The sequence below is a fragment of the Bifidobacterium tibiigranuli genome (genome assembly GCF_009371885.1).
GTDB classification, from domain to species: Bacteria; Actinomycetota; Actinomycetes; order Actinomycetales; family Bifidobacteriaceae; genus Bifidobacterium; species Bifidobacterium tibiigranuli.
The window spans coordinates 1-57,671 of record NZ_QLZA01000013.1 but is presented as its reverse complement, the minus strand read 5'-3'; the positions used below and the strand labels follow the sequence as shown (position 1 = coordinate 57,671).

General features: G+C 61.0%; 48 protein-coding genes, 2 tRNA genes and 3 pseudogenes (1 of these 53 running past the window's edge). 36 read left to right on the top strand and 17 right to left on the bottom strand.

Features of this window, described 5'->3' with window-relative positions; genetic code table 11:
* The 13 genes and pseudogenes from argC to DDF78_RS10870 form a co-directional block, all read left to right on the top strand.
* Positions 1-62: the final stretch of an N-acetyl-gamma-glutamyl-phosphate reductase gene (argC, locus tag DDF78_RS10930; RefSeq protein ID WP_152581737.1), read on the top strand. It extends 1,033 nt beyond the left edge of the window; the window shows 62 of its 1,095 coding nt (coding positions 1,034-1,095); the start codon falls outside the window, past its left edge; it ends in the stop codon at positions 60-62.
* Entirely contained in the window at positions 59-1,225 is a 1,167-nt protein-coding gene (gene argJ / locus DDF78_RS10925) for a bifunctional glutamate N-acetyltransferase/amino-acid acetyltransferase ArgJ (protein WP_152581738.1), read from the top strand. The genes argC and argJ overlap by 4 nt, the downstream gene beginning before the upstream one ends.
* A 167-nt stretch (positions 1,226-1,392) precedes the next feature.
* Complete coding sequence (gene argB / locus DDF78_RS10920) at positions 1,393-2,352, top strand: acetylglutamate kinase (protein WP_152581776.1); 960 nt, start codon at positions 1,393-1,395, stop codon at positions 2,350-2,352.
* Positions 2,342-3,685, top strand: a complete 1,344-nt coding sequence (locus DDF78_RS10915) for an acetylornithine transaminase (protein WP_152581739.1) — start codon at positions 2,342-2,344, stop codon at positions 3,683-3,685. The genes argB and DDF78_RS10915 overlap by 11 nt, the downstream gene beginning before the upstream one ends.
* A 226-nt stretch (positions 3,686-3,911) precedes the next feature.
* On the top strand, positions 3,912-4,877 hold the full coding sequence (argF, locus tag DDF78_RS10910; RefSeq protein ID WP_152581740.1) for an ornithine carbamoyltransferase: 966 nt from the start codon (positions 3,912-3,914) through the stop codon (positions 4,875-4,877).
* Between the two features lie 206 nt (positions 4,878-5,083).
* Positions 5,084-5,602 carry an arginine repressor gene (gene argR, locus DDF78_RS10905; protein WP_237564659.1) on the top strand — a complete coding sequence of 173 codons (519 nt, stop codon included), beginning with the start codon at positions 5,084-5,086 and terminating at the stop codon, positions 5,600-5,602.
* A 148-nt stretch (positions 5,603-5,750) separates the two neighbouring features.
* Entirely contained in the window at positions 5,751-6,989 is a 1,239-nt protein-coding gene (locus DDF78_RS10900) for an argininosuccinate synthase (RefSeq protein ID WP_152581741.1), read from the top strand.
* 187 nt (positions 6,990-7,176) lie between these two features.
* Positions 7,177-8,670, top strand: a complete 1,494-nt coding sequence (gene argH / locus DDF78_RS10895; RefSeq protein WP_152581742.1) for an argininosuccinate lyase — start codon at positions 7,177-7,179, stop codon at positions 8,668-8,670.
* A 129-nt stretch (positions 8,671-8,799) separates the two neighbouring features.
* Positions 8,800-10,122 (top strand): tyrosine--tRNA ligase, encoded by a 1,323-nt coding sequence (gene tyrS / locus DDF78_RS10890; protein ID WP_152581743.1) that lies wholly within the window; start codon positions 8,800-8,802, stop codon positions 10,120-10,122.
* Positions 10,123-10,679: 557 nt separating this feature from the next.
* A pseudogene (locus DDF78_RS12015) lies at positions 10,680-12,353 on the top strand (tetratricopeptide repeat protein); the annotation flags it as partial.
* A gap of 533 nt (positions 12,354-12,886) precedes the next feature.
* Entirely contained in the window at positions 12,887-13,978 is a 1,092-nt protein-coding gene (locus tag DDF78_RS10880; RefSeq protein ID WP_152581744.1) for an HAD-IIA family hydrolase, read from the top strand.
* 10 nt (positions 13,979-13,988) lie between these two features.
* Complete coding sequence (locus DDF78_RS12010) at positions 13,989-14,249, top strand: hypothetical protein (protein WP_152581745.1); 261 nt, start codon at positions 13,989-13,991, stop codon at positions 14,247-14,249.
* A complete protein-coding gene (locus DDF78_RS10870; RefSeq protein WP_237564656.1) occupies positions 14,242-15,180 on the top strand; it encodes a TlyA family RNA methyltransferase in 939 nt (312 codons plus the stop codon). The genes DDF78_RS12010 and DDF78_RS10870 overlap by 8 nt, the downstream gene beginning before the upstream one ends.
* On the opposite strand, the gene DDF78_RS10865 is transcribed toward DDF78_RS10870, so the two are convergent.
* The 3 genes from DDF78_RS10865 to DDF78_RS10855 all read right to left on the bottom strand — a co-directional run bounded on the left by DDF78_RS10865 (position 15,138) and on the right by DDF78_RS10855 (position 18,094).
* Complete coding sequence (locus DDF78_RS10865) at positions 15,138-15,833, bottom strand: hypothetical protein (protein ID WP_152581746.1); 696 nt, start codon at positions 15,831-15,833, stop codon at positions 15,138-15,140. The genes DDF78_RS10870 and DDF78_RS10865 overlap by 43 nt on opposite strands.
* A 130-nt stretch (positions 15,834-15,963) precedes the next feature.
* The gene (locus DDF78_RS10860; protein WP_152581747.1) at positions 15,964-16,617 is read right to left on the bottom strand and encodes a potassium channel family protein; all 654 of its coding nucleotides are present in this window, start codon (positions 16,615-16,617) and stop codon (positions 15,964-15,966) included.
* A gap of 130 nt (positions 16,618-16,747) precedes the next feature.
* Positions 16,748-18,094, bottom strand: a complete 1,347-nt coding sequence (locus DDF78_RS10855) for a TrkH family potassium uptake protein (RefSeq protein ID WP_415482402.1) — start codon at positions 18,092-18,094, stop codon at positions 16,748-16,750.
* A 183-nt stretch (positions 18,095-18,277) separates the two neighbouring features.
* On the opposite strand from DDF78_RS10855, the gene DDF78_RS10850 reads away from it, so the two are divergent.
* The 3 genes from DDF78_RS10850 to DDF78_RS10840 all read left to right on the top strand — a co-directional run bounded on the left by DDF78_RS10850 (position 18,278) and on the right by DDF78_RS10840 (position 21,929).
* On the top strand, positions 18,278-19,264 hold the full coding sequence (locus DDF78_RS10850; protein ID WP_152581749.1) for an NAD kinase: 987 nt from the start codon (positions 18,278-18,280) through the stop codon (positions 19,262-19,264).
* Complete coding sequence (recN, locus tag DDF78_RS10845; RefSeq protein ID WP_152581750.1) at positions 19,264-21,114, top strand: DNA repair protein RecN; 1,851 nt, start codon at positions 19,264-19,266, stop codon at positions 21,112-21,114. The genes DDF78_RS10850 and recN overlap by 1 nt, the downstream gene beginning before the upstream one ends.
* Before the next feature lie 125 nt (positions 21,115-21,239).
* Positions 21,240-21,929, top strand: a complete 690-nt coding sequence (locus tag DDF78_RS10840) for an HAD family hydrolase (protein ID WP_152581751.1) — start codon at positions 21,240-21,242, stop codon at positions 21,927-21,929.
* A gap of 18 nt (positions 21,930-21,947) precedes the next feature.
* Here the strand turns inward: DDF78_RS10840 and DDF78_RS10835 are convergent, their stop codons facing one another.
* From DDF78_RS10835 to DDF78_RS10825, 3 genes are all read right to left on the bottom strand, one after another.
* Positions 21,948-23,780: a cation:proton antiporter gene (locus DDF78_RS10835; protein WP_152581752.1), complete on the bottom strand. Its 1,833-nt coding sequence runs from the start codon at positions 23,778-23,780 to the stop codon at positions 21,948-21,950.
* Entirely contained in the window at positions 23,777-24,475 is a 699-nt protein-coding gene (locus DDF78_RS10830) for a TetR/AcrR family transcriptional regulator (protein WP_152581753.1), read from the bottom strand. The genes DDF78_RS10835 and DDF78_RS10830 overlap by 4 nt, the downstream gene beginning before the upstream one ends.
* 534 nt (positions 24,476-25,009) lie before the next feature.
* Complete coding sequence (locus DDF78_RS10825; RefSeq protein WP_202613276.1) at positions 25,010-25,849, bottom strand: beta/alpha barrel domain-containing protein; 840 nt, start codon at positions 25,847-25,849, stop codon at positions 25,010-25,012.
* A 343-nt stretch (positions 25,850-26,192) separates the two neighbouring features.
* Here DDF78_RS10825 and DDF78_RS10820 point away from each other — a divergent pair.
* From DDF78_RS10820 to DDF78_RS10810, 3 genes and pseudogenes are all read left to right on the top strand, one after another.
* Positions 26,193-26,558: pseudogene (locus tag DDF78_RS10820) on the top strand (GntR family transcriptional regulator); the annotation flags it as partial.
* Between the two features lie 76 nt (positions 26,559-26,634).
* On the top strand, positions 26,635-27,555 hold the full coding sequence (locus DDF78_RS10815) for an ABC transporter ATP-binding protein (protein WP_434735084.1): 921 nt from the start codon (positions 26,635-26,637) through the stop codon (positions 27,553-27,555).
* Positions 27,552-28,241, top strand: coding sequence for an ABC-2 transporter permease (locus DDF78_RS10810; protein ID WP_152581754.1), 690 nt, complete (start codon positions 27,552-27,554; stop codon positions 28,239-28,241). The genes DDF78_RS10815 and DDF78_RS10810 overlap by 4 nt, the downstream gene beginning before the upstream one ends.
* Before the next feature lie 447 nt (positions 28,242-28,688).
* Here DDF78_RS10810 and thrC read toward each other — a convergent pair whose 3' ends face one another.
* Positions 28,689-30,206 (bottom strand): threonine synthase, encoded by a 1,518-nt coding sequence (thrC, locus tag DDF78_RS10805; RefSeq protein ID WP_415482387.1) that lies wholly within the window; start codon positions 30,204-30,206, stop codon positions 28,689-28,691.
* Positions 30,207-30,594: 388 nt separating this feature from the next.
* Here thrC and DDF78_RS10800 point away from each other — a divergent pair, with 388 nt between their 5' ends.
* The 10 genes from DDF78_RS10800 to DDF78_RS10755 all read left to right on the top strand — a co-directional run bounded on the left by DDF78_RS10800 (position 30,595) and on the right by DDF78_RS10755 (position 40,721).
* Complete coding sequence (locus tag DDF78_RS10800; RefSeq protein ID WP_237564658.1) at positions 30,595-31,878, top strand: glutamate-5-semialdehyde dehydrogenase; 1,284 nt, start codon at positions 30,595-30,597, stop codon at positions 31,876-31,878.
* A gap of 65 nt (positions 31,879-31,943) precedes the next feature.
* A complete protein-coding gene (locus DDF78_RS10795) occupies positions 31,944-32,546 on the top strand; it encodes a phosphoribosylglycinamide synthetase (protein ID WP_415482400.1) in 603 nt (200 codons plus the stop codon).
* Between the two features lie 122 nt (positions 32,547-32,668).
* Positions 32,669-33,328, top strand: a complete 660-nt coding sequence (gene nadD / locus DDF78_RS10790; protein ID WP_237564657.1) for a nicotinate-nucleotide adenylyltransferase — start codon at positions 32,669-32,671, stop codon at positions 33,326-33,328.
* Between the two features lie 107 nt (positions 33,329-33,435).
* Positions 33,436-34,455 (top strand): ribose-phosphate diphosphokinase, encoded by a 1,020-nt coding sequence (locus DDF78_RS10785; protein ID WP_152581757.1) that lies wholly within the window; start codon positions 33,436-33,438, stop codon positions 34,453-34,455.
* 94 nt (positions 34,456-34,549) lie between these two features.
* Positions 34,550-34,620 (top strand) — tRNA-Gln (locus DDF78_RS10780).
* A 97-nt stretch (positions 34,621-34,717) separates the two neighbouring features.
* Positions 34,718-36,106: a bifunctional UDP-N-acetylglucosamine diphosphorylase/glucosamine-1-phosphate N-acetyltransferase GlmU gene (glmU, locus tag DDF78_RS10775; RefSeq protein ID WP_152581758.1), complete on the top strand. Its 1,389-nt coding sequence runs from the start codon at positions 34,718-34,720 to the stop codon at positions 36,104-36,106.
* A 134-nt stretch (positions 36,107-36,240) separates the two neighbouring features.
* Positions 36,241-36,666, top strand: a complete 426-nt coding sequence (gene rsfS, locus DDF78_RS10770; protein WP_152581759.1) for a ribosome silencing factor — start codon at positions 36,241-36,243, stop codon at positions 36,664-36,666.
* A 63-nt stretch (positions 36,667-36,729) separates the two neighbouring features.
* Positions 36,730-37,443, top strand: coding sequence for a histidine phosphatase family protein (locus tag DDF78_RS10765; RefSeq protein WP_152581760.1), 714 nt, complete (start codon positions 36,730-36,732; stop codon positions 37,441-37,443).
* Positions 37,444-37,743: 300 nt separating this feature from the next.
* Positions 37,744-37,947, top strand: a complete 204-nt coding sequence (locus DDF78_RS10760) for a hypothetical protein (RefSeq protein ID WP_152581761.1) — start codon at positions 37,744-37,746, stop codon at positions 37,945-37,947.
* Positions 37,948-38,300: 353 nt separating this feature from the next.
* Entirely contained in the window at positions 38,301-40,721 is a 2,421-nt protein-coding gene (locus DDF78_RS10755) for an LTA synthase family protein (RefSeq protein WP_162000819.1), read from the top strand.
* A 122-nt stretch (positions 40,722-40,843) separates the two neighbouring features.
* Here DDF78_RS10755 and DDF78_RS10750 read toward each other — a convergent pair whose 3' ends face one another.
* Entirely contained in the window at positions 40,844-41,686 is an 843-nt protein-coding gene (locus DDF78_RS10750; protein ID WP_152581763.1) for a TIGR03943 family putative permease subunit, read from the bottom strand.
* Positions 41,686-42,759, bottom strand: coding sequence for a permease (locus DDF78_RS10745; protein ID WP_162000820.1), 1,074 nt, complete (start codon positions 42,757-42,759; stop codon positions 41,686-41,688). The genes DDF78_RS10750 and DDF78_RS10745 overlap by 1 nt, the downstream gene beginning before the upstream one ends.
* A 187-nt stretch (positions 42,760-42,946) precedes the next feature.
* Here DDF78_RS10745 and DDF78_RS10740 point away from each other — a divergent pair, with 187 nt between their 5' ends.
* Positions 42,947-43,906, top strand: coding sequence for an aldo/keto reductase (locus DDF78_RS10740; RefSeq protein WP_152581765.1), 960 nt, complete (start codon positions 42,947-42,949; stop codon positions 43,904-43,906).
* 231 nt (positions 43,907-44,137) lie between these two features.
* Here DDF78_RS10740 and DDF78_RS10735 read toward each other — a convergent pair whose 3' ends face one another.
* A complete protein-coding gene (locus DDF78_RS10735) occupies positions 44,138-44,815 on the bottom strand; it encodes an HAD-IA family hydrolase (RefSeq protein WP_152581766.1) in 678 nt (225 codons plus the stop codon).
* Positions 44,816-45,281: 466 nt separating this feature from the next.
* On the opposite strand from DDF78_RS10735, the gene DDF78_RS11880 reads away from it, so the two are divergent.
* The gene (locus tag DDF78_RS11880; RefSeq protein WP_162000821.1) at positions 45,282-45,560 is read left to right on the top strand and encodes a hypothetical protein; all 279 of its coding nucleotides are present in this window, start codon (positions 45,282-45,284) and stop codon (positions 45,558-45,560) included.
* Positions 45,560-46,723 (top strand): annotated as a pseudogene (locus tag DDF78_RS12170) (DUF2142 domain-containing protein); the annotation flags it as partial. The gene DDF78_RS11880 and the pseudogene DDF78_RS12170, both read left to right, overlap by 1 nt.
* 36 nt (positions 46,724-46,759) lie before the next feature.
* On the opposite strand, the gene DDF78_RS10725 reads toward DDF78_RS12170, so the two are convergent.
* From DDF78_RS10725 to DDF78_RS10715, 3 genes are all read right to left on the bottom strand, one after another.
* Positions 46,760-47,698, bottom strand: coding sequence for a response regulator transcription factor (locus DDF78_RS10725; protein WP_162000823.1), 939 nt, complete (start codon positions 47,696-47,698; stop codon positions 46,760-46,762).
* Positions 47,685-48,728 (bottom strand): sensor histidine kinase, encoded by a 1,044-nt coding sequence (locus DDF78_RS10720; protein WP_152581769.1) that lies wholly within the window; start codon positions 48,726-48,728, stop codon positions 47,685-47,687. Before DDF78_RS10720 ends, DDF78_RS10725 begins: the two co-directional genes overlap by 14 nt.
* Positions 48,729-49,641: 913 nt before the next feature.
* A complete protein-coding gene (locus DDF78_RS10715) occupies positions 49,642-50,184 on the bottom strand; it encodes a haloacid dehalogenase (RefSeq protein WP_152581770.1) in 543 nt (180 codons plus the stop codon).
* A gap of 389 nt (positions 50,185-50,573) precedes the next feature.
* Between DDF78_RS10715 and DDF78_RS12165 the strand changes: the two genes are divergently transcribed.
* Positions 50,574-51,221 carry an EamA family transporter gene (locus DDF78_RS12165; protein WP_237564655.1) on the top strand — a complete coding sequence of 216 codons (648 nt, stop codon included), beginning with the start codon at positions 50,574-50,576 and terminating at the stop codon, positions 51,219-51,221.
* Entirely contained in the window at positions 51,215-51,436 is a 222-nt protein-coding gene (locus tag DDF78_RS12160; RefSeq protein ID WP_237564654.1) for a DMT family transporter, read from the top strand. The genes DDF78_RS12165 and DDF78_RS12160 overlap by 7 nt, the downstream gene beginning before the upstream one ends.
* On the opposite strand, the gene DDF78_RS10705 is transcribed toward DDF78_RS12160, so the two are convergent.
* The 4 genes from DDF78_RS10705 to DDF78_RS10690 form a co-directional block, all read right to left on the bottom strand.
* Positions 51,426-52,895 carry an MFS transporter gene (locus DDF78_RS10705; RefSeq protein ID WP_152581771.1) on the bottom strand — a complete coding sequence of 490 codons (1,470 nt, stop codon included), beginning with the start codon at positions 52,893-52,895 and terminating at the stop codon, positions 51,426-51,428. The two genes, DDF78_RS12160 and DDF78_RS10705, sit on opposite strands and share 11 nt — an antisense overlap.
* Positions 52,896-53,135: 240 nt before the next feature.
* The gene (locus tag DDF78_RS10700; protein ID WP_152581772.1) at positions 53,136-53,936 is read right to left on the bottom strand and encodes an SOS response-associated peptidase; all 801 of its coding nucleotides are present in this window, start codon (positions 53,934-53,936) and stop codon (positions 53,136-53,138) included.
* Positions 53,937-54,350: 414 nt separating this feature from the next.
* Positions 54,351-54,755, bottom strand: coding sequence for a pyridoxamine 5'-phosphate oxidase family protein (locus DDF78_RS10695; RefSeq protein ID WP_152581773.1), 405 nt, complete (start codon positions 54,753-54,755; stop codon positions 54,351-54,353).
* 218 nt (positions 54,756-54,973) lie between these two features.
* Positions 54,974-55,810 (bottom strand): DUF1287 domain-containing protein, encoded by an 837-nt coding sequence (locus DDF78_RS10690; RefSeq protein ID WP_162000824.1) that lies wholly within the window; start codon positions 55,808-55,810, stop codon positions 54,974-54,976.
* A gap of 187 nt (positions 55,811-55,997) precedes the next feature.
* Between DDF78_RS10690 and DDF78_RS10685 the strand changes: the two genes are divergently transcribed.
* A complete protein-coding gene (locus tag DDF78_RS10685) occupies positions 55,998-57,128 on the top strand; it encodes a hypothetical protein (RefSeq protein ID WP_152581774.1) in 1,131 nt (376 codons plus the stop codon).
* A gap of 251 nt (positions 57,129-57,379) precedes the next feature.
* A tRNA-Ala gene (locus tag DDF78_RS10680) sits at positions 57,380-57,452 on the top strand.
* Positions 57,453-57,671: the final 219 nt, after the last annotated feature.

The following is a 57,671-nucleotide window of genomic DNA, read 5'->3' as shown; positions in this document are numbered from 1 at the left end:
TCAATATCGCCCTTGGGCTGCCTGAGGACAAAGGACTCAACAAGATAGGAGTGGCGCCATGAGCGTGACGTATGCACAAGGATTCAAGGCGGCGGGCGTGGACGCGGGCATATCCGCGAAGCCAGGTAAGAAGGACCTGGCCTTCGTGGTCAACGAGGGACCGCTCGATGCGGTAGCAGGCGTATTCACATCGAATCGTTTCTGTGCAGCGCCGGTGCGCTGGTCAAGAGCTGCGGTAGCTGATGGCCATGCCAAGGCCGTCGTGCTCAATTCGGGCGGCGCGAACGCATGCACCGGCAAGGCCGGCTATGAGCAGTCGCATGCCACCGCGCAGACGGCTGCTGAGCTGCTCGGCGTCGAAGCGGAGAGCGTCGCGGTATGCTCCACCGGGCTGATTGGTGAGCTGCTGCCGTTGGAGCATGTCATCGCAGGCGTTCATGCCGCCTATGACGCGCTGGCAGCGGGTGAGCAGGCTGGCAGCGATGCCTCGCACGCGATTATGACGACTGACACGAAGCCGAAGACCTTCACCGCACAAGGCACGGGCTATCGGCTCGGCGGCATGGTCAAAGGCTCGGGCATGATCGCGCCGCAGTTGGCGACGATGCTGTGCGTCATCACCACGGATGCCGTCGTCTCCGCAGGCCAGCTGCAGGCGGCGCTGGGTGTCGCTGCCGAGTATTCCTTCAATCGCATCAATGCCGACGGATGCATGTCGACCAATGACACCGTGCTGCTCATGGTTTCGGGGGCTTCGGGCGTGGAACCGGACCCGGACGAATTCAATGATCTGGTGGCGCAGGCCTGTGCAAGCTTGGCTCGGCAGATCGTGGGCGACGCCGAAGGCGCGAGCCATGACGTGAAGATCACGGTGGCCGGCGCGCACAGTGAGAATGAAGCGCTGGTGTGCGCCCGTGCGGTCGCCGCGTCGAATCTGCTCAAATGCGCGATTTACGGCAATGATCCCAACTGGGGCCGAGTAGTCAGTTCTCTGGGCGCGATACCCGAGCAGGATGCGGCCTTCAACGCCGACGAAGTTGACGTGTCGATTAACGGCGTGCAGATATGCGACGGTGGCAAGCCGGGACGCGACCGCTCCGAAGTCGACATGACGCCGCGCGAGATTCTCATCGACATCGACCTGCATGCCGGCGAGCATCAGGCCACGGTGTGGAGCGACGATCTGACTCATGAGTACGTGAACATCAACGCCGCATATGAGTAAACTGACTGGGAACATGCGGGAAGCACGGGGAATGAGATGACCGTGGATACGTCACTGAATACGGTGATGCTTGATACTGCTGTGTGCAATTCGGTTATTCGCAACATGGTTATGTTCAACACTGTTATTTTCAATACGATTATGTTCAATATATGGGAAGGACGCTGATGGCGGCGCAGGAATTACGGGGGCCTGGGTTTCATTTCGATGTGCACACCGATCTGAGGCCCGACCAGAAGGCCGAAGTGCTGATCGAGGCGCTGCCCTGGCTTGAGGAATTCTCCGGGCAGCTCGTCGTGGTCAAATACGGCGGCAATGCCATGGTCGACACGCATCTCAAGGAGTGCTTTGCGCAGGATATGGCCTTCCTGCGGCAGGTGGGCATGCATCCGGTGATCGTGCACGGGGGAGGACCTCAGATTTCGCAGATGCTCAAGGCATTGGGCATCCGCTCGGAGTTCCGGGGCGGGCTGCGCGTCACCTCGCCCGAGGCGATGGAAGTGGTGCGCATGGTGCTCACCGGCAAGGTCTCGCGTGAGCTGGTCGGGCTGATCAACATCCACGGGCCGCTTGCCGTAGGGCTTTCCGGCGAGGACGGCGGCCTGTTCTCGGCCATGAAGCGCAAGCCGATAATCGACGGCAAGCCGACCGATATCGGGCTGGTCGGCGACGTCGTGAGCGTCGACGCCTCAGCCGTCGAGGATCTGATCGCCGCCGGGCGCATACCGGTGGTCTCCTCGGTGGCTCCCGATGAGGACAATGCGACGCAGGTGCTCAACGTGAACGCTGACACGGCCGCTGCCGCGCTGGCCTCGGCTCTGGGGGCCCGCAAGCTGATCATCCTCACCGACATCGAAGGCATGTACGCGAACTGGCCCGACCGCGAGTCGCTGGTTGGCCAGATCGGCGTCGAGAATCTGCGCGACATCCTCGGCGATCTCGAGTCCGGCATGCGACCCAAGATGGAGGCGTGCATGCGGGCGCTGGATGGTGGCGTAAAGCAGGCGCATATCATCGACGGGCGCAAGCCCCATTCCATATTGAACGAAATCTTCACCTCCGCGGGCATCGGCACGATGGTCGTTCCGGAGGACGGCATATTGATGAGGAACGCATATGAGCACTGAATCGCAGCAATCAACCACATCCAACGCCTACGTCGGCGGCACTGTCGACGGCGAAGCTCTCTGCAAGCCCGGAGCGCAAAGCCATGCGCTGCTCGACGAGTACGCGCAGGTGCATATGGGCGTGTTCGGCCCGCCGTTGCGCGTGATGGACCACGGCCAGGGCACGCATATCTGGGACGTCGACGGCAATGAATACCTCGATTTCCTGGCGGGCATCGCCGTCAACGCGCTTGGCTACGCGCATCCGCAGTGGGTGCAGGCCGTCAGCGAGCAGGCTGCTAAGGTGGCGCACACGAGCAACTACTTCGCCACCCGTCCGCAGATCGAGTTGGCCGCCAAGCTCATCGAACTGGCTGGCGCGCCCGCTGGATCGCATGTCTACTTTGGCAATTCCGGTACCGAAGGCAACGAGGCGGCGCTCAAGCTCGCCAAGCTGTATGGCAGGACGCTGCCGGGCACAGACCCGGAGCAGGGCGGCAGCCCTGCGCGCATTCTGGCGATGACGCAAGGATTTCATGGGCGCACCTTGGGCGCGCTGAGCGCCACGTGGAAGCCGTCCATCCGCGAACCCTACAATCCGCTGCTGCCTGATGTGCAATTCGTGCAGGCCGGCGACCAAGCGGCGTTGGAGCAAGCCTTCGCGCAAAGCGGTCAGGATGGTAAAGGACCGGTAGCCGCAGTCATTCTCGAACTCATTCAGGGTGAGGCCGGGGTGCGCCCGCTTGGCGCCGAGTATGTCAGCGCCGTCAGGCGGCTGTGCGATGCCAACCATGCGCTGATGATCGTCGACGAGGTGCAGACCGGCATCGGGCGCACAGGAGAGTGGTTCGCCTTCCAGCGGGCCGACCTCTCCGGCGGCGCGATTCCCGACGCCATCACCTTCGCCAAGGGCGTGGCCTCGGGCTTCCCGATGGGCGGCATGATCGCCTTCGGACAGCAGCTCAGCGACCTGCTTGGCCCGGGGCTGCACGGCTCCACCTTCGCTGGCAACCCGCTCGCCGCAAGCGCTGCACTCGCCACGCTGAAGGTGATCGAGGATGACGATCTGGTGGCCAACGCCGAGGCGCGCGGCCAGCAGTTGAGCGAGGACATCATGGCAGCGGGCAACCCGCTCTTCGAGCAGGTGCGCGGGCGCGGACTGCTGCGTGCCGTGCAACTATCCCATCCCTGCGCGCATGCGGCGATGAACTGGGCGCTTGAGCATGGCCTGATCGTCAACGCCGTGGCACCGGACGCGCTGCGCATCGCCCCGCCGCTCATCGTCAGCGAGAGCGACGTGCGCGAGGCTGTTGCGATACTCGCGGCCATCCCCAGCGATCTGCCCGATGACTGAGATGACCGAACGCATGAATTGCAACTATTGAACGTATGAACTACTGAACATATCAACAACTGAAGGCATTCACTGCATAGTGCTCGTTGATGCGGTCGCGCGAAGCGGTCTCATGCAACAGGTGGTTCGTGATAGCTAGCGCAACAATGGGCATCGAAACGACAATGCGCATCGAAACGATGGGTATGATGAACAGCAATGCAGGGAAGCCACAAGGAGGACGCTTATGACCGGCCAACTACGCCACATGCTGCGCGATGACGACATATCGCATGACGAGCAGCGCGAGGTACTCGAACTTGGAATGCGGTTCCGCAAGGACCGTTTCTACCACCGACCTTTCGACGGCCCGCAGGCGGTGGCTGTCCTCTTCGACAAGCCGAGCACGCGTACGCGCTCAAGCTTCTCGGTCGGCGTCGCCGAACTCGGCGGGTATCCGCTCGTCATCGACAAGGCGGGCTCGCAGCTCGGGCGCGGCGAGCCGGTCGCCGACACCGCTCGCGTGCTGACACGCATGACCTCGGCCATCGTGTGGCGCACCTTCGGGCAGGAGCGCGTCGAGGAGATGGCTAAATACGCCACCGTGCCGGTCGTCAATGCGCTGACCGACCAGTTCCATCCCTGCCAGGTCCTGGCCGATTTCCTCACGCTGGCGCAGTTGCGCGGCGGTGTCGATGCGCTTGAGGGCATGAGCATCGCGTACTTGGGAGACGCCGCCAACAACATGGCCAACTCCTACCTGCTCGGCGGTGCCACGGCGGGCATGCATGTGCGCATCAGCGGCCCGAACGGCTACCTGCCTGATGCCCGGATCGTGGCCGATGCCGAGCGCATCGCCGCGACCACCGGCGGCTCGGTACTCGTGACGACTGATCCGGCCGAAGCCGTTTCGGGCGTCGACTGCGTGTTCACCGACACTTGGGTGTCGATGGGCGAGGAAAGCGAATACGCGATTCGGTCCAAGCCCTTCCGGGCGTATCAGGTCAATGACGAGCTTATGGCGCTGGCCAAGCCGAATGCGCTGTTCCAGCATTGCCTGCCGGCATATCGCGGCAAGGAAGTCACCACCTCGGTCATCGACGGCCCGCAGACGGCGGTATGGGACGAGGCAGAGAACCGCCTGCATGCGCAGAAGGCGCTGCTCACCTGGCTTATCGGCAAGCAGCGCGGCGATGAAAGCCTGCTGTCGTGAGCACTGCTGACGCAGATGGCCGTGCTATGCATGCTGTGAATGCTATGAATAGCGTTGATGCAGGCAACAGCGACATGGGCACTGACGATGTGGATTGTGACGGCGTGAACCGTGATGATGTGAATCGGGCTGTCTCGAATCATAGCGACGTGGACGGTGCCGATTCAAACAGTGCCGACTCGAACGGCGCTGACGTGGCTGGATTCATTGATAGTCTGCGCCCTGCGCTCCACCGCCCGGCGACTCGCGCGGCGCGCCTGAGCGCCATCGAGCAGGCGCTGCTGACGCATATCATCACGTCGCAGTCGCAGCTTTCCTCGGTGCTGGCGGACGAGGGCATCGAAGTGACGCAGGCCACGCTGAGCCGTGATCTCGACGAGATGAACGCGACCAAGGCCCGGCTGCGCGACGGCACGGTTGCGTACACGCTCGGCGATGAGCCTGCGGACGATGGCTCCGGAAGCGGCACCGAACGCATCGAGCAGCAGATATCACGGGTGCTTTCCGGGCTGTTGGTTTCGGTCGCCGATGCCGGCAGACTTGTCGTGATTCACACACCTTCCGGCGCTGCGCAGTATGTGGCGAGCGTGATTGATAGGCAGCCGCTGGACGGCGTGCTCGGCACGATTGCCGGCGATGACACTGTGCTGATGATCTGCGCCGAGGAATCGATGGCCCACGAACGGGCCGCCTGGCTGCTTTCCGTGGCCTCACGCACGGCGTGAGATAATTACGGCGGCGCATTGCATGGTGAAATATACACAATGAAATATGCACAGTGAAATGCATGCGACTCACCGAATTGCATAAATATACAGCGTTTTGTATATACTCAACGTATATACTCATGGAGACGTTATAGAAAGGGTTGTTATGAGCGACAAGAACCGAATCGTCCTGGCATACTCCGGCGGGTTGGATACCTCCGTCGCGATCGCCTTCCTCAAGGAGCGCACCGGCAAGGATGTAGTGGCCGTGTCCCTTGATGTCGGTCAGGGCGGCGAAAGCCTGGACACCATCAAGCAGCGCGCAATCGACTGCGGGGCCGTCGAGGCGTATGTGGTCGACGCCCGCGAGGAGTTCGCCGAGGAATACTGCATGAAGGCCCTCAAGGCCAATGCCATGTACGAAGGCGTATACCCGCTGGTCTCCGCGATTTCGCGCCCGCTGATCACCAAGCATCTGGTCCGTGCCGCGCACCAGTTCGGTGCGGATACCATTTCGCACGGCTGCACCGGCAAGGGCAACGATCAGGTGCGTTTCGAGGTCTCGATCCAGTCCATCGACCCGACGCTCAAGGCCATCAGCCCGATTCGCGATCTTTCGCTCACCCGTGACGTCGAGATTCGCTTCGCCAAGGAGCACGACCTGCCGATTGTGCAGACCGAGAAAAGCCCATACTCCATCGACCAGAACGTCTGGGGCAGGGCCATCGAAACCGGATTCCTCGAGGATCCGTGGAACGGGCCGACCAAGGACTGCTACAGCTACACCGACGATCCCGCGTTCCCGCCAGTCGAGGATGAGGTCGTCATCGAGTTCAAGCAGGGCATCCCCGTGGCGATTGACGGCCGCAAGGTCACGCCGCTGCAGGCCATCGAGGAGATGAACCGTCGCGCGGGCGCACAGGGCATCGGCCGCATCGACATCATCGAAGACCGGCTCGTGGGCATCAAGTCTCGCGAGCTCTACGAAGCGCCGGGCGCTGTGGCGCTTATCGCCGCGCATGAGGAGCTGGAGAACTGCTGCCTCGAACGCGAGCAGCACCGCATCAAGCGCGACATCGACAAGCGCTGGGGCGAGCTGGTCTACGACGCACAGTGGTTCTCGCCTGCGGTCCATTCGCTCAACGCCTTCATCGAAGACACTCAGCAGTATGTCAGCGGTGAAATCCGCATGGTACTGCACGGCGGGCGGGCCGTGGTGACGGGGCGTCGCTCCGAAACCTCGCTCTACGACTACAATCTGGCCACCTACGACTCCGGCGACAGCTTCGATCAGAATGCCTCGAACGGCTTCATCGAGATCTACGGCCTGCCGAGCAAGGTCGCCGCCGCGCGCGACGTCAAATTCGGCAACGGCATCGTCGTGCCGCAGGATGCGGTCGCCTGAGGCGCAGCCTGAATTAAGGGCTTTCGACGAGGCGCATGATGGATATTTCGTACTCCGACTGAGTCCGTAGCCGTTGGCGAGGGTACCGGCGCGGTAGGTCCGCACTGGTACCCTCGCTAGCTGTATGGCTGTATGCATGCCTGTTGAATAATGGCCTGTTGGATAACTGTTGATAAGGAGCATGGCGATGGCGGATACGACGCAAGCGCAGAGCAACAACAAGCACCTAGCGTTATGGGGAGGCCGCTTCGCCTCTGGTCCTTCGCCTCAGCTGGCGCGGCTCTCGAAGTCGACCCAGTTCGACTGGCGGCTTGCCGATGACGACATCGCCGGCTCCCGCGCCCATGCCCGCGCTTTGGGCCGGGCCGGGCTGCTGAGCGATGACGAGCTGGGGCGCATGGAGGCGGCGCTTGACGAATTGCAGCGCCGCGTGGACTCGGGGTCGTTCGCGCCGATCGAAGACGACGAGGATGAGGCGACGGCGCTGGAACGCGGGCTGATCGACATCGCAGGCGACGAGCTCGGCGGCAAGCTGCGCGCCGGGCGCTCGCGCAACGACCAGATCGCCGCGCTGATTCGCATGTGGCTGCGCCGGCATGCCCGGATCGTAGCCAGCGATGTGCTCGAAGTCGTCTCTGCGATCATCGCCCAGGCGGTTGAGGCAGGTCATGCCGTGATGCCGGGGCGCACCCATATGCAGCACGCGCAGCCGGTCTTGCTGGCTCACCAGCTGCTGGCGCACGCTTGGCCGCTGCTGCGCGATGTGCAGCGACTGGCCGACTGGGACGCCCGCATTGATGCCAGCCCCTACGGCTCTGGCGCGCTGGCAGGCAATACGCTGGGACTTGATCCCGTGCTGGTCGCCCGTGAGCTGGGCTTCTCCAAGGTCACCAGCAATTCAATCGATGGCACCGCAAGCCGTGACACGGTCGCTGAATTCTCCTTCATCGCCGCCATGATTGGCGTGGATATTAGCCGGTTGAGCGAAGAGATCATCATCTGGAACACGCAGGAATTCTCCTTCGTCAAGCTCGATGACGCCTATTCGACCGGCTCCTCGATCATGCCGCAGAAAAAGAATCCCGATATCGCGGAATTGGCGCGTGGCAAGGCCGGTCGCCTCATCGGCGATCTGACTGGCCTGCTGACCACGCTCAAAGGTCTGCCCACCGCATACGCCCGGGATTTGCAGGAGGACAAGGAAGCGGTGTTCGATCAGGTCGATACCCTCGAAGTGCTGCTCCCGGCATTCGGCGGCATGATTGCGACGATGACCTTCGATCGCGACCGGCTGCGTGAGCAGGCGCCCACCGGTTTTGCTTTGGCCACCGATATTGCGGAATGGCTGGTGAAGAATGGTGTGCCCTTCCGCCATGCGCATGAGCTCTCCGGTGCCTGCGTCAAGCGGGCCGAGGAACGCGGCGGGGAGCTCTGGGATCTGAGCGATGGCGATTTCGTTGAGATATTCTCGCACTTCCTGCCTGCCGACAAGGCCCCAGCGGTGCGCGAGGTCCTCTCGGTTGAAGGCTCGGTCGCTGCCCGCAACGGCAAGGGCGGCACCTCGCCCGCCCGTGTGCGCGAGCAGCTCGCAGGGGCGCGGGCGACGCTTGATGCGCTCAGGTCGTTCGCTCATTCGATCAGCGACGGCTCGGCCTACAAGGCTCCCGAAACCCTGCGCTAATCCGACGCGCAATCGTTTGGTTTCGTCCGCAGCGCTGCTGTCGCCATGTCCTGCAAAACTGAAAAGGTTTGCATGGCTTATGGCCGTGCGCGTCGGTATCCACAATTTGACAGGGGAGAGGCACCAGACATGGCTCACGTCGCCAATTTCAAGGAAGCGGGATTCGACTCCCTCTTCGAGGAGTTGAACTGGCGTGGACTGATTACTCAGTCCACGGATCGCGATCAGCTCGCGCAGGCGTTGAACGGGGAACCTATCACCTATTATTGCGGATTCGATCCGACGGCGGCATCGTTGCATGTCGGCAACCTCGTGCAGCTCATCATCATGCGTCATTTGCAGGCCGCGGGTCATCATCCCATCGCATTGGTCGGCGGCGCGACCGGGCTGATCGGTGATCCGCGGCAGAGCGGCGAACGCACGCTCAACCCCAAGGAAATCGTGGCCGCTTGGTCCGAGCGCCTCAAATCGCAGATCAGTGGCATCCTCGAGGTCGACGGCGGCAATCCGGTGCGCTTCGTGAGCAACTACGACTGGACTGCGAGCATGTCCGCCATCGACTTCCTGCGCGATGTGGGCAAGAACTTCCGCCTCGGCACCATGCTGGCCAAGGACACCGTAGCCCGCCGTCTCGAATCGCAGGAGGGCATTTCCTTTACCGAGTTCAGCTATCAGGTGCTGCAGGGCAATGACTTCCTGCACCTGTTCGACGAATACGGCTGCACCTTGGAGCTAGGCGGTTCCGACCAATGGGGCAACCTCACCTCCGGGCTTGACTTGATTCACAAGGTACGCGAGACGAATGTCAACGTATTCACCAGCCCGATCATCTCCGACAGTCAGGGCAAGAAGTTTGGCAAGTCCGAGGGCAACGCGGTCTGGCTCGACCCCGAGATGCTCAGTCCGTACAAGTTCTACCAGTTCTGGCTCAATCAGCCTGATGTCGAGGTGGCTAAGCTGCTCAAGGTCTTCACCTTCCTGCCCAAGGAGGAGATCGCGCGGCTCGAAGCATGCATCGCGACGAATCCTGGCGCGCGCGAGGCGCAGCGCACGTTGGCGTGGGAAGTGACCAGTCTCGTGCACGGCGACGAGGCGACGCAGCAGGCCATCGATGCCTCATCGGCGCTTTTCGGGCGTGGTGGCGATCTGCACGCCATCGATGCGCAGACGCTCGAATCCGCTTTGGACGGGCTGAAAGTCGAAGACAGCAGGCATTCGGCGGTTTTCGCGAAAGCGCAGCCGGGCGAGCGGGTGTCCGAGGCAGGAGCCGCGGCAGGGCTGTTCAAGTCGATTTCCGAAGCGCGCAAAACCATCGCTTCGGGTGGCGTCTACGTCAACAATGAGCGCGTCGCCGACGCCGAGCAGACCTTGGCCGAGGACGACTTCCTGCACGGCAAGTTCGCGCTGATTCGACGTGGCAAGAAGGCCCTCGGCGTGGTTGAGCGGCAGTGAGCCACAGCAGCACTGTGCATTACGACAACATTGTGCATCACTACAACACTGTGCGTTATGACAATAATGTGCACGAAGACGGCAGCGTGCACCAAGACAGGCTTTCGAGCGGAATACATCAACGTTAAGGAATGACTATGGCAGAAGAACAGCGCGGATCGCGCGACGGCAAATCATACGAATCGCATCGCTCGGACTCCCATTCAGGCCAGGGAGGCAGCCACGGCTCAGGCAATGGGCATTCGGGACGCTCCTACGGCGGCTCCAGGGGAGGGCATTCAGGCCATTCCTATGGTGGGGGACGCAGCGGCGGATTCCACCGTTCGAACAGCGGACGTCCGGATCATGGATACCGCAATCATGATCACGATGGCGAGCATCGCGATGGCGAAGGCCAGGAACGGCGCTTCTCCGACCGCAGCCACGGCGAGCACCGCCGGTACGACAAGCCGCGCCGTGACGACGAGCATGGCGGCTATCGCGGGCGGCGCGATGGCGAGAACCCGCGCTACGGGCACGGTGGCCAGCGTGACTTCCACCGCGATGGCGAGCATCGTGACGGCGAGCAGCGCAGCAATGATGGGCAGCGCCGTGACTTCCATGATCGCGATTCCCGTAACCGTGATTTCCACAACCGCGATTCTCAGAACAGGGGATATCGCAAGGACTTCCACCGCGATGGGGATTCGGGGGAGCGCCGTGGCGGCTATCGTCAGGATGGCGAACGCCGGGACTTCCATCGCAACGACCGCAATAACGACCATCGTGATTTCCATCGCTCTGATGGCGAGCGGCATGAGAACTCGCGTGACGGCGGGCATCGCGACTTCCATCGTGATGGCGACAGGCGTGATTTCCACCGTAATGACCATCGTGACGATCGCAGGGGCGGCTATCGGAGCGACGGCGAGCATGGACGTCGTGATTTCCACCGTGACGATCATCGCGATGACCGCAGGGGCGGCTATCACCGTGACTTCCACCGTGACGGGGAGTATGGCGGCGAACGCGGCAATTACCGTTCACATGATTCGCAGCGTCGTGACGGCGATCGCCGCGACAATCGCTATGACAACCGTGGCGGGCGCTCATATGAGTCGCATCGCGACGGACAGGGCGGCGGCTACCGCAGGGACAACCAGGGCGGCCGCGGCGATGATCGCCGGGGCGGCTATCGTCATGATGATCGTCGCGACTTCCACCGCGAAGGCGCAGGTCGCCAATTCGACCGCAACGAGCGCGATGGATACCGTGCGCAGCGCAGGGACGGCAGGGACGACTATCTCAACGCTCCGCGCCGCAATTCGGATGGCACGATATCCTTCCCCTCGCAGAATCCGTACACGCATCGCCGGCCCGATGAGCCGCGCATGCCGCGCGGCATGGAGTGGTCAATGCTCTCCAAGGACGAGAAGGAGCGCTTGCGCGGGCTAGCCAAGGAGCATGCCGAGAACACGGGGCTGCATATTCTGGCCGCGTACACGCTTGAGGAGAGCGACCCGCAGGCGGCTCTCGAGCATGCCAAATGGGTGGCGCGGCAGGCTTCGCGCATCGATTTCAGCCGCGAGACGCTGGCGTTCATCGCCTACCGCCAGGGCGACTACAAGCTGGCGCTGCGCGAATTCCAGACCGCGCACCGCATGAACGGCTTCTCGGACTATCTGCCGTTCATGGCCGACTGCGAACGTGGCTTGGGCAATCCGAAGAAGGCCGTCGAGCTGGCGCTGTCCGACGAAGGCAAGGGATTACAAGGCGAGTCGAAGGTCGAGATGTTCCTCGTCTACGCCGGTGCATTGGGCGACTTGCAGATGTGGGATCAGGCGATTGCCGTCGTACACAAGCTCGGCCGCTCCAATGGGCTTCCGGGAGCCTACCGCATGCGTGCGCTGCAGGCGGAGCAGTACTTCCTTGAGGAATCCGGTCACGGCGACCAGGCGGCGGACCTCGATCCGCTGATCGAGCGTCTCGAATTGCAGTATGCCGACGAGGACGAAGACGAGGAATCGGACGATATCGTCATCGACTACGATCTTGAGGATCTTCCCGGCGAGCTCATGGACAAGCTCGGCATCACGTGGGACGACGCGAAGTATGCGCCGGACGAGCGTTATGACGATCGGCGTGAGGCTGATGATTACGCAGTGTCTGACGACGCAGCGTCTGATAGCACAGTGTCTGACAACGCAGTGCGAGCCGATGACGACGACTCGAACGAAGCTGCGGATACGGACGATGATGCTGCGGGCTCCGCTGAACAAGGCGACGCTGTTTCCCCAACTGATGCTGCATCGGATGTCGATACGACGGTGGATGCCGACAGCGTGCCATCCAGCGCTACTGCTGACGCGACGGAGGACAGCGTGCGTGCCGAGGCTGAAACCGAAGCGGATGACGCCTACGATGCCCAATCCGATGATGAGCAGGAGTTGCCCGCGCAAGAGGCTCTGGCTGGCGTGCAGGCCGATGCAGAGCCGGTGACGCTTGAAGCTTCCGAGGAATCTGTGGAATCCAAGGCCGCTGACGCCATCGCCGAGCCGGTGCAGGACGATGCTGCTGACTCGGAAGACAACCCGCAGGAGCCCGAAGGTGAAGCCGAAGATGCAGCCGACCTCGCCAATGACGACCCCGCCAACGACGAATCCAACAACTAACAACCAGCGAGTATGGTTCGACGGTGGGAATGGTGAGAATCCAGTACGCGAACCAGCGGCACCACATAGGCAGAACCGCAAACACGAGCGGAACGACAGGGAAGAGAGCGAATATGACACGTTTTCTGCAGGGAACGAAACAAGCGTTGAGCCAGGCCTATCATTTGGCGCTGCTCGATTTGGACGGCGTGGTGTACTTGGGCAAGAACCCCATCGATCATGCGGCCGATTCGATTCGCGCGGCCGAGCATGCCGGGATGACGGTGGAATACACCACCAATAACTCCTCGCGCTTCCAGCGTGTCGTGGCCGAGCAGCTGCGTGGCTTTGGGCTTGACGTCGAGCCGTGGCAGATCATTACCTCCGCCGTCGTGGCAGCCCGCATGGTCGCCCGCCATGTGGATGCCGGCTCGTCAGTGCTTGTGCTGGGCGCCGAACATCTGCGCGAGGAGGTCAGCGGCCAGGGATTGCGCGTCGTTGAGGGTGCGCAGGACAATCCGCAGGCGGTGATTCAGGGCTGGCACCCGGACTTGGCGTGGCATGAGCTGGCCGAGGCGTCATTCGCCGTCGAGCGCGGCGCGGCCTATTTCGTCACGAATCGCGATCTGACGATACCCCGCGAGCTGGGCATCGCCCCGGGCTGCGGTTCGCTCATTCAAGCCGTCACCACCGCCACCGGCGTCGAACCGGTCGCCTCGGCAGGCAAGCCCGAATCGGCCATGTACGACGAGGCACGGCTGCTGGCCGCACGTGACGGCGAAGAACCGGTGGCGAAGCAGGCATGCCTCGCTATCGGCGACCGGCTGGACACAGATATCGAAGCGGGCAATCGCGGCGGCTACGATTCACTGGCCGTGCTCACGGGCGTCACCAACCCGCATGAGCTGATGACCGCGCCGGCGCATCTGCGCCCGACGTATATTGTCCCCGATCTGCGCGGTCTGAACGAAGCGCAGCCGGCGCCGGTGCGGGATGAAAGCGGCGCATGGTGCTGCAGCACTGCGCAAGGCGCTGCTGATGGCACTGAGAATACTGCGAAGGCTTGGATTGAAGACGGCGAGCTGCGCATCAGCGACGGCAATGGCGACAGCGACAATGCCGCTTCCAGCGTCAATGCGCTGCGCGCCGCCTGCTGCCTGGCATGGGAGTACGCCGATGGCGGCAACGATATTGCGGCCATCGCGCTTCCTGATTTCGATCTGTGATGGACGGAGCATGATGGACAGCATCATGAAGCGTGCATCGGACGGTGACGCTTTTGGCTCCAGTAGCAGCGCAGCCAATGCCACCCAGGCTTCCCAAGCTGGGCTCGCCTCTGAGTCGGTTGCTGAATCGGGGACTGAGCCCGCGAGCGGCACGCTGCAGCGCTATCCTCAGCTCACAGCGCCGGACGAGCTGGATGGCGAGGAGCGCATCGCCATCTATGCCGACGTGCTCGCCCAGTTGCAGCGTGAGCTAGACAGCAGCCGTGGCTAGTTTCAAACTGCTGCAAGCAGACAATGCTCGCGGACATAACGGGGCGCGTTCCCAGATGCATCATCATGCTCAATCCGGCCAATTCGGCTTGAACTTCGGCGCGTATTCCAGCCCGAACGGCGATAGCCGCAACGGCGATAATAGTGGCAACACAGCCAACAGCGCACAGCCTTGTCGGCTGGATGTGGCGCTTGTCGAACGCGGCTTGGTCACGACCCGCTCCAAGGCCCAGACCCTGATTCGCTCCGGCCACGTGGTTGTCAACAGTGCGACTGCGCGCAAGGCGTCAGAGCCGGTGCACAGCGGCGACAATCTGCGTGTCGACAAAGGCGAGGACTATGCCTCGCGCGGTGCGTACAAGCTGGTTGGTGCCTTCGAGGCCTTCGCTTCAGTCGGTCTGCCATCGCCGCAAGGCCTGCGCTGCCTCGATATCGGCGCGTCGACGGGCGGCTTCTGCGATGTGCTGCTGCGCCGGGGCGCTGACAAGGTCATCGCCCTCGATGTGGGCCACGGTCAGCTCGACCCGCGCATCGCCGCTGATCCGCGCATCATCGAGATGAGCGGCGTCAACATCCGCGAGGTCATGCCTGACAATCTGCCATTCGCACCGCACATGGTCGTCACTGATGTCTCTTTCGTCTCCCTGACTTATGTCATCCCTGTTATCGCCCGGCTGGCAGCTCCCGGCGCCCATGCTGTGCTGCTGGTCAAGCCGCAGTTCGAAGTCGGCAAGGGGCGGCTGGGCAAGAACGGCGTGGTCGAAGACCCCGCGTTGCGCGAGCAGGCCTTGCACACCGTGATAGGCTGCGCACAGGAACACGGCTTCGAAGTATGCGGGCATTGCGTCAGCCCGATTGCGGGCGGGGCTGGCAACATCGAATATCTGCTTTACGCCTGCTTGCGCTCTGCCGCGGCTCCGGGCACACGCTGACTGCGGTCGCTGAGCATCGACACCGAAGACGAACGGTCGAGAACGAGATCGTCGCGAAATTCGGCGTATTCGATGCGGCAGCCGTCCAACAGCACTGCGGAGTCGACGCGGATATGCGAGCAGACAAGCCAGCGAGCCTTCAATGTGCTGGCATGAATCGTGTGTACATGACTCGGAGCATGGTAGTTGCGCATGCGCAGACGCTTGAATATTTCGCTTTCCAACGGTTCGATCGCGGTAATCTTCGCATGCATTGCCGTTGCCTCGGCGATGCCGAATATCTCGATATGATTTGCTGTAACAGTATCCGCGGCATGCAGCAGGCCGCGTAGATTCATGCTCTGGATGCAATGCAGCGCATGTGCGGTTTTGATTTCACCGGTGAAGTCAAGCAGTTCACAGCGCAAATGCCCCTTGACCAGCATCCGGCCATGACCCGATATCCGGCGCACGCGCACATCACCGTCGCTGATGAGCTCTCCGGAAGCGAAGACGATATGGTCTCCTGCATAGTGCGGGCCGCGTACTTGGCCGTTGACGGTCAGCCTCCTGAACCGCACCCCGCTTTCGATGGTGTGCGTCCCATGCAGAATAAGATGTCCATAGACTCCCGGTCGGATACTGCCGCCGAACGACGTGAGATTGAGATTCATCCGTGTGCCCCTTCCACGCGGCGTTGTCGCCTCATTGCGACAAGCTACCATCCCTCTTTATACCGAGTTTATTCCCATGATGCAAAGTCATATGCACAACATCACCCTGGATTTGTCCCCGCAATCCTCCTCAGCCGCGTATGAAACGGTCGATTTCGTCCTGCGTGCCCATGATGATGAGCTCGTCGTTGCGATGCATGATCAGCGCGTCCGAGCCGTACTCAAATTCCCGGCCGGGGGCCTTGAGACCAACCAAAGTGATGCCGAAGCGCTCCTTGATACGCGCATCGGCGACCGATACCCCGACGACGTGGGCCGGAGTATGGACTTTGACGACCGAATACGGGCCTTCGATCTCGATGTAGTCAAGGTATTTGCCGGAGACGAGGTGCGCGACGCGCTTGCCGGCGTCGGTTTCCGCGTTGATGATGTGGCGCACGCCGATGCGTTTGAGTATGCGGGCGTGCTCTTCGGAGACGGATTTCGCCCACAGGTCCGTGATGCCGACATCCAGCAGGTTGCCGGCGGTGATCACCGAGGACTCGACGCTGTCGCCGATGGCAACGACTGCGGTGTCGAAGTCCTTGGCGCCGAGCTGCTCAAGCGATACCGCGTCGGTCATATCCGCCTGCACGGTGGGCAGCTGCGAGGACCAGCGGTTGACGAGTTCGGGATCGCGGTCCACCGTCAGCACATCCTGGCCGAGCGCGTCAAGCGTGCGGGCCACAGACACCCCGAAGCGCCCCAGCCCTACGACTAGAACGCTTGTGTTTGTTTTCGCCATTGATTCCTCCTGCATGAAGTCAGCATGAATGCCTACAGAGCAGCCCGGCGACCGCTCAGCCAGCCGTTGCCACCGTCGCCGCCATTGCCGTCACCAGCGTCGGCGGTCCAGCCAGCCGCCACCACAAGGGCTATCCGACGACAATCGTCTCACAAGGATAGCGCACCATTTCGTCCGCGAGCGGCCGGTTGATCGCGTAGGCAATCGTCATCGGCCCCAATCGCCCTATGATCATCGTCGCCGCCAGAAGCATCAGGGCCACCGGGTTGTCGGCGCGCGCCACGCCGACCGAGTAGCCGCCCAGCCCGAAGGCCGAGCAGGTGTCGAACAGGGCGTCGGTCAGCGACGCGCCGGTGACCATCATCAGCGCCATCGAAGTGACGACCACGACCATGAAGCAGGCGGTGACCACGCTTACCGCCGTCAGCCGAGTGCGGGTGGGCAGGCGGCGGTGGAAGGCATTGACGTCCTTATGGCCGGTGAAGGCGGCGCGGCAGATCAGCAGCACCACCGCGAAAGTGGTGACGCGGATGCCGCCGGCGGTCGAGGTGCTGCCGCCGCCGATGAACATCATCGCGCTCATGAACACCTTGGTCGGCTCGCTCACCTGCGGCACCCATGAGGGATCGAAACCGGAGGTGCGCGGCATCACTGCGGCGGACAGCGCCCCGCGCAGGCGCGATTCGAAATCGGCGTTGCGGAACAGATACGGATTGCGCCATTCGACCAGCAGGAACCAGACCAGTGACGTGGCGAGCAAGGAGAAGGTCATCACCAGCGTGATTTTGGTGTGCAGCGTCCATTTGCGCGGCGGAATGTGCCCGCGTATCGCCCGCATGAGATTCATCAGCACCGGGAAGCCCAGCGTGCCGCAGAACGCGCTGAGCATAATCGGCAGCCCCACCGCCCACGAATTGATGTGCAGCCCCGCGCCATCGGGCGTGAACCCGGCATTGTTGTACGACGAAACGGCGTAGAACAGCGCCTCCCACACCGTTTGGACAAGGTCGCCGTGGTTGATGTGCAACAGGCCGGGAAACAGGGCTATGAAAGTGATGAATTCGATGGTCAGTGCCGTGGCGACCACTACGCGCAGCACGCCGCGCACTTCGCCGAGCTTTGTCGTACCCAGCTCGCTGGCGGTCAGCAGACGCTGCGAGGCGCGCATATGGCGGTTGGCGGCCAGCGCGATGAGCGAGGCGAAGGTCATGACGCCGACGCCACCGATCTGGACCGACAGGAGAATGATGGCCTGACCAAAGGTGGTCCAGTGCGTGGTCGTGTTGACCACCGGAATGCCGCAGGTCGACAAGGCTGAAACCGCAGTGAAGAATGCAATCGAAATCGATGTCGGCTCTTTTTCATGCGAGGCGATGGGCGTCATCAGCAACGGCGTGACGACGACGATAAGCGCCGCGAAATACAGCATCGTCATTCGCCCGGGATGCGAGAACATGCGCGAAACGAGATGAGCCATGCGATGGCGCGCGATGGCGGTGAGCCCAGCGGAATCGGTGCCTTGGCGCTCGAAGATGGGATGCGACATCGCATGCTCCTTATCGCCCACTGCTTATTGCAGTCCTACTGTATGCTGTGCGTTCGATGTTTCCTATAGTATGGGATGTCGCCAGAGGTTTTCGAGCGAGAAAGAAGCGTAATCATGGCCGACACTCGGCATGCGGTGGTCGTCACCCACCCCAGTCTGCGGGAGCAGGGCGTGATATCCGACGCGATCGAGCAGCTCAACTACGCGGGATTCACCGTCACCATCGTGGACAACACCGAGGCGCCGGCGTTCGGCACGAGCACCAAATCCGTCGCCAGCGACACGGAGATCGTCGTGGTCTTGGGAGGCGACGGCACGATTCTGCGCGCAGCCGAGCTGATCTACTGCACCGACGTGCCGATTCTGGGCGTGAATCTGGGCCATATCGGCTTTCTGGCCGAATTCGAAAGTTTCCAGATGAGCGAGGCCATCCAGCGTGTCGCCGATCATGACTATTCGATCGACGAGCGCATGGTCGCCCATGCCGATGTGTGGCTGCCGGGCGCGAGCGAGCCGATAAGCGACTGGGCGCTCAACGACATCACGCTTGGCACGGCGGATCGCGGCAAGATGATCTCCTTGGCCGTCCGCGTGGACGGTGTGGCGATGAACTCCTACAGCTGCGACGGCACGATCATCTCGACGCCGACTGGTTCGACCGCCTACGCTTTCTCTGCCGGAGGCCCTGTGATATGGCCGAATGTCAAGGCGCTGCAACTGGTGCCCATAGCGGCGCACGCCTTGTTCGCGCGGCCGCTGATCATCGGCTCGGGATCCACATTCACACTGGACATATTGGAGAACTCGCCATCCACAGGCTGGATCTGCTGCGACGGGCGCCGTCAGCGCGAACTGCCGCGCGGCACCCGCATCGAGGTGCGCGAATCGCGCGACACGCTCCATCTGGCGCGACTGTCCGGAGTTCCCTTCACTAACCGGCTGGTTTCCAAATTCAATCTGCCGGTGGTCGGCTGGCGCGATCAGGACCATCGTGCGGATCGCGCGGCGGGCAAGGTTCACACTGACGGCAGCATTCATAATGACACGGCCGGCAGCGCTGGTGATGCGACTCCCGGTTGCGCGGAAGCGGGCAAACGCTGATGCTGAACGAGCTTGAAATCAGTGCGCTCGGCCCCATCGGACACGCGAGGCTCGCCTTTTCGCCGGGCATGACCGCGATAACCGGCGAGACCGGAGCCGGCAAATCGATGCTGCTCAACGCCGTCCGCCTGATTTCCGGGGGTTCAGCCGACAGCGGCCAGGTTTCCGCGCAGGCTGGCGAAGCCTGGGCGCAAGGTGTATTCGCCGTATCTCCCGATTCTGCGGCCGCAGCCGTGGCGCAGGATGCCGGAAGCTCGCTGTCGGAAGACGGCGAACTGTTCCTTTCGCGCACGGTGCCGAGTTCTGGGCGCTCGCGAGCCGTGCTGTGCGGGCACAGCGTGCCGCGCTCGGTGCTGGCCGACCTCTCGGCCCAGCTGGTCACGATTCACGGTCAGGCCGATCAGCTGCGCATCGCTTCGAGCGTGCGCCAGCGCGAGTTCCTTGACATGGTCGCCGGAGATGAGCAGGAACGTGGCGCATATCGCGCGGCGTGGGACGAGCTGCGCGCCTTGGACGAACGGCTGAGCGCCCTCAAGTCCCAAGAGGCCTCGGTGCGTCAGCGTGCCGACTATCTGCGCGAATCCATCGAGCGGATCAACGCGGTAGACCCACATCCGGGCGAGGACGAGGATTTGAAGGCCAAACGTTCGCGCATCGAGAACGCGGCCGACATCACGCGCGGGGTGGGGCAGGCCTTGGCAGCCCTTGATTCCTCACAGATCGACGTGGATGCAGAGGGTCCAGGCGCGGCAGGCCTGATTGAGCAGGCTCAGCAGTCGCTGCGGGCGATTCACGCCTCCGGGCCGTTCGAAGAGGCTGCTGACCGGCTGGTTTCGATCACCACGGATATCGCGGATGTGGTTTTCACACTGTCCAGTCAGCTCGACGCCGACGAGGACGTGGACGATCTCGATTCGCTTAACGCGCGCATTCATGAGCTGGGCGAGCTTACCCGCCGCTGGGGGCCGAGTGTGGAGGATGTCATCGCATGGCGCGATCAGGCCGTGCTCGATATGGAGGATATGGACGCTTCGCCAGAGAAGCTTGAAGAGCTTGAAGCGCGGCGTGGTACGGCCTATCGCAAGGCGTTGCAGGCCGCCGAGGCCTTGAGCCGGGCGCGGAGCGCCGCCGCCAAGCAGTTGTCGAAGACGGTGAGCGAGGAACTGGGGTCGCTGGCGATGGCCGGTGCCCGGCTCGATATTCAGGTCACGCAGCGTGCGGCTGTAGCGCATGCCGGCGCGCCAGCAACGAAGACGACAAGGGATTCAGCGGCAGCACATCGTTCGTTGGCAACTCGGCAGACGCAGCATGGGCAAGACTCTGATACCGGTCCGCTGGATGCCCACGGGCGCGACGACATCGAATTTCTGTTCACGCCATTTCCCGGTTCGGCGCAGCTGCCGATGGGCAAAAGCGCTTCGGGCGGCGAGCTCAGCCGCTTGATGCTCGCCTTGGAGCTGGCTGCGGCAGACAAGCGTGGCGACCGTTCCGAGATGACCTTCATCTTCGACGAGGTGGATGCCGGTGTCGGCGGCAAAGCTGCGGTAGAACTTGGCCGCCGTTTGGCAAGGCTCGCCAGGCATGCCCAGGTCATCGTCGTGACCCATCTGGCGCAGGTCGCCTCGTGGGCCGACGCGCAATTCGTCGTAGCCAAGGAAATCGGCACTGCTGATATCGCCGAAGGCAGCGGGGGCACAGGCGACAGGGGAGCGACTCCCGTTGTCGCCACAGGCGTGAGTGCGGTGCATGGCGAGGCTCGGGTGCGCGAGATCGCCCGCATGCTCTCTGGCAGCGAATCGGCGGCGTCGTTGAACCACGCCCGCGAACTCCTTGCCTCAAGCGACCAGTGACGTGGGGAGCATATAATTCGGGCAGTAGTGCTGCGAGAATATGTATTTGCCGTGGCAATAATCGATATGGCAGCGCACCGAAGACAAACGCATCGAAGGCAGTTACAGCAAAGAACGGGGAAATTATGGCTCAGCAACGCAGCAAAGCAGGTGCGAGCAGTGTCAACGCAGGCAAAGGTGCCATCTTCGATTTGGACGGCACACTGCTCGATTCGATGGGCGTCTGGGATCAGATCGATATCGATTTTCTGCATCGGCGCGGGTTCGAGGTTCCTGCTGACTATATGTCCAAGGTCAGCGCGATGCAGTTTCAGCAGATCGCCGAATACACCATCGCGCGATTCGGTCTGCGCGACAGCCCGCAGGAGCTGATGGACGAATGGAACGCGATGGCGCAGACCGCCTATTCCAGCGTCGTGGAAGCCAAGCCGCATGCGGCGGAATACCTGCAAGCGCTCAAAGACTCCGGTGCCAGGCTTGCGGTGGCGACTTCGCTGCCGCCTGAGCTTCGTGAGCCGGCAATGGAGCATGTCGGCATCGCCCAGTATTTCGACGTGCTGTGCAGCGTCGACGACGCAGGCGATGTGGGCAAGGACCGCCCCGACGTGTATTTGCTCGCGGCTCGCAGACTCGGCGTTCAGCCCGCCGACTGCACGGTGTTCGAGGATTTGCTTGAGGGCATACGTTCGGCAAAATCGGCCGATATGAAGGTCTGGGCGATGCACGACGACTCATCAAACATGGACTGGGACTCGATATGCGGCATCGCGGATGGTGTGCTCTTCGATTTCTCCGATGCGCCGACAGCGCTGTAAGGGCCTGATTCCGCCGTATCAGTTCAGCGAGATGGCCCGCGTTTCCAGCGACAGCTGATCGGCGTCGAGGATGTCCAGCGCCTCGCCGATGCCCTCAGGCGAGAACAGTCCTGCGTCGTTAGCATCGAGCAGGGCCGTCCTTTGCGCGATGATGATATCCAGCGCATAATCGTAGGAGATCTCGGCGAGACGGCGGCGGTCCTGCATAGAACCGAGCGGAAATTGGCCGGGTCCCGAATCCGCGTCATCATCGTCGCCGCCTGAGTAATTCCGCATCGCTTCGAACTGCTGGCGTGCCAGCGTCATTGCCGCCCTGCGGATATGATCCCTATCGGCGTCCTTGTTCGTCACGTCGATGTTGAACTTGACCAGCAGATTGCAGATGGCTTCGGGCGGATGCACTGCGCGGGCGGCGTGGCGTATGAGCTGGCGAATCGCATCATGCTCGTCGCGGCTGACCCCGACGGTTCGCGCGGGTTTGACGAGCCGGACTACTTGATTCAATGTGGTTCCTTGGATGAGCAGCGATGCGGCGGCGACCAGGAAGGCGACGAAGATGAGGAATGACCTGTGCGCGGTGCCCAAGGGCAATGTCTGGGCTGCGGCCAACGTGATGCTTCCGCGCATTCCGGCCCAGACCATGACGCTTCCTTCGCGCGACCCCAAAGGGTGGTCGGTGTGATAGTCCAAATCTGAGACCAGCCGCGTGAGTCGTCGCTGAAACCGTTCACGCCGCCCTTGGTGGGTCGCATTGGTCTGCTGCGATTCTTGCTGTGACAGCGCGCTTTCCAGATCAAGTGCTGCACCGAATTTTTCCGAGGCATGTTGCAGGCGAGACTTGAAACGTGCCCTGCGCCCAGACCAGCGCGCTAACACGCTGAGCAATGGCATAGTCACGGCGGCACGCAAGATGAGGGTAAGCACCAGTGTGATGGCAGCGACGCCGAGAGCCAAGCGCCAGCCGAAGGAATCCCCTTCGAGATCGCCAACGACCGAGGTGAGTTCCAAGCCCATGAGCAGAAAGACCGACGATTCCAGAATCATCATCAGGGAGTCCCATGTCGTTTTGCTCGACATGCGCTGTGTCGGCGTGAGCAATCGCGGGCCGCGATGACTGGCGACCAGCCCGGCTATGACTGCCGCCACCAAGCCCGAACTGTGCAGATATTCGGCTGGCAGAAAGGCGACGAAAGGCGTGGCCAGCGAGAGCACAGTGTCAGGCGTGGCGCTGTTGATCTTTGAGCGCAGCCAAATCATCACGCGGCCCACAAGCCAGCCAATCACGACGGCCCCCACCACGGCGATAACGAAGTCGAGCACGACATGCCCGGCGCTGATTCGGCTGGTCATCGCGCCGACTGCGGAACTGAGAATCACCAGCGCTGTGGCGTCGTTGACCAGCCCTTCGCCTTCGAGAATCGTCACGACTCGTTGCGAGACGCCAGCCTTCTTCACGATAGCCGTAGCCACGGCGTCAGTAGGGCTGACGATAGCCCCGAGAGCAATGCAGGCGGCAATGCCGACGCCGGGGGCCATCAGATTGACAGCGAATCCTATAGCGGCGGAGGAGAGCGCCACAAGAACGATGGCAAGCACGCCGATGGGCAGGAGATTGCGGCGGAATTCGGAGACCGACATATTGACGGCGGAGGAGTAGAGCAACGGAGGCAGAATCACCGTAAGCACAAATTCAGGCATAGCTTCGATGTGGGGCATGTTCGGAATCAGCGCGACGCCGGCGCCGAGCACCAGCAGCAAAATAGGTGCAGCGATCCTGATTTTGTCGGAGAACAGATCGGCAGCGGCAGTGACGACAAGCACGGCGATGATGGCGAGCAATAGTGTGGTCATGATCTTGTTCGATTCTCGCTCTGTAGACTCGAGTCCATGCGTATATCTGCCTGATGCGTGCCAGCTTCAGGAGAGGACATTGTGTTGCCACCGTAATGTAGTCCGTGCTGGTATGCACGGATGAGCGGAAGAAAAATATCGTCGACGATGGACGTTATGGCGTTGTCATCGACGTGTCGTCCGGCAATGAGAATCTCATCCCGCAGCAAGCGAAGGGGAAGATCGGCAACGCATTTGGGAATATCGACCGGCAGCTCCCCGCGCTCGCGCTCTCTGCTGAGCAGGATGGTCATAACAGGAGTTCCGTGGGCGAGAACTTGGTCGCGCAACGTTGCGAAACGTGTAGGGTGCCGTTCAGGAAAAACTCCCATCGCTGCAACCAGCGAAGCCACACTGATTTTACTATCGAGCGCTTCATGAAGAAGCGCGATGACATCGCCTCGCAACGAACCGGTATCGGGGAGAGATGGATCGTGCGCGGAGAGCTGACGGCGTAACGCTGCGGCCGCGAGTTCCTCGCGTGTCGGCCAACGTCGGTAGAGCACTGGGCGAGATGTGCGAGCACGAGCAGCTACTGACTCGAATGTCAGACTGTCAAGCCCTTGTTCGAGAATCTGTCGCCACGCCGCATCGAGAATGTCTCCCTCCAAATCCGAACCATGGCGTCGCCGTGTCGTGGGTGCTCGGGTTTCCATGTCTGCCTCCTTCAAGACTCACTTGCGTATCTTACAGGAAGGGGTTACCATCTCGATTTGGAGATGCATTCATGCATCTAAACGATTCGAGTGTCTCCATCGGAATGACGATGCAAGTCGCCATGCGAACCTTGAACAGGATGGCAAATCATGTCGTATAAGGCACCACAGCAAAATGAGAACTGGCGACAAAGCGGCTCGCAATGGAAACGACGAGTCAACTCCGTGAAGCCGTTGATAACCGAAGCGTGGTACGGTGCCTCTTTCCGGCAAGCCGTGACTCGTTTCGTGCAGAAGGCGCTTCGCTTCCGGGGCTATGCTTCTCGATCAGAATTCTGGTGGATCCAGTTGATGCTGCTCGTCGTCAACCTAGTGCTTACACGTTTCTTAACTTAACCCGGAAAATAATCTGGACATACGGCATCGATGCACCATTCGAATGAATCATGATAAACGGTCTATGAGAAGCCTCTCGAAAAGGCCGAAGACGCTATCGTCGGTAAACAGTAGGGATGAATAAACCATCTCGCGCTGCTAACATTCGTCGATATCGATCTGATTGCGGAGTTTATGCCGGGGCTCGTGGGTTGTATGTGTGTCTATGACGTCATGTGTATCAAGGAAGGCATGTGCGCTATCGCCGCTCATGCGGTGCGTCGGGGAAGAATCTGTAGCCTTGTTGCCATGGGCGGATTCGCCTTTGCGATAATGCCGCATCATTTCCTTCTGCAGGTTCTCCACGCTCGGAGGAGTCCATGAAAGCGCGTTGGCTCCTGCGTTCATGGTGGACCGGATTGATTCCGGTGAGCCTCCGGAGCTGGCAATCAATGGAATGCTGGGGTATCGCTCTTTGATGCGGGCGACCACTTCTGGGGTATCTTTGCCTGCGGCAACGTTGATGATGCGGGCTCCGGCGTCGATCTTCCGCCCCACCATACTATTCCATCCGGTTACCGTGGCCACGACGGGAACGTGCACGATGGCTGCGACCCTGCTGACAGTTTCCGCGTCAATTGGCGAGTTCAGAACCACGCCGGCCGCTCCTTGCATTTCGGCGAACATAGCCAGTTCAAGCACGCGCGGCCCCGCGGTAGTTCCTCCGTCAACTCCAATGAATACTGGAGCCTGGGCCACCGACAAGATAGCCTGGTTGATGACCGGCTGGCCAGTGAACGGATATACCGCCAGAATCGCATCCGCGTTGGTATTGTGAATAACCGCAACATCGGTCGTGAAGGCGAATGATTTAAGCCATCTGCCTTGCAGCATGATGCCGGAAGCCTGCGCGATTTCTGCGGGCGCACGCACTTCGTCGGACCCGAGCGGATTCTCAATTGGCGTTGCCATGAATAGGTTCGTGAGTTCCTTGCCCATCATGCAACTCGTTTCAGGAATTGCTGTGAGGCAATGTGTCTATTGATGCTCGGCTTATCATATTTCATATACAGTTCTTTCTGCAAGATACAATTATGTATCCTGCTGGTGGATAGCATATACCATTTTCATAAGATGCACAAATGTATCTATTAATAAATCAGTACGTGTCGATACGGCGTCTAGCTGTACCAAAAAGATGGGGCAGGGCACGTATTCATGGCCTTCTCATAACTGTTATGTTCTCGACTTGCACAGTTGATGTAACTGTTATATTGTTATGCAAAGCAGCATAACAGTGTTGTCGAATGGTTGAATTCAGCAGACTACAAGAAAGGACATGATGAAACTGATCATCTCATCCGTGTCCGGCAAACCGATTTACGAGCAAATCAAGCAGCAGATACGTGCCGCCATCCTTTCGGGCGAATTGGCGCCAGGGGAGGCCCTGCCTTCCCTACGCAAGCTCGCCAAAGAGCTGCGCATCTCCGTGCTTACCGTCACCCGGGCATATAACGAGCTGGCGGACGAGGGCGTGGTGCGCAACATCCAAGGCAAAGGCACGTTTGTGCTGCAGCGCGGCAACGAAGTGATGCGCGAGCAATTATCGCGGCGCATCGCCGACAGCCTGCTGCAGGTCAGCATGGCCGCCAAGGCCGCTGACGTGCCCCTGCTTAATCTGCTCGACATGCTTGAAGCGGCCTACCGCAATGCCCCCATGCCTACGGACGATGGTGGAGCGGCATCAGCAGACGCCGAGGCAGGCGAAGAAGAAAGGAACGCGCATGACGGTCGATAAGCTGCAAGGCGTGATGCAAAGTACATTGCAGGGTTCAGTACCGCTCGCGCTGAGCATCGATGGCGCTACGAAACGCTACGATTCGGGCTTTACGTTGGAGGACGTGACCTTCGACCTGCCCGCCGGCTACATCATGGGGCTGATCGGGCCGAACGGCGCGGGCAAATCCACACTCATCAAGCTCATCCTCAACATGATCCGACGTGACGCAGGCTCGATATCCGTGCTCGGCATGGACAATATCCGCAGCGAGGAGGCGATCAAAGAACAGCTTGGCATCGTCTTCGATACGCATTACTTCATCGAGGCGTGGACTGTGCGTAAGGCCGGGCAGGCCATGGCACCGATGTACCCCACATGGAACCAGCAGGCTTTCGACAGCTATCTGCGTCGGTTCGGCCTTGACGAGCGCAAGAAGGTCAAGGAGCTTTCGCGCGGCATGCAGATGAAGCTCATGCTCGCCGTAGCGCTGAGCCACGACGCGAAACTGCTGATCCTCGACGAGCCGACGAGCGGCTTGGACGTGCTTGGCCGGGACGAATTAATGGACATCCTGCATGAGTATATCGAAGACGGAGCGCGCAGCGTACTCTTCAGCACGCATATCACCGACGATCTTGAGCACGCCGCCGACTTCATCGCCTATATCACTGGCGGGCGGTTGTATTACAGCGGCCCCAAGGACGAGTTCGAAGATTCCTTCCGACTGGTCAAAGGCGGTCCGGAGCAACTCGATGCCATCGCGGGTCAGACATTAGGGATTCATCGTTATGAGACGGGCTTCGATGCGCTGCTGCCCATGTCCGCCGCGAAAAAGTTACAGTCCAACGACATGAATCTGGCGATAGAACCGGTGTTAATCGACGACATCGTCAGGCTCACCAACGCGAAGGAGGAAACGCGATGAACGCTATTGCCAAAGCCGTGCGGCTGGATAGATTGCGGATGACCGCAAACGGCATGCTCTCCATGCTGGTCATGGCCGCGTTGCCTCCGGCCTTCGTGCTGCTGTTGGGCGGATTCGATGGGGTTTCCATCGTCGTGACCGGTGTTATCGAGGGAATGCTTATGACGGTGCCTGCTGCTCTCACCATGAATCTGTTTGTATACGAAGACCAGAACAATCACCGTCAGATGAACGCGATTGTGCCCATCGCCCGCCAATATCAGGTGGTCGGCCGCTATCTCATCATGGCCGTCGTGGATGTCTGCGCGGTCATGGATTTCGCACTCTGCATCGGCCTGACCTATGTGGTTGGCGGCGGGACGGACTTGACGTCCGCATTGGTCGGCCTTGCGGTCGTGTTTGGGGGCAGCATAGTCATGGAATCGATTCTGCTGCCGCTCATGTATCGATTCTCCTCCGCGGAGATCGTCCTGCTGCTCATGGTCGGGCTAATGCTGGTGGTGTTCGCCCTATGTGCGCTCGCCTTGCTTTTCAAGGCGCAGGTCACGGCAATCGTGGCATGTCTGGGTGCGCATGTGTTTGTTTTGATGCCTTTGACGGTGCTTATAGGAGTGGCGTTCGTTGCGATCGTGGTCGCGGCATCGCTCTCGATCTCGCTTCGCATCTATCTGCGCAAGGAGCTGTGAAGGCACGCGAATGCGTTGAATGCATGGGGATTCGCGCTGGCGGAGGCGTCCATGAACAAAGAATCGTGAAATAGCGCGGACGCACTTGGACAACGATGGTTCGTGGATGGTCGTGGATGGTTCATGGGTTGTTCGTTGGCGTGAGATGCGTAGGACTCGTTACCTGCAGCGACACTGTGACCGGGCTCAGGCCTCAAACGGCGTATCTCCGCTATCTGTAGTGCCTATAGCAGCAGTAACGCTGTTGGAGCGGCCCAAAACAGTCATGTGAAGCCACTCGGTCATCGACTCAGCCGAACAAGGCACTACAGATAGCTGAGATATACCCGTGTAGCCTCCGAGAAGCACTACAGATAAGGCCGTCATAGCGCCATGAGAGTGCTGAGAACGTCCGGCACGACCGGTCATCGCAGTCAGCGTACTAGCTGTTGTGGCCGTGTCGCCATGTCACAGTTTGGCCGCAGCGTCCTTGACGGCGTCGCGCATGGCGTCGATGTCGATGGCGCCGTCGAAGCGGGGCTGGGCGTGCTCTAGGTCGCGCAGGGATTTTGGCGCGGTGGTGCCGGTGGCGGTGGCAAGCGTATCCATGCAGTCGAAGTCGCTGCCGGATGCGTCGAGGCCAAGCGATTCATCGACGACGCGGGGGAACTTGTATGGGCTGGCGGTGCTCAGCAGCACGCGCGGCACTGCCGGGTCGCGCGGCATGCGCTGCATGACGAAGTAGCCGCAGGCGGTGTGTGGATCGATGACATAGTTGTTGCTCTCCCAGCAGTCGTGAATTGCCTCGCGCACCTGGTTTTCGTCGGCCCAGCCGGTGCCGAAAAGCGTGCGGATCTTGGCCAGCAGCGGTTCGGGTACTTCGAACGCGCCCCACTCCTTGAGGTCGCTCATGAGCATTTGAATCAGTCGCGGATCCTTGTCGGCCATGTAATAGAGCATGCGTTCGAGATTCGAGGAGACGAGAATGTCCATCGAGGGCGAAATCGTCTGATAGAACGGTCGCTGACGGTTGTATGTTCCAGTTGTCAGGAAGTCGAAGAGGACGTTGTTCTTGTCGCTGGCGACGATGAGATGCTTGACCGGCAGGCCCAGCAATTTGGCATAATATCCGGCGAGCACGTCGCCGAAGTTTCCGGTCGGCACGCAGAATTCCACGCCATCGCCCAGCGTTATCGCGCCGCGCTCCACCAGTTGCACGTAGGCCGAGAAGTAGTACACGACCTGCGGCACGAGTCTGCCGACGTTGATGGAATTCGCGGAGGAAAGCACCACATGATGCTTCTGCCCAAGCTCATTCGCCAGCTCCGTGTCGGAGAACAGCTCCTTGACGGCGCTCTGCGCATCATCGAAATTGCCGCGCACCGCGCAGACGTTCACATTGGAGCCGGCCTGCGTGGTCATCTGCAACTGCTGAATCTCGCTGACCTTGCCTTCGGGGTAGAAGACCGTGATGCCGGTTCCCGGCGCGTCAGCGAACCCGGCGAGCGCCGCCTTGCCCGTGTCGCCCGAGGTGGCGGTCAGAATCATGATCTTCTCTTGGGCGTCGCCGCCGGCAGGAGTGGTCCGCGCCATGAAACGCGGCAGAATTTGCAGCGCCACATCCTTGAAAGCGCAGGTGGGGCCGTTGAACAGTTCCAGCACGTAATCGTCGCCTAGGGGCTTGAGCGGCGTGATCGCCGCATCGGACCACTGCGAGCCATACGCCTCGGCGATGCACTGCGCGAGCTCGTCTTCACCGAAATCGTCAAGCAGCGCGCCGAGCACGGCGGCGGCGATCTCCTGATAGGACTTGCCGACCAGCGCTGCCACATCAACCGTCCGCTCGCCCAGCGCATCGGTGACGAACAGGCCGCCGTCCTCGGCCAAACCGCGCCGGATGGCCTGCTTCGCGCTCAGCGCCGTTGAACGCAGCGCCTCTCCGTTGATGGCATCATTGACCCCGCGTGTGCTGTGGAAGGTGTTCACGTCTCGTCCTTGGTAACTGGGAAATCGGATTAACGTCTTCCCAGTTTAGCGGCATCACTGGTCCGGCCTTGGCCCAGTCGTTGGTTCGCCGTTGGTCCGGCCCGGCTCGATTGATTGGTGCGCAGTTCATCGAGACGTCGCCGCTGGAATGCTGCTGCCGAAGCACCGCTGACAGAAACATCACATGATGTGCGCACTTCGTGATTGCAGTGTGATTTCAGCGCCACAAGGAAACGGCTCGAAACGCAGGCCATCCTGAGGTACGCTGTGGGGTATGACTACAGGCGAGAGCACACAATCAGGCGGGCGTATAGCGACACAAGCTGCAACGGCACAGGCTGCGGCACAGTCTGCACAGTCCACGGGCGCGAAGCGGGAACCGGATGAGTTGGATGCGCATGTCTTCGAGCGGGTCTGCGCGCTGGCGGATGCTGCCGCGCAAGCCCAAGCGACGCTCGGCCGAGCGAATGGCGAAGCGAGAAATGAACTGCTCGCAGCCCTTGCCGATGCATTGGACGCGCATGCGGACGAGATCGCTGCCGCCAATGAGCTGGACATGCAGGCTGCATTCGATTCGGGCATGGATGTCGGCAAGCTCGACCGGCTGCGCTTCGACGTCGAGCGTGTCGGCGCAGCGGCGCTGGGCGTGCGCCATGTGGCGACGTTGCCGGACCCTTTGGGCCAGACAGTGCGCGGCTACACGCTGCCCAACGGCCTGCGGCTCAACCAGATTCGCGTGCCGATGGGCGTGATGGGCATGATCTACGAAGCCCGTCCGAACGTCACTGTCGACGTAGCCTCGCTGTGCCTCAAATCGGGCAATGCGGTGCTGTTGCGGGGCGGGCATGCCGCGCAGCGCACCAATGCCGCCACGCTGCAGGTCGTCAGCGAGGTGCTGCAGGCGCATGGCTTCGAGCCGGCGCTGGTCGCCTCGGTCGATGAGTTCGGCAGAATGGGCGCCACGGCTATGATGCAGGCTCGCGGGCATATCGATGTGCTGGTGCCGCGCGGGGGAGCGGGACTCATCCGCGCGGTGGTCGAGCAGTCCAAGGTTCCGGTCATCGAAACCGGCGCGGGCAACGTGCATATCTATGTCGATCGCGCGGCCGACTTGGACAAGGCCGTGCCCATCATCATCAACGCGAAAACCCAGCGCGTCGGCGTGTGCAACGCAGCGGAGAAGCTGCTCGTGCACCGCGATGTCGCCGAGTCTTTCCTGCCGGTTGCTGCGCAGGCGCTCGCTCAAGCCGGGGTGACGCTGCGGGTCGATGAGCGCTCGTACGAGATTGTGTCGAAGAGCGATATTCAGGGGCTCAAGCTGGAACGTGCAACCGCCGAGGACTGGGACACGGAGTATCTCGCGCTCATTATGGGCGTCAAGGTCGTGGATTCGCTGGACGAGGCGATCGCGCATATCAACGCGCATTCGACCGGGCATACCGAATCCATACTCACCGAGGATTACGGCGCGGCGGGGGAGTTCACCGAGCGCATCGATTCGGCGGTGGTCATGGTCAATGCCTCCACAAGATTCACCGACGGCGGTATGTTCGGCTTCGGTGCCGAACTGGGCATCTCCACGCAGAAGATGCATGCTCGCGGTCCGATGGGCCTGCAGGAGATGACGACCACCAAGTGGATTGGCTACGGCAACGGGCAGGTGCGTCAATGAGCGGAGAAGGCGAGGAAACCGGGGAAACGGCAAACGCGCAGGCAGATAAGGCCGATATGGCAAGTATGACAGATATGTCAGGTATGGGCACGGCGGAGCTGAGCGCTTCCGAGCAGCTGGCCGTCAGGCGCGGCGTCGATCTGAACGATCAGCGGCTATGGCTGAAAATCGCCTCCGAACGCCTCAGCATCGTGCGCTATGTGTTCCTGGTGCAGGTCGAAGACGGCATCGCCTCGGCCTCGCAGCGTGCCGCGCTCGAATACGCGGATGCGGTGCTCATCGGCTGGCCTGACAATGATTCACCCGAAGTACGCGACTTGGAAAGCCATGAATTCGACACGGTCAGAAAGCTTATGGCGATTATGGAGCAGCATGTCGCCGATTTCACCGCACAGGAGGGCAAGGGCGAAGTCGACGCCATGAGCGACACGCTGGTGCAGATCACCGATTGCGTAGCTCAGGTGCGCCGCCTGTTCCAGCCGGACTTCCCGCTGCCGACCTTTGACGAAATCAGCAAGGTCGTGCAGGAGGAATGGAACGAGGACATGGGCAAGATCGACTCGCCGGACGTGGAGGCCAGCGCCGAGGGCATCGAGCGGCAGACCGAGCATGCCGACGAGCAGCGTGAAACCAGGCAATCCAGCGATATGGACGGGCGCGCAGCATGACTCGTAGCGCAGACGGCGGAGCATCCAGACCCAGACGGTATATGGTGGATTCCCCAGGCGGTGCCTCGGGCAGTGTTTCAGTCAGTGGCTCTGCCGGCCCGTCGGCTGGCGAAGAACGCCGCATGTCCGAGCTGTCGCTGCCGCAGTACAACGCCCGCCGTGCCCGGCGCTCGACGCGCGGCAACCGGCATGACCGCCCGCGCATCGGCATCATGGGCGGCACCTTCGACCCGATTCATAACGGCCATTTGGTCGCCGCTTCCGAAGTGGCATGGGTCTACGACCTGGACGAGGTTATTTTCGTGCCTACTGGCCGCCCCGTATTCAAGCTGGACAAGCAGGTCACGAACGCCGAGGACCGCTACCTGATGACGGTGATCGCGACCGCATCTAACCCCCAGTTCACCGTGTCGCGGGTCGACATCGACCGGCCCGGCATCACCTACACCATCGACACGCTGCGCGATCTGCACACCGAATACCCCGATGCGGAGCTGTACTTCATCACCGGGGCCGACGCCGTTGCGGAGATCCTGCATTGGAAGGACGCCGGCGGCATGTGGGATCTGGCGCATTTCGTGGCCGTTACCCGGCCCGGGTACTCCCAGCCACAGACAGCTTCCATTCCGATCTCGAAGAAGGTAGACGCCTTGGAGATCCCTGCGCTGGCCATCTCCTCGACCGACGTGCGCGGCCGTGCCTCGCGTGGAGAACCGGTGTGGTATCTCGTGCCGGACGGCGTGGTGCAATACATCGGCAAACACGGCCTGTACCAGGGCTGAGCAGCCTTCTGAAGGCCCCGCTGCGTGCCTGCCGACCGTGTCGAGCGGTCTGCGGACGCGGTTAGTATGGGTCGAGTCCACTTCAGCGAACAACGTTTGGAGATACGGTGAGCGCCATCCTCGCAGGCAAGCCCGATAAGAACCTCATACTCGTTACCGGCAGGGCGCACCCCAAGCTGGCTGCCGACGTCGCCAGTCAGCTTGGCATCGACGTCCTGGAGACCACGGCATACGACTTCGCCAACGGCGAGATGTACGTGCGCTACACCGAATCGGTGCGCGGCGCCGACGTGTTCGTGCTGCAGAGCCACGCCAATCCGGTCAACAAGTCGATCATGGAGCAGCTCATCATGATCGACGCGCTCAAGCGCGCCTCCGCCCGCTCCATAACCGCCGTATGCCCGCTGCTGGGCTATTCGCGCCAGGATAAGAAGCATCTGGGCCGCGAGCCCATCTCCTGTCGCCTGGTCTTCGACCTGCTCAAAACGGCCGGTGCCGACCGCATCATGAGCGTGGATCTGCATGCCGCGCAGTCGCAGGGCTTCTTCGACGGCCCGGTGGATCATCTCATCGCGATGCCCGTGCTGGTCGATTACATTCGCGACCGCTTTGCCGACAAGCTCGACAATGTCACCGTGGTTTCGCCCGATGCCGGGCGCATCCGCGTCGCCGAGCAGTGGGCTCAGCGCTTGGGCGGCGGCCCGCTCGCCTTCGTGCACAAGACGCGCGACATCACCCGGCCCAACCAGGCCGTCGCGCACCGCATCGTCGGCGACGTTGAGGGCAAGGACTGCGTGCTCGTCGACGATCTGATCGACACCGCCGGCACGATAGCTGGCGCATGCAGCGTGCTCAAGGAGTCCGGCGCACACTCGGTCACGGTCGTCGCCACGCACGGCGTCTTCTCCGGTCCGGCCATCGAACGGCTCAAGGAGTCCGGCGCGCGCGAAGTCGTGGTCACCGACACGGTGCCGATCGACGATTCCAAGCGCTGGGATGGGCTGACTGTGCTCTCCATCGCCCCGCTGCTGGCCAGCGCCATCCGCGCCGTGTTCGAGGACGGCTCGGTGGCCGAGCTCTTCGACACCTATCCCGAGCATCACGGGCAGGGCTTCCTGTTCGCATGACCCTGTGCGTTGCGCTGCCGGCGTTGCGGCATGCGGCGCGTCATAGGTCGCGGGGTATGGCATAATAATCACTTGGCAAGCTAACCCTTGCCGATCCCCCATGGTGTAATGGCAGCACACGGGTCTTTGGAACCCTTAGTCTTGGTTCGAATCCAGGTGGGGGAACGTTACGGTTCTCGAACTCGCGACGCGCGCGACTGCGCGGCGGTTCGGGGCCGGTGCTCTTACGGGGTGCAAACCGAAGAATTGGAGATATGACCATATGGTGTTGTCCGCCGCAATCATTCTCGCCGCCGGAGAAGGCACGCGCATGCATTCAGCCAAGCCCAAGGTGCTGCACGAATTCGCTGGGCGCACATTCCTTGAGCGTGTCATGTCCGCTGTCGCCGCACAAAGCCCCGACACGCTCGCCGTCGTCGTGCATTACCAGGCGCAGCGCGTGTCGCAGGCGGCGCAGGACTACAACGCGGATGTCGAAATCGTCATGCAGGACGACGTGCCCGGCACCGGACGCGCCGTGCAGTGCGCGATGGACCAGCTCAATGCCAACGGACCGCTTTCGGGGCCGGTGCTCATCGCCGCCTCGGATATGCCGCTGCTTGACGCCGAAACCCTGCGCAGCCTGCTCGACTTCCATGCGCAGAGCGGCAACGATGCCACGGTGCTCACCACGACGCTTGCGGACCCGACCGGCTACGGCCGTATCATCCGCGGCAACGACGGCGGCGTGCTGCGCGTTGTCGAGCAGAAGGACGCCAACCGCAGCGAGCTGACGGTGCATGAGGTGAACACCTCGGTCTACGTCTTCGACGCCGCCGTGCTGACGCAAGCTGTCGCCGGCCTTGACGACAGCAATGCGCAGGGCGAGTTCTATCTGACCGACGCGCTGGAAGTCGCGCGTGGACATGGCCGGGTCGGTGCCTACGAGGCCACGGATCCGCTGAGCGTTGAGGGCGTCAACGACCGCGTGCAACTGGCTTCGCTCGCCCGGCAGCACAACGTCCGTATCTGCGAGGACTGGATGCGCCGGGGCGTGACGATACTCGATCCGCAGACGACCTGGATTGAAGACGAGGTGACGCTGGACGCCGACGTGACCGTGCTGCCCGGCTGCTTCCTGCAAGGCCATACCGTCGTGCACGAAAACGCCGTCATTGGCCCGTATACGACGCTTATCGACGCGACCATTGACGAGGGCGCTACCGTGGAGCGTTCGCGCGTACAGGAATCGCATATCGGCGCATCCGCGAACATCGGCCCGTGGACCTATCTGCGCCCGGGCAATGACCTCGGCGCAGAATCGAAAGCCGGCGCGTACGTCGAGATGAAGAAGGCGCATATCGGCGCAGGCACCAAGGTGCCGCACCTGAGTTATGTGGGCGACGCCGACTTGGGCGAGCATACGAATATCGGCGGAGGCACCATCACGGCCAACTACGACGGCGTGCACAAGCACCACACCCGCATCGGCTCGAACGTCCATGTGGGCGCGGGCAACCTCTTCGTCGCGCCGGTCGAAGTGGGCGACGATGTCACTACGGGCGCCGGCTCGGTCGTGCGCCATGAGACGCCGGACGGTGCGATGGTCTACTCGGAGAACACGCAGCATATCGTCGAAGGCTGGAAGCCAAGCTGGGAACGGGAACAATAGTGGAAACAGCACGAATCACAGGAACGACACAGCTTGCGGTAACGACGCAACTTGCGAAGATTAAGGAAATCAGTGGGAACGACACAATCAGCACAGTCAGTACAGGCAGCACAGACGACAGAAACGGTGAGAGCATGAGCGCACAATCCAATACCATCGCGGCCGTGCGCATCGCCGCAGCAGCCGCAGACCGCTTGAAGGCCACGGATATCGTCGCCTTCGACGTGAGCAATCTGCTCGGCATCACCGAGATCATGCTCATCGTCACCGCCTCGAACGAACGGCAGGTGCTGGGCGTGGGACAGGAGATCGAAAAGGATCTCTACCTGCATGCCGAGAAGCTGCAGCCGCGTGAGCGCGAAGGACTCGCCGAGGCGCAATGGGTGCTGCTCGACTACGGCGATTTCGTCGTGCATATCATGCATGAGGAGGCCCGCGCCTACTATGGCCTTGAACGGCTATGGAAGGACTGCCCGCAGATCGATCTTGAGCTGCCTGCCACACCGCAGGAAGCGAACGATACGAACGATGCGCACGAAACGCACGAGTCTCAAGACTAGGCTCACCAGCCACTAGGGCTCTCGCCGCACATGTCGCCGCGCCCGCTACGAGAAAGGGATGAAATGCCTGAGACACAGCATGTCCGCTCGATTACGCTGGTGCGTCATGGCCGCACCGCGTACAACGCCGCTAATCGCATCCAAGGCCAGATTGACATTCCGCTCGACGAGGTAGGCCAATGGCAGGTGCGCCAGACGGCGCAGGCGCTGCAGCAGCTCTACGTGCAGCCCGAGACGGGTGCCGACAGCCGCTTCGTCGTCAGCTCCGACCTGGGCCGCGCCCGCCAGACGGCGCACGCCTTCGCCGATTCGCTCGGACTTGAGGTGCACACCGATCAGCGCGTGCGGGAGCGCAACTTCGGCGAATGGGAAGGCATGTCCGCCAAGGAGCTGGCGCAGCAATTCCCCGAGGACTACCGCTCATGGGTGCAGATGACCGGCGGCGAGCTGAGGCACGGCGCGGAAAGCAAGCAGCATGTCGGCGCACGCGGCGCCGCTGCTCTGCTGGACTGGTCTGCCGAGGCCGGCGAGAACGCCGACCTATTCGTTTTCTCGCATGGGGCGTGGATCGCGCAGACTCTGCAGGTCATGCTTCGCTTGGACAAAGTCGATGCGGATTTCATCGGCGTCATCTCGATGCGCAATGCCCACTGGGCCAGATTGGTCCCTTGCGCGGCATCAGACGGCGAGCTGCGCTGGCGTCTGGTCGATTACAACCACGGGCCCGCGCTTGCCGATACCGGGCAATGGCAGCATCCTGACCTCGCGCAGCGTTAGCGAGAGGCCGGTAGGGGATTGGTGAGGAGCTAGCGGAGGCTCAGTATCCTCGGTATCCACCTCGTTTATTCCCATCCGCACAAGGTCTTCACCACTGTACGCTGGCAGCACATAAGCATGGCTGAAAGCTGCGCGAACGTCGTTTGTTGGCTATCGTAATGCATATCGTGAAGGTCGGGAAATTCGACTGGTACGCCAGTTCCAGGTCACTGATGAACAAGGATGCGTAAGCGTTGCATGGTGGCAGGGAACGATTACTAGGAAACCGCTATCAACGAGGTTGTGACCAAAGGAGGAATCATGGGAATACTGGATGACGCAAAGGATTTCGCAAAGGACGCCGGCGATAAGATTGCCGATTCAACCAAAGATCTCAAGGACAAGGCCGCTGACGCATTCGACGAGGTGAAGGCGAATGTCAACGTCGCTGGGGCCGAAGCCGAGAAGAAGGCGACTGAAGCGAAGAACGACGTCAAAGAGGCCGTGCGCGAGGCAGGCGAGTAGTTCGTAAACGGCAGCGATGTAAGCGTTGCTCATGAGGCGCCCCGGGAAGTCACCCGGGGCGCCTCATGCGTGTGCACCGCATTCATACAGCTAGGATTCAGTGATCTCCGATGTCGTTCCTATGTCGTGCAGGTCGGGGACAATCGTGCGGTATGTGCAATTTTCAGCGCCATCGCAACGAAGGTATCGGGCATACCGGTGAGATGACTATGACGACGATGACGCGAATGGCGGCAATGGCGTGAGCATGGCTCGCGTCCAGCATGCATATGCGGGTGCGCACGCTTGGAATACCATGCATTGGAATACCACGCTTGAAGTACACAGATGCACAGGAAGGAAACGGCAGCCGAATGAGTGATGTCGAGGGTCTGCAATCCGTTCAGGAGCACGGCGACGATGGGCAGCATACGCACGATGATGCCTTCGCGCAGGAGCCGCGCAACGATGCTGATGCGCAGCACGACGCGGACGACCATCCCCGCGTGAATGGTGCTGTAGACGCTGCCGTGGACGGCAGCGAGGGCGGCCCCGAGAACAGCGGCGAGCAGGACGGGCACGGCAGCGACAACACGAAAAAAGGCAACGGCGTATCCGTGCCTGCTGGAGCGACGCGCTTCTCGTCGTGGACATACGCTGTGCTCTTCCTGCTCTTCAGCATCGTCGGTGTCGGCATGATGCAATGGGGAGTATCCGTGTCCGCCAATGGTTCCGCGCTGCCCGAGCCGCTGGCCGGCCTATGGGATTTCATCGTGAATATGTGGACGCAGCAGCGCTACGTCTTCGTCCTGAATCTGGCGCTGCTGGCTTTGATATATCTGGCTGTCCTGTTTCTGATCAACCATTTCTGGGTTGCTACGCCGGTCGTGATGACGGCATGGATGATTTTCTCGCTTGTCGAGCGCTTCAAGGTGCAGTCGCGCTATGAGGCCCTGCTGCCCACCGACTTTGACTTCCTGAATTCCAATGCCGGCGATATCGCCACCTTCCTGCCCTCCGGCTCAACAGGCATGATCATCAACGTCACGATCGGCATGCTCGTCTTCATTGCGCTGTGCGTGCTGGCCAATCATTTCGACTTGCGCAAGGGCAGGATCATCGAGCATCGCGGCAGCGGGAAGGCGGTTGTCGCAGCGCGGATCGTGGGTGTTCTGGTGCCCGGACTCGTCGTGGCGATGTTCGTTTCCGCAGTCGGCACGGTCGGCAGCTGGGCGAACTCCTTGGCTGAGGGCATGGGCGATATTCCTTCGATGTGGGATTCGGTCTATGACTCCCAGCGCAACGGCACGCTGCTTGCCTTCTCCCGGCAGCTCAATCCTAAAATCATGGACGAGCCGGCGGGGTACAGCGAGGCCACGATGCAAGGTGTGCTCAAACGCTATGAGGCGCAGGCGAAGACGATTAACGCCACGCGCACTGCGAATCTCACCGACAGCAGCGTGGTCTTCGTCCTATCCGAATCCTTCTCCGATCCGCTGCGCGTGCCGGGCTTGAATCTCAATGAGGATCCCATGCCCTTCATCCGCTCCCTCAAGGACACGACCACGAGCGGGCTCATGCTGTCCTCCGGCTACGGCGGCGGCACGGCGAATCTCGAGTTCCAGGCGCTTACGGGCTTAAGCATGGCCAACTTCGATTCCTCGCTCACCAGCCCGTATCAGCAGCTGATTCCCAAGCTGCAATGGACCCCGTCCGTCAACCAGCTATGGGACGGCGGCAAGGACTCCGTCGCCTTCCATCCATACGAGGCATCGATGTACTCACGGTCCACGAACTACCAGAAATTCGGATTCCCGCATTTCTACACGCGCAGCGGGCCGGAATTCATCAAGAACTCCAAGCCGATCGACACAAGCCCCTACGCAGGCGACAACGCGGCCTACTCGGATGTCACCGACTGGATGCAGAACGCGCCAGGCAACCGTTTCGTGCAGCTGGTCACCATGCAGAACCATATGCCGTACAGCAACTGGTACAACAACAATCAGTTCGTCGCGACACCTGGGCAGGGCGCGCCCGCGTTGGGCAGCGATGAAACCATGGCGATACAGACCTACGCCAAGGGCATGAGCCTCACGGATGCCTCCACAAGCGACTTCCTTTCGTCGCTGGACAGTGAGAACCGGCCCATCACGGTCATGTTCTACGGCGACCATCTGCCGGGCATCTACACGACGGCGGGGGCCAACTCCGCCAATTCCATAGCGTTGCATGAGACCGACTACTTCATCTGGTCGAATCAGGCCTCGGCCTCGTCCGGCACCAAGCTCAACGACAGCGCGTACTCCTCGCCGAACTTCTTCATGGCCCAGACCGCCGAGCATATGAACGCCAAGGTTTCGCCGTACATCGCCTTCCTGACGCTCCTGCATGGCAAGATCAGCGCTATGGAGCCTCCTGTGGTCAACAAGATCCAAGGCTGGTCGCGCATTCCCGCCGGGCAGACCATTTATCTGGATGCGCAAGGCAATCCCATGGACGCGCGCAGCTTCGACGCACCCACCAAGCAGATGCTCAACGACTACAAGCTCATCCAATACGACATCACCGCAGGCAAGCACTATCTGGAAAACACCGATTTCATGACCCTGCCCGGGGTGAAGAACGCAGCTGCCATTGCTGGCAGCGATGCCAAGAGCTCGGCATCGAACACAGCCGCCTCGGCTTCCGTGCCGTCGGCGGCATCCGCACTCACCTCGCTGGATATCGTCAATGGTTCGGCGACAGCAGCGGCCCACCAGCGCGAAGGTCAGGTGTCTCGCTCGGGGCGCTAACGAAGGGGTAATGGCACGAAACGGACGCTGAGCACTCGTCAGTGGTCTTTTCACGCCAATAGTCCCTCCGTTAGCTGCAAAACGGGTGTTAGCGGCGACTTGCCGCCATACGGCAACTGGTGCTAGCGGTAGAAGTAGCCGTTGGAGGTCTCATGTGCGGCATGAATGGACTGAGTCTTGAGAATAAGTCCGTTGTAGCCATGCGAAGCGGTGCCGATGCGGCCTCGGGCGAGTGTGCCGGTCACCTTCACCCAGGCATTGCCTTTTGGCATTGCCGCGGACGGCGACGCGGTGTCTGACGTTGAGGCGCTAATCGCGGAAGTTCTGTTCGCCGAAGTGCCGGTCGCCGAAGTATCCACGACGAAGCCGAAGGGCGTCATATCAAGCACGCAGCAGGTCATGAGCATGCGCGAAAGCGAGAACTGCGACGAATTCACCGACGAATCGCGTGTGACGGAGCCTTCGACGATGATGGTGTAGCCGAGGTACTGGTCGGCGTGGCGGTCGATGCGATCGAACCATGAACCGAAATCGTCATTGCGTATCGTAATGGTCTTCGTCGCGGCGTTCAGCCCCGGCAGCTTGGCCGATTGCGAGGAATTGATGGCGATGGCGCGATTCGTGCCCGTAGTTGCGGAGCTGGCGGAGTCGATTGGCAGCGACAGCAGCAAGGTCGGCAGCACTGCCACGACCAGAATTCGGATCAGCGAAGCCTTGGTGCAGTTGAAAACGCCGAACCAGGCTGCCAGTGCAAGTATCAGCAGCACGATTGCGGCGAATACGAGGTATGGCACGGTGCGCGGCGTCACGAAGGAGATATAGCGTCCGGACGCCACGAATGCCGCGATGGCTACGGCGAATGCGAACAAGGCCAATCCTTCGATGCGGTCGATGGCGTTGGGCTGGGCGTGCTGATGCCGCGTGGCGCCATTCACGGGTGACGCTGCCACTTTCGTCGCCGTCATTAGCGAACCACTCCTGCAAACAGCATGGTCGCCACGAAAACGACTACGGCCGCCGTTACAGCGAGGCGTACGACGAAGCGCTGGGAGAACATCGACGAGAGCATGAGCACGTTCTTGACGTCCATAATCGGGCCGAGTACGAGGAAACCGAGCAGCGCAGGCATCGGGAACACGGTGGAGAATCCGCGCGCGATCACCGCGTCCGAAGTCGAGCACAGCGAGCTGAGGAATGCCAGGCCCATCATGAGCAGGATGGAGAGCATCATGCCGTGGCTGGTGAGCCATGCGGGCGGGTTTGCGCCCCACAGCACGCGGATGGATGAGGCGAGGACGATGCCGACGAGCATGTAGGGCACGACGCGAAAGAGATCGTCATGCGCGTGCCGCAGCATGGCGACGATACGTGCCATAACTCTGGTGTCCGTGCCGGTGTTGGTCGCTGTGCCGGTGTCGATCGCTGTGCGGTCGGCTGCGCAATCATCTGTGCAATCGGGGGAGCGGCGGCTATTGCCGTGCATGCCGGCGCTATCAATTCCTGAACGCAGGATGTCGGCGCGGGGAGGAAACAGTGCGAAGCTCATGCCAATCACCAACGACACCAGTATGCCTAGGCCGACGCGCTCGAAGGTTAGCACAGGCCGGTCAGGGAAGGCGAACCAGGTGGACCAGATTACGACAGGGTTGATGATTGGTGCCGCGCACAGAAACACTACGGCGCTGGGCAGTGGAATGCCTTTGCGCACCATGCGGGCGAACACCGGCACCGTCGCGCAATCGCACACCGGCATGGCGAATCCGGCGGCCAGCGACACGGCCATGCCTGCGCCAAGGGATTTCGGGAAGCGGCGTTCGATGAAATCGCGCGTCAGAAAGGCGGCTATCGCGCCGGAGACGAGCACGCCGATGAGCAGGAACGGGAAGGCCTGGGCCAGCAGCCCCACGATGCCCCTGAGAATCGCGGTGAGTGGGAAGCCCGTGGCATCGATAAGCGGCGAAGCCGTGATGACGGCGGCCGTCAACAGGGCCGCGACCAGGAAGCCCTGGAAGGTGAGCTGATGTCTTGCGCGAATCACAGGGACATTGTAGGCCATGACGCAGAAAGACCGCCGGTTTATGCTGCATGCGCAGTTCTCGCTGAGCCGAACTTCGCATGGCAGCGTCATCAGCGACACAATGGAGGGAAGCGATGGCGTCGAACGCGCCCGATGGCACGCCTGCCCTACACGATAAGGCACTGGCGCACAACGAAAGGACTGTGACATGAGCACGCAACGAGTGAAGGTAGGCGATAGCGATCTCGAGGTCTTCCCGCTGGTTCTGGGCGGCAACACCTTCGGGTGGACGAGCGACGAAACCGCCAGCAGGGAGGTTCTGGATGACTATGTGGCGGCCGGAGGCAATTTCATCGACACCGCCGATGTGTATTCGGCATGGGTCGAGGGCAATGCCGGCGGCGAGTCCGAGACGATTCTGGGGCGCTGGTTGGCGGTGCGTGGCAATCGCGACAAGGTGGTCGTAGCCACTAAGGTCAGTCAGCACCCGCAGTATTCCGGGCTTTCGGCGGCAAATATCGCGGCGGCCGCCGATGCGTCGCTGCTGCGTTTGGGCACGGACTACATCGATTTGTATTACGCGCATTTCGACGATGAAAGCACGCCGCTCGAAGAGACCGTCGAAGCCTTCGACAAGCTGGTGCGGTCGGGCAAGGTTCGCGCGATCGGCCTGTCGAACTACACGGCCGCCCGCATCGAGAAATGGTTCCGCATCGCCCGCGAGGGCGGCTACACGCTGCCGGTCGCGCTTGAGCCCCATTACAATCTGGTGGTCCGCATCAACTACGAGACCAATCTGCTGCCGGTAGCCCGCCGCGAGAATCTTGCGGTATTCCCGTATTATTCGCTGGCTTCGGGCTTCCTGACCGGCAAATACCGCTCGTCCGCCGACGCCGAGGGCAGGGCTCGCCAAGGCGATGTCGCGCCGTATCTCAACGACAAGGGCTACGCGCTGATCGACGTGCTGGACGCCATAGCCAAGGCGCATCGCGTCTCCATCGCCACCGTGTCGCTCGCGTGGCTGCTCCGGCGCCCGCAGGTGGTCGCCCCGATTTCCTCGGCCCGCACCACTGAGCAGCTTCCGGCATTGATCGCCGCGACCAGGCTGAGCCTAGGCGACGAGGACATGAACGCCCTAGACACCGCCTCGGCCCCGCTGATGCGGTAAGTCTGGTGGTTCGCGCGGTGCATCTGCGTTATGTGAGGCGTTAACCTGGCCTTGCGGAGATCTATCTGCGTTACGTGAGGTGTTAAATCTGCAGCACCCCAAGTATTGCTGGCTGAAAATGGCGGCTTTGGAATGCTTGGTACTCGACGCTCCGCGAAATAGCACCTCACGTAACGCAGATAGACCTCCGCAGCCTTCTCATAGCGCCTCACATAACGCAGATACACGGATTTAGGCGCGGCTGCGAACCGATGCATGCTGCACGAGGGGTGGCAGGTCCATTAGGTTCGGCAGTGCATAGGTCGGCTGAATACCCGGCAACGGCTGCAGACCATCGCGGTTAATCCAGATTGACTGCCACCCCAAGGCATGGCAGGGAACGATATCCCACCAAAAGCCTTTGGCGACATGCAGATGTCGTTTGCCCTGCAAATCCAGCTTTTTCTGCGTATATCGGAAGAACTCTGGTGCAGGCTTGTAGCAGCGTGTCTGCTCAGGAAGAATGACCTCCTGAAAGACATTGTCCAGCGCCTGCAGGTTGTGTTTCATGATACTGCGCGACGAATTGGACATCAGCACGAGTTCGTGGCCTGATTCCTGCAATTGCCGAAGAACCGGCTTGACTTCGGAGAAAGCCTGAAGACTGCAGAATGCCTCCAGAACTAAGGAATAGTGACTCGCAAACAGCGATTCGCTACGCAACTCCATATCCATATAGCCCAAAGCTGTTTTGATGAGCTGTTCGTAGGGGATGACCGCATCCGCATACATCAGCCGGTCCTCCCAGCTGCTAAACAGGTCGACAGCCAGCGTCGAATCGATGCCATTGTCCTGCGCCGTCGTCGCGATAAGCGCCCTGACTGGTGACGTATCCAGCAATGTCCCATAGCAATCAAAGGTAATGATCAAGCCGTCACATCCTTCGCAATCTGAGTAATTTGAGTGATCTGAACCATACGAGATCCACTGTCGTTCTTGCACTTGATAGTATCGCGCGCTTGTTCCCTGCGTTATGCAGGCTGGTGAAACTCTTTATGGAGTGCTGCCCGACCTGTCGCTAGTCGTCTTCATCGTTGGAAGCCATTGTTCATCGGTTTTCAGGGTATGCCTGTGGATTTCACCATGATTAGCGTATGGGAATAGCATGTGTCTTGGCGCTGCACGCATGGCACTGTGTAATCGGCAGTTTCCGCCATCGGCATCCTGTCAGTGACTTTTGGATGCAGGCAGTGACTTGTGCCGGTGGCGGGGCGCTGGCCGGGCCTCGAATATGGATCGTGACAATATTTACGACGCATATACGGGGCGATCGGCATGCGATGGGGCGGATTCGGTTCGGATGGATTGTGCGATTCGAACGGATTGTGTGGTTCGGATGGATCGTGCAGTTGGGGCGGATTGTGCAATTTGGGCAGGTTGCGAGGCCGCAATCACGCACGCAGTCAATGTACGTGCGGCCGATGCGATTGCTCTGTGCAAAGCCGCGGCGCAGACAATCACAACGTTCGCGGCTGCGCCGGCTGTGATCGCGTTGGCTGCGACTGCGGCTGCAATGCACGCGACCATCGCGAAAAACTTCACTGCGGAAGAAATTGCCGTGGAATATCTCGTCATCAAGTCAATTGCTACTGGCGAAGGAGGAACCGCGAAGTGATGCTTGCGGCGCTGGCGCTGCTGCTGTGTGGAACTATGGGCATCGTGCTGCTGCCACCGGGGTCGACGCCTGACGTTTGGGCGCATGTGTATCGCGTAGATGCCATCGTGAACGGGGATATGCTCGCCCGCCCGGTTCATGCGGCATCGGATGAGCAGCCCGACGCGGCGCACAACGTAGGCGGTCGGGTCGATGACGATATGGTGCGTTTTTCGCTGGCCCATAAGGGCAGCTACGTGTGCGGCCTGGTCGCGCCGGATTCCATCGCGGTCGATGATGGGCGAACGGCCGAGGTCCCGTTCGATAACACGGCCGTGTATCCGCCATCTGCGTATCTGCCTCAGTTGACGGCCTTCGCGTTAGGCAAGGTGTTGTCGCTCAACGCTTCGCAGCGCTTCTACTTGGCCGAGGCATTCATGCTCGCCACGTATGTGGCGTTGGCGTGCGCGGGGCTGATGCTGCTGCCTTGCCGCCGACTCCCGGCTATCGCGGTTGCAATGCTGATGACGGTTCCCGCTTCCTTTGCAATCTCTGCCGATTCGCAGCTCGATGCGCTGGCGCTGATGTTCGCATGCCTGCTATACCGCTGCATGCAGCGACGACCCAGTGCGACGCTTTGCCTCGCGCTGTCAGTCACGGCGGGTCTGCTGGCACTGGCGAAACTGTCGTATGCGCCGTTTGCACTGATGCCTGTTGTCGCTGTTGCACGGCATCAGCATCTGCCGGCACGGCAGCGGCTGATTACACTTGTGGGCTGCGCCGTTTCGATTGCTCTGCTGCTGGCGTGGATGCTTGTCGGGACGGGCTACGCGACGAATCCCTCGCGTGTTTCGGACGCGCAGATCGCAGTACGTAAGCGCATGACGTTGATGAACCCGTGGCCGCTTATCCGCCGCATCATCGGCAGCATCGTGCGTTTGCAAGGCTGGACGTGGTGGGAAAGTCCGCTGCTGCTCCTGTTCTGGTTGCTGATGGCTGCTGCAATCGCGTCCGCGCTATTGGCGTGGAGACGCCGAGGAACGCGTCAATCCGTGGTATGGCTGCTGCTTCGGCTGCTTATGGCGGCCTGCGTCATGCTGATCTATGCCTCGGTGTGGCTGGAATTCACCACGGAGCAGGAAAGTGGGGTGGGCGGTATCAATAGCCGGTATTTCCTGCCCTTGGTACCGCTGCTGGTGCTGCAGCTTGCGGATTGCCTATCAGCGCCGATCGAAAACCGTCGGGCCGTGACGGGTCAGCAGTACGGCAAGTTCGGTACGGTTGCGTACCCCGAGCCTGTCGAAAATGGCACTGAGATGGTTCTTCACCGTTCCGCGTGCCAGGAACAGCGCATTCGCGATTTCCGCGTTGGTCCGCCCTTGCGCCGCCAGCGCGACGATGCGCCTGTCCATGTCGGTCATTTCCATGTCTGCCAGCGTTGAGAAAGCATGCTCGGCATCGGAATGTTCATCGGAGAAACGCGCGGCTGAATGCTCGGGGGAGTCTCTATTCGGACGCATGCCGGATTCCTCGCCGAAGGTCTCGTCTGGCCCCGCAGCGAAGACTGTTTTTGTATATGGCTGATTGGTGGAATCTCCATCGAAATGCCGGGCTGTGCTGCCATTGCGCGGCGTGCCCGCCATGCGCATCAGCCGACGCGCCTCGGAGTCGCCCAGAACCGATCTGCCGTGCGCGGCATCGCGAATCGCTTCGGCGAGTTCTTCCGCTGACACGTCCTTTAGCAAATGCCCGGCAGCCCTGGCCTGCAGCGCTTCGAGCAGATTGTCGTCCTCGTCAAACGCGGTGAGCAGAATGCACGCGATGTTCGGATGATCGCGACGCAGTGCGGCGATGAATTGCGGGCCGCTCATCACAGGCATGCGCGCGTCCACCAGTGCTACGTCTATTTCGTCAAGCTCGGGCAGGCGCAATGCCTCGGTGCCGCTTCCAGCCTGCGCCACGACGTCGATGCCATGCGTGCGAGCCAGAATCGCGGCCAGTCCTGAGCGCACGATGACCTGGTCGTCCACGATGAGCACGCGGATTGCATCGGTGCCGTGTGCAGGAACGGCATCACCGTCATTCAGCATGCCTCCTACATGCGCATCTTCCACATGACTGTCGTAATGCGAAGACGCCATGATGTCATCTGCGCCCATCGGTCGCGTCCTTTCCATCATTCGACTCGCCGCCCGACTCAAACCTTCGTGGCACTGCAAGCGTGACCATGCCGCCTCCCAGCTGGGTGAAATCGGTCACGCTCAGTTCGCCGTCGCATGCGCGTGTCCGTTCGCGCAAAGTGCGCAGCCCGAAACCATGATTGATGTCGGCCTCGTCCAATCCAACGCCATCATCATGCACGGCGAGCGCCCAACGACGCGGCTCCACACGTATCTCGAACAAGAGCCGGGTTGCGCGGGCGTGCCGCACCGCGTTCGAAGCCAATTCCTGCAATCCGCGATACAGGAGCGCCTTGTCTGCGAGGCTCAGAGCATCCAGCGACCCAACAAGCCGCAACTCGCCGACTAGCCCGGCCGACTGGAAGGAATCCACGAAACGTGCCACGGACGCGTCAGATATGATGCCTTCCGCGCCCGCAGGACTGGACGCTCGGGCGAGTCGGCGCACCTGCTGCTGGGCCGCGACCGTGAGCTGGTCGATATCGATGAGGCGGGACGCCACATCGCTTGGCGCATTGTCGGCAAGTGCTTGGGCCGCGGCGAGTGCGTGGAAATGGATCGAAGCCAGCTGCTGGCCTATGGAATCATGCATGTCCTCGGCCATACGCACATGCTCACGGGTGATGGTAAGCGATTCGATTGTGCGCAGGTCGGCTGCCAGCTGATCCGCCTGCTGCTGGATGATGCCACGAGAGCGACCGTAGAGCATCAGCGCTGCGCCAGCGAAGCCCATCGGCAGCACGTCCAAAGGCCGGGCAAACCAACCGAACGAGGAAAGCACGACGCAGAACCCGAAGCCGCACACGAACAGCGACCATCCCAACCGCGCCGAATCCAGCCCGGCGACCGCAGCAGCCGTCGCATACAGCAGCAGCTGCCCGCCAAGGCCGCCGAACGGCACCACCGACATCGCCACCAGAAACAGCCCTATGTCGCAAATCCGCCATGCGAGCGCCTGCTTCGTCCGTGCCGTGATGAGCAGCAGCGCAGCGCACGCCGCGATTTGCACGAGTAAAAGCCACAGCCATCGCCCATACTGCGACCCGCCGAACGCGCATAGCGCCGCGATGGCCTCGATGGCGATAAGAGTTCGGTCTGCGCGGGGTGGAGCGAAAGCCGCGGAAGCTGCAGGAGCCGTTGAAGCTGCCTGAGCCGTTGCAGAATATGCGGGAGTCCTAGAAGCTGCAGGAGCCGCTGGATTCCCGCTCGCAAGATTCCCGTTCGCATAAGGAACTGACGTATTCTCCAAAGCCTTCGCCCGCCTTCCGCAGTGAATATGTGTTTATAGTAGGCACAGCGCCTAACGTGGGGTGTGATATCGTGCCCACAGAGCCTTTGAGCGGCGATGTTCGTAGTTCACTGTCCGCGGCTGTCCAATCTGGGTATCCGACATCCTTATGAAATCCTCTTATAAAATCTATTAAGCACATTTTGGGAAATATACGTTCGAATGCGGTAGAACGGCTGTGTAGTGGGCCGCAGAAACGGCGGTATTCTGCGAAAATGCTTTAGTCGGATTTACTGTCTACTTCGGCAAGTGCCTAATAGACGAAAAAAGTGCTGAATAGATGACTTATGGGAGACTGAGCGAGACACACGGGAGCAAATTGCGCAAGACAGGGCGACTTGCGCAGCGCAGGCATGGTATTTGCGTGATGATCGCGGCGTCAGCGTGGCATAAGCGTTTATTAAGCACTTTTTTCATCTATTAAGCACCTACCGAAAGTATGCACGCATCACGTCCTGAGCAAGATTGTTGCAATTCCGCCAATCTGAGCGACGTCGCAATGACTTCGAAGGGCTCATACAAGTGGTCTTGCGGAGGAAAGTGCTTAATAGATTTTGCTCAGAGGCGGGCACGGCGCATGACATCGAATAAGCAGCACGAGATAGGCTCTGTTGCCAGCGGCAAAATGCGAATCTCAAACGTAGAGGCGGCTGTGGCAGCGGTAGCCGTGGTTGTATGGCGCGTCGACCAGAGTCAGCTCGCAGAAGGAGGAGACGTCCGAGTCCATCAGCGCCTCGATGAGCGCGCCTTGATCGTCGAAGTAGCGGTCCAGGTGGCGGGACCGGATCACCTGCTCCTTGTCGTGCGCGTCCATGAACAGGTGGTCGTAGGGGATGCCCGCATTGCCCAGCGCGGCCTGCGTGTCGCTCAGGGCGGACTGGCGGCGCGCGGTGATGATGTCGACCTCACAGCCCTGCCCCTTGTATGCCTTGGCTAGTGACACTGTGCGCTGCAGAGGCTTGCTGTGCAGGTTCACATCGCTTTTGATACGGGAGAAGATGTCGTATTCCTCCTGCCTGCTCAGCCCGAAGTTGTCGGCGAACGAGTAGGCGGTCATCGTGGAGAAGGTCACGTGCCTGCCCGTGATTTCGCCGAAGCGCTGCAGAATCAGGCCGACGGAGAACAGCGTGCCGTCGATATCGAAACCATAGCGCGGCATATGCGATGATTCATGCATGACCGGACCCCCTCGCAAGTTCAATGTCGTATCGCAAGACACGGGCGACTTTCACAGTAGTCACTCGCCTCTCAATTATAAAGAGGGATGGGAACGCCTCTGCGCTCTGAGCGGTGGTTCCTCCATTGCGTGGCGTTTCCTTGGTCTGAACATGAACGAGATAGAGTAGCGCCTGTGGGTATGACTGGATTGTGTCTGCTACGGAGAACCGTTTGGATGCCGGATGTTTGCGATAGTTTGCGATAGGACGATGATGAGTATGGCGGTGCGCATTCCTGCTGACAAGGATGATAATTTGCGAAATTCGAGTCTATGGCATGCCTGGACTGCAGAAACCGCAATCGTCAGCTGCTTCGTCGCATGATGGCTAACAAGACGTCGTTGCGTGCGTGGCTACATACGCCGCGCGGCGCGACCGGGGCTTCGGCGCTACTGGTGCTGTGCGCTCGGCCGGGGTGCAGGTGTCGTCATCGCTGTCGACCAGCCTGTTCGGCGCGTACGGGCCGATTGCAGTTAGCAGCCTGCGCATGGGGATCGCGGCCATCATACTACTGGCGGCGGTGCGACCGAGCCTGCGCGGCCGCGACTGGCGACAATGGGCGTCCATCGCGTTATACGGGGCGGCAATGGCGGCCATGAACATCACCCTGTACTTGGCGCTCAGCCGTATACCGCTCGGCATCGCGGTGACCTTGGAGTTCCTGGGCCCGTGCGCGGTCGCGCTGGCCTCGTCACGCCACTGGCGCGAGGCCGGCTGCGCGCTGCTGGCGCTCGCCGGCGTGGCGCTGATCTCACTAGGGCCCGGCGGCTACTTCGACCCGCTTGGCTACCTGTTCGCCCTGCTGGATGCCGCATGCTTCGGCCTGTACACGATTCTCGCCGCGAAAGTCGGCAAAAGCGGCAACGGCATTGACGGACTGGCCCTATCAGTGACAGTCGGCGCGCTCCTGACCCTGCCAGTCAGCGTTATCCACGCGCCGCACATCGCCGGACCGCACTGGGGCCTGCTGGCATCTCCGCACTGCTCGGCGTGGTGATTCCCTACGGGGTGGACACGATCGCAGGGCGACTAACCTCAGCGCGAGTCGTCGGCACCCTATTCGCCATCGACCCGGCAATGGGCGCGCTCATCGGCATGTTGCTGCTCGGCCAGTCCATCAGCCCGTCCGCGCTCGCAGGAGTCCTCATCGTCTCCGCTTCCGGCGCACTACTCGTCTGGGCGGCTGGACGGCAAAGCGCGACTACAGGCTGAAGGTATGGGCCGTAGCGCTGGTAGCCCGAACTATGCCAAAGACAACCAATCCTGTGGCAAAGACGGTCAGCAGCATCTCGCCAACGGTGACGGCGCATCGGAACTCCGTGGTTTGGGTCGCCGACCATGAGCCGTCGGCAAGCTGCCCGGCAAAGAGGATTGCGAGCACAGTGCCGCTCACGGCGGTGCCGACCGCTGCTGCGATTTCTCCGGCAGTATCGACCAGAGCAGCTCCGATTGTGGTGCGGTCGGCAGGCATGCCGCGCATGACATTGGTTCCCACAACGACTCCGACAACGCGCATTCCAGCGGCCACCAGCACGAGCGCAGCGGCAATCCAGCCGTATCCATACCGTCCGAGCAGCGAGTACATGCCCAGCCCGGCAACCACGGCGGATGAGCTGAGCCATGCCGCTTTGCTCAATCCCAGCTTGCCTACGAGCACATCGATGATCGCACCTCCGGCGATCAGGACGATTACCTGCGGCAGCATGCCGAGCGCTGCTTGCGCGGGAGACCAGCCCCAATCGAGCTGCAGTTGCAAGGTGACGAAATATCCCATTCCTGCCACGGCAAGATTGGATGCGGCTTTGAACGCGAGTCCGCTTGACACCAGCGGCTTCGCGACGATTCGCAGATTCAGCAGCGGATGAGAGAACGAGCGCTCGCGCAGCAGGAATGCAGCCGTGAAGAACAGCGCCGCTATCAGCGCAATCCAAGCCATTGCTGACCTTGCACCAGCCTGAACAAAGAGCGTCGGGGCGGTCAACGCGGTTGCAATGGCTGCCGTGCCCAACACTGCGCCCCAGGCATCTATCGGTTCGTGATGGAGTTCGCCAGGCGAGTCGGCAGGGATACCGGTACGAATGGCGATGAACGCGATGGCGGCTATGGGAACGTTGACGAGCAGCAGCGCCTGCCACGGCGCGAAGGCAAGCACGAAGCCGCCTGCAATCGGACCGACCGCGAGACCGACCAGACCCACGGTGGACACCACGGTCATGGCCCGGACGCGCAGTCTGTCGTCAGCGAAAAGCCGAAAGACGAGCGCGTTCGAGCCCGGCGTCGTCATGGCCGCCGCCACGCCCATCGCGGCGCGAACCGCAATGAGCTGCGCAGTCGTCGTGACGAATGCAGTTGCGAAGGAAGTCGTTCCCAGCAGCACGAGCCCGATCAGCATGACTTTGCGCCGGCCTGCGCGGTCGGCCAGTGCACCGAACACGAGCATCAGTGTGCCGAAAACGATGGAATATGTGCCGGTGACCCACTGCAAAGCCGCAGCCGAAGAGTTCAGTTCCCGACTGATGGTCGGCAATGCGACGTTGAGAACCGAGTTGTCCAGCATCTCGAACAGGAACACGGCTGACAGACCGAGCAAAGCGACCCATGCGTCGCGTAAGTTCTGAGGCGGCCTTGCTCCAATTGGTGTCGGACGATGGCGAATGAAACGGGAATTCATCTCTTGCACTCCTTCTAGGCGAAGAAGTGGCGAACCGTCCGGCCCGCGTATACTCGCGCGTTCAAGAAGAAAGATGAATCTGTCTTCAAGACGTTACGCGTTTTTACCTCGATGAGGGCTATCTAATACCCATCGGTTGACAAGGAATCTGGCCCGTTAAATGTGGAGCAGCGATTCGAGACGCGATGATTTACGATGCGAACAAACTTAATCGAACATTTGTTCGTATGTTTGTTTTGCTCAGTCGAACAGGCTTTGTCCTTGATGCCAGTTGGATGCTGGTTCGATGAGTTGTGGGCCGTCGCCGTGCAGCGGGGCGACCTCGTGGAAGGCGAGGCGTTGGGAGAGTTTGCCTCCGGCGTCGTTCGCAGCGGCGAGCAGCGATGCGATAGCGTCATTTTCTGTGGTAGGCAATGAGAGTGTGTCGGGGTTTGCGCCTGTGTCGTCATCGGTGGCACGCGGTGCGAACCAAGCATCAAGCATGTCGTCGGGAAGCAGGACGGGCATGCGGTTGTGGACGCTGGCCAGCGCTCCGACTGCATCGCGGGTGAGGATCGTGGCGGTCAAGCGCCACGGGGAATGCGCGTTCGCGCGCCACCAGGAGTACAGGCCTGCCATGAAAAGTGGCGCGTCGTCGGGGAAATGGAAGTAGAACGGATGTTCGCCTTTGAATTCGTAGTAGCCGCTGGCCGGTATGACCGCGCGCATCGAGGCGGCCGAAGGCGCGTAGGTCGGCTTGCTTGCTGCGGTTTCGATGCGCGCGTTGTAGGTCGGGTAGCGCAAATCGATGGTCTGCGATGATCGTGGAATCAGCGACCAGTAGGCCGCACGCAGGTGGCGGCGTCCGTGCGAGTCGCCGGCGACAATGGCAATATCGGTTTTGGGCGTGGCATGGAAGGTGGGCGAGGGGAGTGCCGCTGTGGAATGATGAATGGTGCTGTCAGCGTCGACGTCCTTATTATCAATGGCAGAGACGCCAGTGACGTCGAAATGCGCGGCAACGTTGTCCCAGTCGAGGTCGGCGGCGAAGGCTTGGCACATGACGATTCACCTTCCTTGCACGGTACGGCACAACGTGATGCAGTGCAGTGCATCACAGGACACCGCAGCTATCCATATTCCTGCGCGATGTGGGCCTGCATTTCGCACATATGCAGACGGATTGCGTAGTCTTTTGTACGCCGACTCGTGGCTACTGTACGTAATGATACGTTTCTAGGCCAATTTGCGTCGTCTTTTGAACGGTAGAGATTCGCTAGCGTACAAAAGGCTACGCATGGCACCGCTCATGGCATGGATAGGCCTCACGGATAAACCTTACATAGCAAAAGCCCCGTGAGCTTCATGTGCTTCACGGGGCCTTCCGCCATCTGTTCTGCTATCTGCTATCAATCATTCGCTAGAGAAGGGTCTCAAAGTGAATCGCCATCAACCGGCCGCAGAACAGCAGACCAATCAGTCCTTCGAAATCGTGGTGCCGGCCTTGGCGCCAGCGGAGAGATCCTGGATCTCGGTGATTTCGAGCACGGGGACGCACGCGGGCTTCTTGGTGCCTTCCTCTTCGGCGACCTTGACGCGGGCCTCGTAGATGTCGTCATCGGTGTGCAGGGTCACGATGCCGCGGAAGCGGTAGCCCTTCTTTTCGGCGAAGTTCACCGAGGCGATGACCAGCTTGCTGCCATCCTTGAGGTTCTGGAAATGCTGGCCGGCGGTGCGCTCATGGTAGGCGAGGTGATTGTCGTCGAGCACGAACATCGACATCTTCGGGCCGAGATCAGGCTCGCCGTCCTTGCTGACGGTGGCGATCCAGCACAGGTTGTTGGCGAGGAAATCCTTGATCTCAGGGGTCAGAGTAGCCATAATAAGCTTCCTTTCGGCTTAGGTTTTATCGTCACCCAGCATACCGCCGCATGCTTTGAACCGGCAAGGACGTTCGCCGCAAAAGGACGCAAAAGTAAGGAGAATAACACTTGCGCCCGGTCGGTTCGGTCGGTCGGCGCGCTCGGTCAGTTCGGTCGGTATGCGCCCAACCGGCACGTACTCGGTCAGCACGCTCGTAGTCTCAGCGCCTCGGCGCCCTAGCCAGCATGCCAGGGCTTAAGCACGCTTGCCGGGATTTTCGAGGCATCGAAGCGATAATGCCCCGTGACCTGCATGTGCTTGCGGAACGCAAGATAGTCGTTCTCGCGATCATGCTGGCCCATATTGTGCAATACCAGCGGCACGCCCTGCCCGTCGCGCAGGTCCGAGATGATGCCGATGTGCTTGACGTTCTCGAAGATGACGATGTCGCCCTGCTGCCACGCGTCATGGTCGGCGATGTCGGTGGTCAGATGCTGTCCGTACTTCGAGAAGAAAACGTCCAGTACTCCGGTGCGTCGAAAGTCGATGTTCGGATCAGGGCGTGTGATGGCGTTCCCGTATGACGTTGGGTCTGCGGCGATATCCGCGTCGACCATGTTCTTGAGATCGTAGCCGGCGTTCTTGAAGGCCCGCCACACCACATCGGTGCAGGCGCCGCGGTTGTCGGGCGGGTAGCCGCCTTGGTAATAGCTTGCATCGTAAACGGGGCGCGCCTTGGCATCCATCCGGGCACCTTGGAGGATATCGCTGTAATCGTCGATGCCGTCATGGTCATAGTCGACGCTGCTATGCAGCACCGAGGCCGGTGCAACGGCGTGAATACCGCCGGTGACAGACTCTTCCGGCAAGGAATCGTGCCGCAGCCGTGGAATCAGCACGGCGATTGCGCCGAAGGCAACGGCTACGCACAGCAGCAGGGCCAGCGCAATGGTCAGCATCGTGCGTCGCCGAGTCCGTCGGCCAGTACGTCGCTGCGGCCGGCGTTGCTGAGAACCGTCTGTTCCGTTTGTTCCGCACTCGCCATTGGATGCCGGTGCCTCGCCCTGTGCCATATGCGTCCTCCCTGACGGTTGTGCAGCGTGTGGTTCCCAAGAGTATCTGTGGGGCGTGCCAAGAGGGGCGTGCCAAAGAGGGTGTGCCAAAAGTGGCGTGCGCGAGTTGTGCCCACGATGTAAGGATTCGGCAGTTTTCACTCAACGCGGAGGATATGCACAGCGGCAGATATTACCCTCGTAAAGCGTGAGAAATTTTTTCAAGGGCATATCATTCACCCAAATCGGAGCGGGTGCGCTGGCAGCGGTGACGTCATTCCTGCTGTCGGCCAAAATCGGTGTCGCCGGATCGGTCATCGGCGTCGCCGTCGGCTCAGTAGTGGCGACGGTGGCTTCGCAGATTTATCAGAACGTATTCAAGGCTTCATCCGAGAAGATTCAGAACGTCATACCGTTTAACGGATCGGATGCAGATCAGGAGCATAGCCAGAGTGTCGGGCAATCAGCTGAGTCTGACTCCACTATGGTGATTGGCGCGGAGCGGCCGGACGGCGCGCATGCCGATGGCGAAGTCGGTCAAACCACCACCCTGCCTGTTCAGGAAGGTGGGCAGCCGAGGGTTGTCTCCTCTCAAGGTGCGCACGCAGACGCCTCGCATGCAGGAACTGTGCGTGCCGGTGAAGTGGGCACAGCTAAGGAACCAGGGCATGGCGCAGCGCTTTCCGAGGCCGATCAGCACCGTCGGCGCAAGGTCGCCATCATCGTGGCGGTAGTCAGCGCGTTGCTTGCCGTCGGCCTGACTTCGGCCATCATCATGCTGGCGACCAAAGGAAAGGGAACCGATGACTATGTGCGCAACATAGTGAGCAATTCCAGAGTCGTGCGGACTCCGGCACCATCCACGAGCGGGGGAGCTGGGCAGACGCCGAGTCCTTCGCCCAGCAGCAGCGACGGCGCGGCAACCAGCGGCGGGGAATCAGGCCAGCACGGTTCGCAAGGCACCAGCACGCCGACCGCAGGAGCCACGCCGAGCGGCGGCTCCACGGGCGGAAGCGGCTCCTCAAGCAGTTCGGCGTCGCCCGGGTCCGGAAGTTCCTCCGGCACGGGGACACCCGGCTCCGGCTCTTCCACGGGGACACCTAGCTCCGGCACCTCTGGCGGTTCGAATAGCGAATCGAATGGAGGAACGACTAGCGGTTCGACCACCGTAAACGGTACGAGTGGCGGCTCCTCCAACAGTAACGGCAAAGCGAACACTTCGAGTTCCAAGGAATACGGTTCGGCAACAGGCACCAGTGCAAAGGGACTCGGTTCGACCGCATCCGGAGCCGATTCGTCGGTTCAGCCGCAGGAGATCCTTCCGAACTCGGCAAAATAAATATATAGGGTATAGGTAGGCGCATAGAGTTTGCGCTGATTGATTGGATTTGGGCCTGGCATTCGGCAGCACCACGCTGAATGCCAGGCCCAAACCGTATGCCTCGTGAGGCGGTATAGTCAGCCTGCTTGCGCTGGAATGCTACGACTGCTGATCGAGCGGCATACGTCTATTCGACACGCCGGTTTGCGGGAGAGAGCGACCTGTTGTAACCTGTCAAAGGTTCAAAACGAATCACATAAGTGAAATTCGGGGCTATGGCGCAGCTGGTAGCGCATCTCCATGGCATGGAGAGGGTCGGGAGTTCGAATCTCCCTAGCTCCACAAACTACTAGAAACCGCAGAATCTCAACGATTCTGCGGTTTTTTCGTATCTGATAGTTTGGGTTATAGGCCATTTCGTGGTGTTTTAGGTTTGGTTTTTAGCTGGTGTTGTTGGGGTATGGGGTGCTGGCGTGCAGTTCGTTCCAGTCGACGCCGCTGCCCGGGGCTGGCTCGTCGCCGGTATGCCGTTCGCTTTCCCGTTCCTGCTGCGCTTTGGCC

Bases quoted from the DNA above. Each gene is read 5' to 3' on its own strand.
- DDF78_RS10725 (WP_162000823.1), bottom strand. From the start codon at position 47,698: ATGGGCGCAGATGACATCATGGCGTCTTCGCATTACGACAGTCATGTG.
- DDF78_RS10765 (WP_152581760.1), top strand. From the start codon at position 36,730: ATGCCTGAGACACAGCATGTCCGCTCGATTACGCTGGTGCGTCATGGC.
- argF (WP_152581740.1), top strand. From the start codon at position 3,912: ATGACCGGCCAACTACGCCACATGCTGCGCGATGACGACATATCGCAT.
- argJ (WP_152581738.1), top strand. From the start codon at position 59: ATGAGCGTGACGTATGCACAAGGATTCAAGGCGGCGGGCGTGGACGCG.
- DDF78_RS10855 (WP_415482402.1), bottom strand. From the start codon at position 18,094: ATGGCTCATCTCGTTTCGCGCATGTTCTCGCATCCCGGGCGAATGACG.
- DDF78_RS10715 (WP_152581770.1), bottom strand. From the start codon at position 50,184: ATGCATGAATCATCGCATATGCCGCGCTATGGTTTCGATATCGACGGC.
- DDF78_RS10700 (WP_152581772.1), bottom strand. From the start codon at position 53,936: ATGTGCCAAGCCTTCGCCGCCGACCTCGACTGGGACAACGTTGCCGCG.
- tyrS (WP_152581743.1), top strand. From the start codon at position 8,800: ATGGCTCACGTCGCCAATTTCAAGGAAGCGGGATTCGACTCCCTCTTC.
- DDF78_RS10795 (WP_415482400.1), top strand. From the start codon at position 31,944: ATGACAGATATGTCAGGTATGGGCACGGCGGAGCTGAGCGCTTCCGAG.
- argH (WP_152581742.1), top strand. From the start codon at position 7,177: ATGGCGGATACGACGCAAGCGCAGAGCAACAACAAGCACCTAGCGTTA.
- DDF78_RS10755 (WP_162000819.1), top strand. From the start codon at position 38,301: ATGAGTGATGTCGAGGGTCTGCAATCCGTTCAGGAGCACGGCGACGAT.
- DDF78_RS11880 (WP_162000821.1), top strand. From the start codon at position 45,282: ATGGATCGTGCAGTTGGGGCGGATTGTGCAATTTGGGCAGGTTGCGAG.
- DDF78_RS10880 (WP_152581744.1), top strand. From the start codon at position 12,887: ATGACACGTTTTCTGCAGGGAACGAAACAAGCGTTGAGCCAGGCCTAT.
- DDF78_RS10860 (WP_152581747.1), bottom strand. From the start codon at position 16,617: ATGGCGAAAACAAACACAAGCGTTCTAGTCGTAGGGCTGGGGCGCTTC.
- DDF78_RS10690 (WP_162000824.1), bottom strand. From the start codon at position 55,810: ATGGCACAGGGCGAGGCACCGGCATCCAATGGCGAGTGCGGAACAAAC.
- DDF78_RS10695 (WP_152581773.1), bottom strand. From the start codon at position 54,755: ATGGCTACTCTGACCCCTGAGATCAAGGATTTCCTCGCCAACAACCTG.
- rsfS (WP_152581759.1), top strand. From the start codon at position 36,241: ATGAGCGCACAATCCAATACCATCGCGGCCGTGCGCATCGCCGCAGCA.
- DDF78_RS10705 (WP_152581771.1), bottom strand. From the start codon at position 52,895: ATGAATTCCCGTTTCATTCGCCATCGTCCGACACCAATTGGAGCAAGG.
- glmU (WP_152581758.1), top strand. From the start codon at position 34,718: ATGGTGTTGTCCGCCGCAATCATTCTCGCCGCCGGAGAAGGCACGCGC.
- DDF78_RS10850 (WP_152581749.1), top strand. From the start codon at position 18,278: ATGGCCGACACTCGGCATGCGGTGGTCGTCACCCACCCCAGTCTGCGG.
- nadD (WP_237564657.1), top strand. From the start codon at position 32,669: ATGTCCGAGCTGTCGCTGCCGCAGTACAACGCCCGCCGTGCCCGGCGC.
- DDF78_RS10750 (WP_152581763.1), bottom strand. From the start codon at position 41,686: ATGACGGCGACGAAAGTGGCAGCGTCACCCGTGAATGGCGCCACGCGG.
- DDF78_RS10865 (WP_152581746.1), bottom strand. From the start codon at position 15,833: ATGAATCTCAATCTCACGTCGTTCGGCGGCAGTATCCGACCGGGAGTC.
- DDF78_RS10835 (WP_152581752.1), bottom strand. From the start codon at position 23,780: ATGACCACACTATTGCTCGCCATCATCGCCGTGCTTGTCGTCACTGCC.
- DDF78_RS10760 (WP_152581761.1), top strand. From the start codon at position 37,744: ATGGGAATACTGGATGACGCAAAGGATTTCGCAAAGGACGCCGGCGAT.
- DDF78_RS12010 (WP_152581745.1), top strand. From the start codon at position 13,989: ATGATGGACAGCATCATGAAGCGTGCATCGGACGGTGACGCTTTTGGC.
- argB (WP_152581776.1), top strand. From the start codon at position 1,393: ATGGCGGCGCAGGAATTACGGGGGCCTGGGTTTCATTTCGATGTGCAC.
- DDF78_RS10830 (WP_152581753.1), bottom strand. From the start codon at position 24,475: ATGGAAACCCGAGCACCCACGACACGGCGACGCCATGGTTCGGATTTG.
- DDF78_RS10915 (WP_152581739.1), top strand. From the start codon at position 2,342: ATGAGCACTGAATCGCAGCAATCAACCACATCCAACGCCTACGTCGGC.
- recN (WP_152581750.1), top strand. From the start codon at position 19,264: ATGCTGAACGAGCTTGAAATCAGTGCGCTCGGCCCCATCGGACACGCG.
- DDF78_RS10740 (WP_152581765.1), top strand. From the start codon at position 42,947: ATGAGCACGCAACGAGTGAAGGTAGGCGATAGCGATCTCGAGGTCTTC.
- DDF78_RS10815 (WP_434735084.1), top strand. From the start codon at position 26,635: ATGACGGTCGATAAGCTGCAAGGCGTGATGCAAAGTACATTGCAGGGT.
- DDF78_RS10900 (WP_152581741.1), top strand. From the start codon at position 5,751: ATGAGCGACAAGAACCGAATCGTCCTGGCATACTCCGGCGGGTTGGAT.
- DDF78_RS10825 (WP_202613276.1), bottom strand. From the start codon at position 25,849: ATGGGCAAGGAACTCACGAACCTATTCATGGCAACGCCAATTGAGAAT.
- DDF78_RS10810 (WP_152581754.1), top strand. From the start codon at position 27,552: ATGAACGCTATTGCCAAAGCCGTGCGGCTGGATAGATTGCGGATGACC.
- DDF78_RS10840 (WP_152581751.1), top strand. From the start codon at position 21,240: ATGGCTCAGCAACGCAGCAAAGCAGGTGCGAGCAGTGTCAACGCAGGC.